The following is a 57671-nucleotide window of genomic DNA, read 5'->3' on the forward strand; positions in this document are numbered from 1 at the left end:
ATGATGTATTAGAACATCTTGTAGATCCATATTGGGTACTAGAAAAAATTAAAAGTAAACTATCAAAAAACGGTGTAATTATTAGTTCAATACCTAATATGAGATACCATAGTGCTTTAAAAAACCTAGTACTTAAAAAGAATTGGGAATATGAAGAACACGGTATAATGGACAAAACGCACTTACGATTCTTTACTGGTAAGAGTATTGCAAATATGTATACGAGATTAGGGTATGAAATAGTACTTCACAAAGGCATTAATAAAACAAAATCTATTAAACCATTCTTCTATAATATTCCCTTTTTATTTACAGCAATGGACATGAGATATCTTCAGTATGCTACAGTTGTCAAAAAGTAAGTCCTAAGAAGAAATGTGTAATCCGCTTCTCTTAGGTAATAATCATATTAGCATATCACATACTCTGAAATACATAGAAAGTTTTATATACAAATTAAGAAAGGGTTCCAATATTGGAACCCTTTCTTTTTAAATAGATTTCATTTTAGCACAAATCATATTACCAGTTAATTCGATCTCTCCATCGATTACGTTCTACATCACCATACATCTTCTCTGTTATGGTTCCGTTTACATTAATATCCCAATGAGCACCGGCTATTGGTCCTGGAGCAGTGACAGAATTAAGAAGTAGCGTTTGATGAGTAGCACAAGAGGATGAAAATACAACAGAACGATTATTAACATCACTTGGATGAGGTGAAACCGGACCATTATGATTTCTTAAAAAAGAGTTATTACTTAAATTAATTGAAATTTCTCTTCTTTCCCCAGAAAGTCTCCACCTTCTGCGTTTAGGATTATATTCTAACTTTACTCGTAAGAATATTCTATAAGTATCTACCCGGAAAGGTCCTCCTGTATTTAAATGTTCTGCATAAACTTCATGCACATATTTAAAAGCTCGAGGAGAAGTCCCTTGAGTATTACCCGAACCGCAATTCTCTACGTATCTTTGTTTTCTAAATTCATATTGATTATCCACAACAACTCCTTTTGCAGCAACAATTCCTGTCTCATTTCCAGGTATTACTCCTTTAGGATCAACTCGGGTGTAGGATACAGAACCAACTTCTTTAAGGTTTTCTATGTCAGATTTTTGAACTGCAATTCCTTCTTCATCAAGTTCATAAAATTTACCATCCTTAAACCAAATAATTTTACCTCCTAATTCAAATTCATTATCATTATTCAAAATTCCTTGAATTGCAGGTGAAACTTCCAGGTCTCTATCGTAGGAGAAAAAGGAATTCATTTCTAACTCCTCCATACCAAGTTTTGAAAATTTAGAATAAAGATCATTGAATTCATTCCAATCTTTAAAGGAAAACCTATCCGTTTTTGATTCAATAGTTGACTCGATATTTGTCTCTTCTCCAGTAGAATTAACATCTCCCTTTTCACAAGAAATTATTACTGTCATTATGAGCAGTAAAAAAATGATTTTTTTCATAATATTAAGGTTTTAAGATTATTTTTGCACAAAATTGTTTCTGTCATGCATTCAGAATGGGTATCATGAAATTGGCCAATTTCATAAATAAATGTTATCAGCAATAAGTATGTTACCGGTAAAAACAATAATTAGAATTACTTTAACTTTTCTTACAAAAGAAGATTTAAAATAGTACCTTTTCATAATCATCTATTAATTCAAAACTAATGTCAGATCAAATTATAGAAACCCAAAATGCAGTTAACATATTAAAAAAAGGAGGAATCATCCTCTATCCTACCGATACAATTTGGGGTATTGGCTGTGACGCGACTAATGCAGAAGCTATTGATAAGCTATATGCCTTAAAAAAGCGAGAAGAAAGCAAGTCTATGATCTGCCTGGTTAGTGATTTTAAAATGCTACAGCAATACATAGAAGAAGTTCCAGAAGTAGCCTATGATATTCTAAAATATGCTGCAAAACCTACTACTATTATCTATGACAGACCTCTGCATGTCGCAGAAAATATTATTGCAGATGATAATACATTAGGTATTCGGGTTGTGAGAGACCCTTTTTGCGGAAAACTAATTAAGAAGCTTAAACGACCTATCGTTTCGACCTCTGCTAACATTAGTGGCATGCCTGCTCCAAAAAACTTAAAAGAAATACCTGCCGCAATTTTGGAAGGCGTAGACTATGTCGTAAATTTGCCTCTGCAAAACAAAGGAGCTAAACCTTCGTCGATTATTAAAATCGGAAGCGATAGTACCGTAAAAATTATTAGGAAGTAATTGATTCATGTCAGAAATCAAAAATTATAAAGAAGCTTTACAACATCCAATTTTTGATACAATTGCTAAAGCATCAGCAAACCTAGATCTAGACAGCTATGTTATTGGTGGATTTGTAAGAGACCATATATTGCAAAGAAAAACTGCCAAAGACATTGATATTGTTGCTGTTGGTAGCGGAATAGCATTGGCAAAAGAAGTATCCAAACTTTTACCTGGTAATCCCAAAGTACAGGTTTTTAAAACTTATGGTACTGCAATGTTAAAAGCTGATGATATCGAGGTAGAATTTGTTGGAGCACGAAAAGAATCTTATTCTGAAGATAGCCGCAATCCCATTGTAGAAAATGGAAGTTTGGAAGACGACCAGAATAGGCGGGATTTTACGATCAATACTCTTGCCTTACACCTATCACCAGAAAATTTTGGAGAAATATTAGATCCTTTTAATGGTATAGAAGATCTTAAATCAAAAATAATTCGTACTCCTCTAGATCCCGATATTACGTATTCTGATGATCCTTTACGAATGATGAGAGCAATTCGTTTTGCTACACAACTTGATTTCAAAATTGAACCCACCTCGTTAAAAGCTATTGCTAAAAATAAAGATCGAATTAAGATCATTACCAAAGAACGTATAGTAGATGAGTTACATAAAATTATTTTAAGTAACAAACCTTCAACAGGCTTTAAATTACTCGAACAAACCGGTCTTTTGGACTATATACTACCAGAGCTTATTGCGCTAAAAGGTATTGATGAAGTCGAAGGACAACGACATAAAGATAATTTTTATCACACCTTAGAGGTTGTAGATAATATTGCCGAAAACACAGATAATCTCTGGTTACGTTGGGCAGCTTTACTTCATGATATCGGTAAAGCACCTACCAAAAAGTTTAGCAAAAAAGTTGGATGGACTTTTCATGGCCATGAATTTGTAGGTTCAAAAATGGTATTCAAACTCTTTAAGCGTCTAAAAATGCCGCTAAATGAAAAAATGAAGTTTGTTCAAAAAATGGTATTAATGAGCTCCAGGCCCATAGTGATTGCAACAGAAGTTACAGATTCTGCTGTTCGAAGACTGATCTTTGATGCAGGAGAATATATTGAAGAATTAATGACACTTTGTGAAGCAGATATTACAACCAAAAACCCTAAACGTTTTAAAAAATATCATAATAATTTCAAGATTGTAAGGCAAAAAATGACAGAAGTTGAAGAACGAGATCATGTTCGTAACTTTCAACCACCTGTTACAGGAGAAGAGATTATGGAAACCTTTAATATCAGGCCTTCTCGTGAAATAGGAATTATAAAAGAAGCAATTAAAGAAGCAATTCTTGATGGTGAGATTCCTAATGAGCACGAAGCAGCTTATGAATATATGGTAAAGAAAGGTGAAGAATTGGGGCTAAAGAGTAACTAAGAATCTAAGTTTCAAAGACTATAAATCTATAATCTTTGAAATTTTAATTTAATACTAAATCAATCATGAGTACCTTCAGAAACTTGATAATTTGGCAAAAATCGATGGAATTAGTCACTAATATATATCTCGAAACAAAAACATTTCCTAAAGAAGAGTTATATGGTTTAACTTCTCAAATAAGAAGAGCATCAGTTTCAATCCCCAGTAATATTGCAGAAGGTTATGGAAGATTAGGTAAAAATGATTATTTAAGATTTTTAAATATTGCTATCAGTTCACTTTTTGAATTACAGACTCAATTAGAAATAGGAAAGAATCTTTCTTTTATTCAAGAAAACAACTTCAATATTTTGTTTGAAAATACTAGGGAAATTGAGCGTATGTTAGCTAGTTATATCAAAAAAATCAAAGATTCTTAATAAAGATTATATTTTTCTTAGATTCTAAGATTCCCCATGTCTCAGATTCTTTTTAACAAAAAAAAATGAAAAAAGACAATAAAAAAGTAATATACTGGCTGTTTACGGGGTGTTTATTGATTTTTATTATGGTTATTGTTGGTGGAATTACCAGACTTACTCATTCTGGATTATCTATCTCTAATTATAAATTAATTTCGGGTACTATTCCTCCTATGAGTGAAACAGAATGGAATACTGCATTTGATCTATATAAGCAATATCCAGAATATCAAAAGATAAATCACCAATTCACACTTGAAGATTTTAAAGATATTTATTTTTGGGAATGGTTACATCGTGTCATCGGAAGATTTATCGGTGTTGTATTTATAGTACCTTTCGTATATTTTTTAATTAGAAAACAACTTACCTCATCCACAATAAAAAAATCCATAGTACTCATGTTACTAGGAGGTTTTCAGGGTTTCCTTGGTTGGTTTATGGTAAAAAGTGGGCTCATTAACAGACCCGATGTAAGTCATTATCGACTTGCAATGCACCTCACCGCTGCATTTATAACCTTTGCATATACATTTTGGGTAGCTCTCGATCTTATGTATCCAACCCAAAAAACGGTGAATCTAAAATTTAGAAACCTGATTCGATGGGCCTTGTCTATACTTATACTTCAGATTATTTATGGTGCTTTTGTCGCTGGCTTAGACGCTGGCTTATTACATAACCACTGGCCATTAATGAATGACGGAGCTTTAATTCATGAATCCGTTTATATAGAACAATCTCCTTTTGCTAAAAATTTTGTAGAAGGAAAGAGTGGAGTTCAGTTCATACATCGTTATCTGGCATATATTGTTGTAGGACTTATTGCCTTTATATGGTATAGAGGTAAAAGAATTGAAAAAAATAATATTCAATCCAATTCATTAAATATATTAGTAATTATAGTTTGTATTCAGTTTTTGCTAGGAGTATTTACATTAATTTTTAGAGTACCTATAGTATTGGGGATATTACATCAGATTGTTGCTTTTTTCTTATTAGGGGCAATGACTTTTTCATTACATCGTTTTAGTAAATAACAATGCATTTATAGTATCTTTGCATTTCCAAATTAATTAATTTAATAATGATATACCGTTTCAGAATTATTCTGGATACAGAAGAAGATGTGTTTAGAGATATTGAAATAGAACAAGATGCTACTTTAGAGCAGTTTCATAATGTGATAACCCAATCTTTTGGTTTTGACGGAACAGAAATGGCTTCTTTTTACATTAGTGATGATCAATGGAATCAAGGAGAAGAAATATCATTATTTGATATGAGTGATGGTAATCAGCCCGTTAGATTAATGAATGAAACTACTCTTATTGATGTTGCTCATGAGGCTTCTCCCAGGTTAATTTACATCTATGACTTCTTGAGTATGTGGACATTTTTGGTAGAACTTGCAGAAATTGCCGAACATGAAAACGGAAGAGAATATCCAAATGTAATGTACATTCATGGTCAAATACCTGATCAAGCGCCTGATAAAGAGTTTAAAGCAGACGAATCAGACGACTTCAATGAAGATGAAAATAAAGATTTTATGGATCTTGATGAATATGAAGATCTGGGGTTTGATGAAAATTGGAATTAAAATATAACTATTAATTAAAAAGATCTCGGCCTTCGCTGGGATGACATACATGTCATGATCAACTTATATAGCACTCAAATCGAATCATTATCGGTTCATCAGGTTGGAAACAAGAATAAAAATGAAAATTTATTCCTGTCAGAATCACCGTATGCCCTTAATGATGAATTAACTGCACTTCTAAAAGAGTATTTTTTTAAACCTTTTAGAGAAAAGGAAGAAAATTATTTTCAATTTGCCAATGAGGTAGATATAGAATTTAATCCTCTGTTTAAGATCGTAACCGAAATTTTTGAACATCCTTCTTCAGTTCATGAAAAATCTAAACGAATCGCTTCATTATTGTTTGAACAATCACAACATCCTCATATTAAAAGTGGTGAGGTATATGTCGCTTATTTAGACAATGTGACTATAGATAATGAAAAAGTTGATGCTATTGGTATTTTTAAATCAGAATTAAAACATGATTTCCTTCAGTTTGAAGAAAAAGAAACTGATATTGAATTATTAATTCAACAAGGAGTAAACCTGAATAAGCTTGATAAAGGTTGTTTAATTTTTAATCATAAAAAAGAAGAAGGTTATAAAATCCTTTCTGTAGATTCTAATCGATATGATACTAAATATTGGTTAGAACATTTCTTAGGTGTAGAAGCTTTTGCCGATGAAAATTTTTACACTAAAAAGTATATGAAATTCTGCCAAGATTTTGCAAAGGATGTAGTCCTTCCTGCCGAAGATAAAAAAGAAGAAGTGATGTTTATGAATCGTGCAGTAAACCACTTTGCAAAAAATGATGAATTCGAAGAATCTGCGTTCTTAAATGATGTGATCGATAATCCTGATTTGATTCCAGAATTTAAACATTACAAGGTAGAAAAAGCACCAAAATACCAGATCGAAGATCTTACCTCCTTTCCTATTGCGAATAATGCTGTAACTGCTGCTCGTAAAAAGATGAAAAATGTCATCAATCTAGATACTAATGTACAGATAAAGATGGATTTCATCAACCCAGAATCTGCAGAAAAATTTGTAGAAAAAGGATGGGACGAAGAGAAGCAAATGTATTACTATTTGGTATATTTCAATAAAGAACAAAAAACCTAAGAAAATAGAAAACTAATAGCTATCATATTATGGATTTTATTCTGGTTGGTATTATAGCTTTATTAGGATCTGGGTTAACATTTTTTTCTGGTTTTGGATTAGGTACATTATTGATGCCTGTGTTTGCATTATTCTTTCCTATAGATATTGCAATCGCTCTTACGGCAATAGTACACCTGCTTAATAAGCTATTCAAATTAACTCTTGTTGGCAGAAAAGCGAATACACAAACTGTACTACGCTTTGGTTTGCCTGCTATTGTATTTGCCTTTTTTGGTGCATATATATTAGGCAAACTCACGTATATAGCCCCTTTATTTAGCTATACTATTGCTGATACCACATATCAAGTTACGGTAGTAAAAATATGTATTGCTATCGTATTAATTTTTTTCTCCCTTTTTGATCTTATCCCAAAACTGAAACGATTAGAGTTCGATATCAAATATTTACCTTGGGGTGGTGCACTAAGTGGTTTTTTTGGAGGATTATCAGGCCATCAGGGAGCATTACGAACTGCATTTTTAATTCGGGCAAAACTTAATAAAGAAGCTTTTATAGCCACAGGAGTTGTTATTGCTTGCTTTATCGATATCTCGAGACTAACTATATATGCCAAAGATCTTTTGCAATTGGGTGATCAACTCAATTACCCCATGCTTATGGTCGCCACACTAATGGCTTTTATTGGAGCTTATATAGGTAATAAATTTCTCAAAAAGATTACCATACATACAATTCAAATAGTGGTAGGAGTTTTATTAATTGTTTTTGCAATACTTCTGGGAATTGGGGTTTTGTAACCTGAGTTCGACCTAAGCTAAAATATTATAAAAAGCGTCAATTCGAGTGGTTTTTCAGAATGAAATGAAGAAAAACTGGATCGAGAATAGCTTTTTTAGATAGAAAATCACTATTCTCGATACAATCTTCCAGCCTGTACTGAGCTATGTCGAAGTACCAGATCACTCGAATTGACGTGATTTTCTTACGTCGAACTCAGGTTTGGAAATCTGATATTAGATCAAACGGCAGAGGTCTTACACTTTTTTCGTTTCTTACTCTTATTCAGATTATACATTTAAAAAAAGTGTGATTCTATTTTTGTTTCAATCGATGTTAATCAAATGGGTTATCAAAAGTATCTACTCCTTTCTGCTGGAATAATATTTCACCTCCTACTGTTCTATCATCATTCAATTCGTCCCAATCCGAATGAAATTCTATCCCCCTTACTCTTTGTTTAAACCACTTATTTGAAATAAAATCAGACACCTGAGTTCGAGGTGAAAGAGTTATTGTTTTAATCTCTCGGAAATATTTTCCTTCACCTTGAGTTACGCTAAACTTAACTTTTCTCTCATAATCACAGTTTCCAATCTTAAATCTAAGTGCTCTGCAAGACTTCCTTACAACCCAATTATGATGTGTATCTGGACCAGCTTTCCAATTTAAAGGTGTATAATTAAAGAAAAACGCACTGCCAGAATTAGTCGAACTATCTAACCATACTCTTTTTCCTCCTGTAAGGAAGCTGTTACATTGCGAGAGCACAACACCAGCGGGTGAAGTACCCCGATTTTTTAATTTTGATATGGTTGATGCTGGTATACTTATAGGAGTTCTATGCGTTTCTATCATTTTTCTAGTAGAGATCAACTCTTGTACATCTTTAAAATCAGGCGAGTCTATAAATGCTTTTGGTACTGCAATATGGTCTTCTGTAAGTATTAAAAATCGCTTAAGACAGCTATCGTTATCTTCAAAACCAATCATTTCATTATCTATAGAACCTCTTTCTTCGTAATAAAAATCCTCGCCATTAAATTGGAATGTCACTGTATTGTTATTAGGCAGCTGCAATGTTGCCAAAGTTTTCCAAACTAATTCTTCAGTTCCTGGGTCATATACGATCTCATCTTGATTTGTACAACTCAATAAGAATAAACATACACCCAGGGGTAAGATGCTTTTGATCAATAATTTTTTCATGGTTTTACCATTGGTAAGGTTTAAAATGTTTGACAACATGGTTAAATTTTTAAAATTAAAATCTCCTAAACTTTTATAGACACTCAGGGATATGTCTTTATGATTTTACTATTTGTTTTAAAGTAACATATAGCTTTCTAATATTTTTGCGAAACTAAGATGCTATTAACACTGTATTGTCCTGATTCTTTGAGTTTTCAAGAAATAAGGACAGTTTTGCAAATTTTATAAGATTCTATTTGAGTGAAGTTACTACAGTTACACGGGCAGAAACTTTAAGGCTGTTTAATTAAACTACTACCGATTTAAGGCTCGCCAGTCTCAAAACAACCATCTTTATTCTCTACTTAGACAGATAAATACGAATAAATAGCCGAGGTAGAAAGTCAAGAATCTTAGTTTTTTTGTTTCTTACTTTTATTCTAATTACAGATATTTTCTCATTTAACACCTAACTACTGGCCTTACAATCAGCATCTAACAATCAATTCACAATCTCTTTTAATTTTATTAATTCTTTAGTTTTTATTAACAACCTTTGTTATTATAAACTACATTTACGTATCTTTACCTGAGAATTCCTACCCTATTACAAAATCAATATTTATTTAATTTTTTAAACTATGAAGAAAAGTATATTTCTATCAGTATCTTTTGTATTGGTATCATTGATCGGTACTGCTCAAAACAACACTCTTCCAACTACCGGTAATGTAGGAATTGGAACGACAAATCCAATAAGACAACTTCATCTCAACAAATCTTCGGGTTCTATTTATCAATTATTACAATCAGGATCTAATTTTCTAGGGATTGGATTAAATAATGCTATGCAATATGGTCCCACATTTGTATTTCATGAAAATTCACAATTACGTATTGGGAAAGCGTCAGGCATAACTTCTTCTAGTGCAACTAATTTTGTAGAGTTCTTAAGAATTAATAATACAGGTAATGTAGGTATAGGAACAACAAATCCAACAGCCAAACTGCATATTAAGGATCCAGAAGGTGGTGCAGCTTTTAATATTGAACGAGGAGGAAAAATTTGGAATTTTTCTATTCAACATACAGGAAATAATCTCTTTTTAAATAACTCTGATACTCCAAATACATTTTTCACTTTTACTAAAGATGGAAAATTCGGTATTGGAACCACTAGTCCTGATACAGAACTTGCAGTAAATGGTAAAATACACGCCAAAGAAGTAAAAGTAGATCTAACCGGTTGGCCAGATTATGTATTCGAAAATGATTATAGCCTACCTTCTTTGCAAGAAGTGGAAAATCATATCGTAAAAAAAGGACATTTACCTAATATTCCATCGGCTTCTGAAGTAGAGAAAAATGGTATTCAACTTGGAGAAATGAATGCAAAACTACTTCAAAAAATTGAAGAACTTACGTTGTATATGATTGCACAAAACAAGAAGACCGAGCAGCTACAAAAAGAAATAGAGTTACTTAAGAAGAACATGAAATAAGTTGGATGTTCGAAGTCTGATGTCAGAGGTTATCTCCCTGACACCAGACCTCGGACTCCTAACATCACTCTAATAGTCGTCTCATATTCACATTCTCATAATTACGTCGTACAAAATCCATTGCAGTTTTAAGAACTTCGCCCATAGATTTGCTGCGACGAAATTTTAAATCCAAAGTAAAGTTATAGAGATGTTCACGAAGTTCTTTCAAATTTTCTTCGGTAGAGATATGATCAGCACACATACATTCGACCAAATTTTCATAACGAGATCTCGATGTTAATACTCGTTTTGCCAAAATAGAGCGCTCTTCTTTTTTATATTGTTCGATAGAACTGGGCTGTAACCTGTTCATCACAATATCAACCATATCGAAATTCTCTTTAAAAAACTGAGGTTGATATACTTTTAATTTACCTTCATAACACTGCTGATCAAAATCAATAGCCCTGATCTTGTATTCTACATGGTCAAAATCATGAATGGGTATAATTACATAATTATAAGATCGCATATCTCCCAACAATCGCATTTGACAACGTTCATTAAACTTCACAAATTCCTTAGCTATCTGCGACTTGGCCTGATCACTCAAATCGGGTAAAAAATCTTTAATAAATACATCACCCGGAATTCCTGCAATATGCTCCTCTATCAATGTGTTTTTATACACCAAAAAGTTAATTCTATTTGGCGAAAACATATGCTCTAACTCTAGCCCGTAAATACGCGAAGCATCTGCCTTTTTTACATAGATATACGTGTAGTTATCATTTAAGATATTTCTTACTCTTATCCTAAAAGGCTTTGAATTCCCAAAAGTACAATAGTCTATAGCATCAATATTAAGAAACTCAATTGCATCCTCATTACCATCAGAATGCAGAATTGTATATACCTTTTTAAGGCTGGATTCTATTTCTGGTCGCTCATGTTCTTCATAATACACTCGTACCCATAGCGTATCTTCATCTTTACTATCATAAACAACTATAGAACCCGAAAACCTAAGTAAATCATCATAAAATACCGGAATCTTGATTTTACGATTACATTCTTTTAGATACATATCCAGTTTGTCATTGATAGGATACGTAGGTTTTTTCTTCGACATTAATTTTTCATCCATAATCTTCTATCATTTCGATTAGCAAGTTACAAATAACAATCATGAAATAAGCCATCACTTTATGTTATACCAAAACAAAAGAAAATTGAGTATCAGCACATAATGATCTAACCTCTAAAACAATAATTATAAGCAAATGAAACACCAAAACTATCAACTTTCTTGTAACAAAATCCTATACTTGTCGTCTTGTTTTATATAACCACCAAAAACAATTGCAATTGGAAAATATTCTCACCTTAAACAATCTCACAAAAAAGTTTGGAGCACTAACAGCTGTCAAAGACCTCTCTTTTACTATAAAAAAGGGAAATGTATATGGTATTCTTGGTCCTAACGGAAGTGGTAAATCTACCACTTTGGGTATCGTACTTAATGTTGTAAACAGTACCTCTGGTGGGTTTACCTGGTTTGATGGTAATACATCAACTCACAATGCACTAAAAAAAGTTGGAGCAATTATAGAACGTCCTAACTTTTATCCATATATGACTGCAGCACAAAACCTTAAATTGGTATGCCAAATTAAAGGAGTTGACAGCAATAAAATTGAAGAAAAACTTGAAGTCGTAGGATTATTAGACCGAAAAGACAGTAAGTTCAGAACTTTCTCTCTGGGAATGAAACAACGATTAGCTATTGCTTCTGCCTTGCTTAATGATCCCGAAATATTAATCCTTGATGAACCAACAAACGGGTTAGACCCGCAAGGGATACATCAAATCCGTGAAATTATCAAAAAAATAGCCTCTCGGGGGACCACTATTCTTTTAGCATCTCACCTACTCGATGAAGTAGAAAAGGTATGTAGTCATGTAGTGATTATAAGAAAAGGCGTAAAACTGTATTCTGGACCCGTAGATGAAATGAATACTAGTTATGGGTTTTTCGAACTTAAGAGTGATCAAAAATCCGCATTAACAGAGTGGTTATCTAAGCATAATGATTTTAAAAATTTCAAAGAAGAAGATGGCAAAATAATTGCGTTTTTAACGCATGAGTTAGACGCAGAAAGTCTTAACAGGCAACTATTTAAAGAAGGAATAGTTCTTACACACCTTGTAAAACGAAAAGAAAGTCTCGAAGAACAATTCTTACAATTAACCAACAACTTAAACTAAAGCCATGTTACGACTACTTAATATAGAATTTCAAAAACTAAAATATAATAAAGCAGCAAAAGTAATTACTATAACCTACTTTATACTTATAACTTTTATCGCTTTAATCGCATCCATAGAATTTAATTTTGCCGGGGTAAAATTTAGAATAGCTGATCAGGGAATTTTCAATTTTCCATATATATGGCATTTTAATACTTATATCGCTGCATGGTCCAAGCTATTTCTGGCTATTGTTATTGTCTCTATGATGGCCAATGAATATAGCCACCGGACCTTAAAACAAAATCTAATTGACGGACTAAGTAAAAAAGAGTTTATAAGTTCTAAATTTTTAACTGTTGGTGTCTTTGCCTTAATCTCTACTCTATTTTTATTTGTAGTATCCATGATTTTGGGATTGAGTTTTTCTGACTATAATGAGTTTTCTATTATATTCTCTGATATGGAATATATCCTGGCTTATTTCATAAAACTAATTGGCTTTTTTGCTTTTTGTATGTTCCTCGGAATTTTCGTGAAACGTTCTGCTTTCGCTCTTGGGTTTTTATTCATTTGGTGGGTTGTAGAAAATATTATATATGCATTGCTGAAGTTTAAATTATTTAAAGGAACAGAAATTGCAGATAATATCGTACAATTTTTTCCTTTAGAATCCATGGCAACTTTGATAAATGAGCCTTTTACACGTTTAAACTTCATTCAATCGGCTGCAAATCAATTAGGAGAAACTTTTCAAAGAGATTATACTGTACATTGGTATGAAATCTTAATCGTACTGGTTTGGACAGTCGTTTTTATATATCTATCTTATTACTTGCTTAAAAAGAGAGATTTATAATATATTTGGGCTTCAGATCTCAAATATGCGATACATTTATGTAGTCTTTTTTGCTTTATTCCTTTACTATCCATTAATGTATAGTCAAGGAGAAGCGAATAGCTGGTATTTTGGTCAAAATGCAGGAATAAGTTTCAATACAACTCCTCCTACAGCACTTACTAACGGTAGAGTGAATACATTAGAAGGATGCACTACAATATCTGATGCAACAGGGAATTTATTATTTTATACTGATGGAATTACCGTTTGGGACCGGCTTCATAATATTATGCAAAATGGTACTGGACTAAAAGGTGATCCTTCTAGTACCTCATCTGCATTAATTGTTCCACAACCAAACACTCCAAATCTGTATATAGTTTTTACCGTGGATGAGCCTCATCATGATAATGCTGATAATGACCCTGCTACTTTTGATGGAGATGGTATAAATGATGGATTTATGTATTCTATTGTAGATATGTCTTTGAATGGAGGAAACGGAGCTGTAGTGACAGGACAAAAAAACATACCTCTAATTACTTACAATACATCAAATGGCTTAGAAAGTCGATATAAGTGTTCAGAAAAAATTACAGCTGTAAAAAGCAATGATTGTGATTCATTTTGGGTAATTACACATTTTGTAGACACGTTCTATGCTTTCAAAGTTGACCAAACCGGAGTTAACACAACACCTGTTACTTCTCGTATTGGAGTCACTGTTCCTATTTCTGGGTATCGGCGTAATGCTTTAGGATATATTAAAGCTTCACCAGAAGGTGATAGACTAGCTGTAGCTCATTTTGGTTTTGCAACAGTCACAGCAGGTAATGGACCAGGAAAAGTTTTACTTTATAATTTTGATAACACTACAGGAACTATTAGTAATGAAATCGAGCTAAGCAATAGTAATTCTCCTTATGGAATAGAGTTTTCTCAAACCGGTCAAAGACTATATGCCACTTTCGATATTGGAGATGCAGGAAACGGACAAAGCTTTTTAATGCAATACGACGTGTCATTACCAGATAATCAAATTGCAGCAAGTGGCACAAGAATTCTTAATCAAAATAATCAAAGTACTTTTTCTTTTAGTGCAGGAGCTATACAGCTCGGTCCTGATGGCAAGATTTATCGATCGTTATATGATTTTAACTCCCAGAGAGGTGATTACCTTGGTGTAATCCAAAATCCCGAAGCAGCTGCAGCCAGTATCATTTATAATGAACAAGGTATACTTGTTAATACAGATGGTTCTAGAAGTGCTCTTCTTGGACTTCCTCCTTTTATTCAATCTATTTTTGCACAAAATATTGACATCATCAATAATGGGGACCCTAATAATGTCAATCTTGCTTTATGTGAAGGAAACACATACCGATTGTCTTATCAAAATATCCCAGGTGCTAGCTATACCTGGTTTGTAGATAATCTTCAGATTGCAAATGCTGTTCATTTTTTAGATATTACAACAGCAGCCAACTACAGGCTAGAAGTTGATCTTAATGATGGCAGTTGCCCTCTCACAGGTGTTGCCAATGCCACTTTTTTCGAAGTTCCAACTGCTATTCCTTCAACACTAGTTCAATGTGATGCATATCAAACTATTGGAGATAATATTACCTTATTTGATTTACATTTTGCAAATGATCAACTTACCGGGGGAAATAATCAATACACAACTGAATTCTTTATAGATCAAGCTTCTGCACAAGCAGGAACACCAAGAATTAGTAATGAAAATGCATTTCAAAATACTCAAAACAATCAACAAGTATATGCACGAGTAATTAATACCAACAATACAAATTGTTTTGACATCACTACAGTTACTTTAGAAGTGAGTTCTACCGATGTAAACGATGCCGAGCTAAGAGTTTGTGATGATGATGGTACCGAAGATGGGTTTACCGTTTTTAATCTTACTGAAGCAAATCAACAGGTATTATCAGGAATTACTAATCCTGGATTAACGATTACTTATTATGAAAATACAGATGATGCATTATTAAACAGAAATCCTATTACAAGCATTACCAACCAAACACAAAATACTCTAGGTGATGATATTGTATATGCTAAAGCCGAAGAAAATGGAGGAGAATGTTTTGGGATAAGCAGTGTTCGTTTATTTGTAATTCCACTACCCGATATCGAACCTGATTCTGAATATTTTCTATGTCAAAACGAAACAAATGTTGAAATCGACGCCGGTTTACCAACCAATAGTGACCCCAATGATTTTACAATCTTATGGTCAACAAATGAATCTACAGAAACAATTTTGGCAAATCAACCTGGAGGTTATACTGTAGAAATCACAAACCAACTAACAGGATGTTCTAAGTCCAGAACGGTAACTGTAATTGCATCCAGCTTTGCAATTATACAGTCTATCGATATCAATGATGCAAGGGATAACAATACTGTTACCATTAATGCAGAAGGTTTGGGCAGTTATGAATATGCAATAGAGATAAATGGAGTTTTAAGTATATATCAAGACGACCCCACTTTTACTAATGTACCACCTGGATTTCATCGCGTATATGTAAGAGACAAAAACCGATGTGTTCCAGTAGTTACTCAGGACATTTCAGTCGTTGGGTTTCCAAAATATTTTACTCCAAATGGGGATGGTTTTCATGAAACCTGGAACGTAGAAGGAATATCAAACCAGATTATGGGTAATTCACTAATCTTTATATTTAATCGCTACGGAAAACTAATCAAGCAGCTAAGAGCAGGTACCCCTGGATGGGATGGAACCTTTAATGGGAAACTAATGCCCTCTAGTGAATATTGGTTTCGTGTAGAATTAGAGGATGGTAGAATTCTTACCGGAAGTTTCTCCCTTATTCGCTAATTCTATATGTAGATTTGGTATCTTTATTGTGAAAAAGAAAAGATACATGAAGTTCGAATTGGAATCAGAATTCAAACCCACTGGGGATCAACCGGAAGCAATACGACAATTGGTTGAAGGTATTGAATCTAACGAAAAATATCAAACACTTTTAGGCGTAACAGGATCAGGAAAGACTTTTACTGCTGCTAATGTAATTCAACAAGTACAACGGCCAACTCTAATATTGGCACATAATAAGACATTGGCAGCGCAGCTTTTTTCTGAGTTTAAACAATTTTTTCCTAAGAATGCCATAGAGTATTTTGTTTCCTATTATGATTATTATCAGCCAGAAGCTTATATTCCTACTTCGGGAACTTATATCGAAAAAGATTTATCTATCAATGATGAGATCGAAAAACTACGTCTAAGTGCTACATCTTCGCTCTTATCAGGAAGGAGAGATGTTTTGGTTGTCGCTTCTGTATCCTGCTTGTATGGTATCGGTAACCCCGTAGAGTTTAAGAAAAATGTGATTTCAATACAATCAGGACAATTTGTATCCAGAACAGCTTTATTACACCGCTTGGTACAAAGTTTATATTCGAGAACTGAAGCTGAGTTTAAACATGGAAATTTTAGAATAAAAGGAGATACCGTTGATATTTTTCCAAGCTATGCCGATGATGCATTTAGAGTTCATTTTTTTGGAGATGAAATTGAAGAGATTGAATCTTTTAATGTACAGACCAATACCATTATTGAGAAATACGATCAATTGAATATTTATCCTGCCAATATGTTTGTAACCTCTCCCGATATATTACATAATGCAATTGATCAAATTGCACTTGATTTAGGAAAACAGGTAGAATACTTTAAAGAAATCGGAAAACCACTGGAAGCCAAGCGACTAGAAGAACGTACTAATTTTGATCTGGAAATGATCAAAGAACTTGGTTACTGTTCTGGTATTGAGAACTATTCTCGTTACCTCGATGGCAGAAACCCGGGTACACGACCATTTTGTTTACTCGATTATTTCCCTGATGATTATTTAATGATTATTGACGAAAGTCATGTCACTATACCTCAGACACACGCCATGTATGGTGGTGATCGTTCTAGGAAAGAAAATCTGGTAGAATACGGTTTCAGGCTTCCTGCGGCAATGGACAATAGACCTCTAAAGTTTGAGGAACTCGAAGCGATCCAAAACCAAGTCATGTATATCAGTGCTACACCAGCAGATTATGAGTTACAAAAAAGTGAAGGAACCTATGTAGAACAAATCATTAGACCAACAGGATTATTAGATCCTGTAATAGAAGTCCGCCCTAGCCTAAATCAAATTGACGATCTCATCGAAGAGATGCAAAAACGAATTGATTTGGATGAACGTATCCTTGTTACTACACTAACCAAAAGAATGGCAGAGGAATTAACAAAATACCTTACCAGAATTGATATACGTTGTAGATACATCCATAGTGATGTAGATACATTAGAACGGGTAGAAATTATGCAAGATTTACGGAAAGGTATTTTTGATGTATTAATAGGAGTAAACTTACTACGGGAAGGTTTAGATCTTCCTGAAGTATCATTGGTAGCTATTCTAGATGCTGATAAGGAGGGTTTTTTAAGAAATAAAAGATCCTTGGTACAAACTGTGGGTAGAGCAGCAAGACATATAAACGGAAAAGCAATCATGTATGCCGATAAAATTACAGATAGCATGCAAAAGACTATTGATGATACAGAATACCGACGACAAAAACAGATAGCTTACAATACCAAACATGGCATTACACCAACTGCAATTAAAAAATCTCTGGATAATGCTTTAGCTGGTAAAAAAGTAGAACCATATATTTTTGAAAATGCTCCTACCCTACAAGCTGCTGAAGAAGAGACGGCATACTACACCAAAGAACAATTAGAGACACGAATCCGAAATGTTCGTAAGGAAATGGAAAAAGCCGCCAAAGAATTAGATTTTATGACTGCAGCACGCTTACGGGATGAGATTAAAATGTTGCAAGATAAAATACAGGACCAAAAAGTGTAATTTTTTGCAATATTATCATGGCATGAATCTTTAAGATTATCATGCTATTAAAAAACATAAGACCATTATGAGTAACATTTCAATTGAAAAATTTATTGAAGGAATACCTAAAGTAGAACTTCACCTACATATCGAAGGAACATTCGAGCCAGAATTAATGTTTAAAATTGCAAAAAGAAACAACAAAGAAATTAAATATGCTACAGTCGATGAATTAAAAAGTGCGTATAGTTTCAACAATCTTCAAGAGTTTCTTGATATCTATTATGCTGGTGCCAATGTATTGATCGAAGAGCAAGATTTTTATGATCTCACCTGGGCGTATCTTACCAAAGTTCATACACAAAACCTTGTGCACACAGAGATTTTTTTTGATCCACAAACCCATACCGATAGAGGTATTTTATTTGATACCGTTATTAAAGGAATTTATCGTGCATTAGAGGATGGTAAAGAAAAACTAGGGATTACCTACAAATTGATTCTATCTTTTTTACGGCATCTAGATGAAGCTTCGGCATTTGAAACATTGCAACAAGCATTACCTTACAAAAAATGGATCAGCGGAGTCGGTTTGGATTCTTCTGAAGTAGGAAATCCACCTTCAAAATTCGAACGCGTTTTTGCTAAAGCAAAAGAAGAAGGTTTTATAACTGTCGCTCATGCAGGAGAAGAAGGACCCCCAGAATATATATGGGAAGCTATTAATTTATTAAAAGTAACTCGTATCGATCACGGTAACCGGTGTTTAGAAGATGATCGATTAGTAAAGCTACTAGCAGGTTTACAAATACCACTAACATTATGCCCTTTATCCAATCTTGAATTAAAAGTGATTGACGATTTAAAAAAATACCCTTTACCAGAAATGATGGACAGAGGTTTATTAATAACAATTAATTCTGATGACCCAGCTTATTTTGGGGGATATATGAACGAGAATTATATTGGTATTACCCAAGCACTTAACCTTTCTAAAAAACAAATTACAGAGTTGGTTAAAAACAGCTTCAAAGCAAGTTGGTTATCTGACAAAGAAAAAGAAGAGAAGATTATACAGGTAGAAGAGTATTTTCAAAATAATTAAATTTTAATACTTGTATAGAAAACAAAAATCAAACAATAAATAAAATAATACATGCCGCATTTCATATTAGATTGCTCTGAACACATTATTCAATTAAAATCACCCGAAGAAATTATACAAGCCGTATACGACGCAGCTGACGCTACCGGCCTTTTTACTGTAGGTGATATTAAAGTAAGAATTAACCCCTTTAAATACTACACGGTAGGAAATACCAAAGATGATTTTATTCATGTTTTTGGTAACCTGATGGAAGGTAGAGATGATAATCAAAAAGCTGATCTTTCTAAAAAAATAGTCAGCACGTTAAAAACGATGTTTCCCGATGTTCCTATTCTCTCTATTAATCTTAGAGAATTTGAAAAGTCATCTTATTGTAATAAAACAATGGTATAATCAACTTTAAGACATAAATCTCCTGCCTGTTTTTTAACTTTTTCAACAAATTCATTATCAAATAACATAGGGTAAAATTTGCCCCTTATTTGATAAAAGAAATAAACAAAATAGCTTTGCTCCATAATCTTTAAACATAAAAACAAATATGAAGAGAGGAGTAATACTACAAGGAAGTTCAAAAAGTAATGGAAACACTAACAAAATAGCATTATTTATAAAAGAAAGAACTGGATTCGACATCATAGATTTGAAATCTAAAAACATAGGCCCTTTTGATTATGATTTTAAGAATAGGGGTGACGATTTTCTGCCCACAATAAAAGAGGTCGTTGAAAACTATGATACACTTATTTTTGCCACACCAGTATATTGGTATGCAATGAGTGGGATAATGAAAACTTTTATGGATAGGATAACGGATTGCATAAAAATCGAAAAAGAAACCGGAAGAAAGTTAAAAGGAAAAAAGATGGGAATGATAAGCTGTGGTTCGGGATCAGAATTAAAAGAAGGTTTTACAATGCCATTTATAGAAAGTGCAAATTATCTTGGCATGCATTACTTAGGAGATATTCATACATGGATAGAAGACGAGAATATTCCAAAGCAATTACAGAATGATATACATGTTTTTATTTCTGAAAAGATAAAAACAGAAATTTAAACAGAAGAGAAAATAACGAAAAAGCATTAATCATTATGATTAATGCTTTTGCAAAAAATTACACACAATACTTGTAAACAGATTTATTCACTCTTCAGAAAACTATCTTTAGAAAGCTGACTAAACACTTCTAAACTACTCATTTCCATAATAATGAGAACTAATTTTACTTAAAACTGAAAACGATATCCGAAATCAGGAAAAAAACCAATTTGATCTACCTGATCTACCTGATTAGTTAAACGGTTGTAACGACGCGTAAAAATATTCTCATTATTCGTTACATTTTGAAGATCAACATAAAACTGGTGAGAACGTTTTTTTGATTTACTATTAATTTTGTATCCAAATTTCACATCCAGCCTAAAATAATCATCATTTTGCTCACTAAAAGCCAAGTCCTCCTTTAATACCTGATAACCCGCTAACTGAGAAGCCTCTAGATCAACTGGAGTAAAATACCTTCCTCCTGATACTGTTACCTTAGTATCAAAAAACAATACATCTTTCTTCGACTTACCAATAGTAAATTCTTTTCCGGCAAGAAGATTTGCCACATATCCATTATTAAAAGGTGTGTTTCGTTCTACACCATCACTTCCTTCATACTTACTTTCGAATAGTGAAGTGGTTAACAATCCATAATATCCATCACTAAAAAATTTTTCTAAGGTTAATTCTATCCCCTGATTAAAACCTGTACCATCATTAACCAGAGATACCCTATCGTTTTCGAATCCAAAATTTGCTCCTTCTGTCAAAGAAGAATAACTTGACGAAAAAGGTTCTACAGCGGCATTACTAACATCCTGATAATACACCTCTACTTTACCTCTCCAGCCTTTACTAATTCTTACATCATACCCCAATACATAATGATTACTTCTCACAAAATCAAGATCCTGATTGGTCTTTACGAGTTCTCCATTAACATCTTCATTTAAAAACAATAACGGCAAAGAAACTGGTTGATGATGTAATCCATATCCTAAACTAAAGCGATGATTTTGATTAACTTTATAAGAAAGTCCTGCTCTGGGTTCAAATACAAATTGTTCATTTAAAGTACTATACTGTCCATGTAGTCCTGCATTTAACGTTAGTTTTTCTGTAAGTCTGAACTGTCCCTGAATATAAGGCTGAATAATGCTTAGGTTTTCGTCTATATCTGTAAATGTAAATAAGTCCGGATCTCCATCTCCATTATTATCGGGTTGTTTTTCACGGTCACGCTGTAGAAATTCTACACCAAAATTCTCTACCAAAACTCCGGTTCGAAGCGTACTTTTACTACTTAATTTAGAGTTAAAAAGCGTAGAAAACGTAAGGCGTGATTCTGTGTTATCGGCTTCAGTATATTTTATAATACGTTCTTGAGGGGTGTTTTTTTCAATAAAACGATCCGCCTGAAATTCATTAGTTGCAAAAGACCCAGCCACTGTTGTTCTTAAAAAAGAGGATGCCCCAATATTGATCTGGTGTTTTAGGCCAATCACTCCAAAACCAGAATCTGCCTTAGAATTTTCATCTTCGGCAGCAAACAGATCATCCTCATCAATATCATCTCCAAGAAATTCAATATCCGAAAAACCAATAATCCCGAATAACGAAAAATTACCTAATTTACTTTTTCCAAAATCAACATTAAATGAAACATCGTAGTAATTTGGTGTAGCTGATGTTCCTCCTGCCCCAATTCCTAAAATACTTACCAATGAATATCTTCCCGACACTAAAAATGAACCTTTATTTTTTCCTAAAGGTCCTTCTGCCATTGCTTCTACTCCACTAAAGATACCAACCTGTCCCGTAAATTCGTAATCATCTATATTCCCTTTTCGAAACCCTAAATCAAACACTCCTCCGATTGCATTACCATATTCTGATGGAAATGCTGATGTTATAAAATCAGAATTTTTTAAGAGATTTGGATTAAGTGCAGATACTGGTCCTCCTGTAGTGCCAGCTGTTGAGAAATGATTAGGACTTGGTATTGGCACTCCTTCTAACCGCCATAACAATCCAACAGGAGAATTACCTCGTATTACAATATCATTTCTACTATCATCGGGAGAAGAAACACCTGCAAAATTTGCTGCCAAACGACCGACATCACTTCTTCCTCCAGAAAAACGTGTTACTTCCTCAACTCCAAACTGTCTGGCCGAAACAGATGTAAGTTTATTTATAGCCTGAGCTTTGTTTGTCTCTGATGTAATAATAACTTCATCTAATCGGTCAAAAGCTTCTATAAGTGCCACGTTAACGGCAGCGTCCTTACCAGAAGTCACTACAATGTTAGGTATCGTAATCGATTCGAACCCTATATAACTTACTCGTATTGCTTGACGGCCAAGGGGTACATTTTCTAACGTAAAATATCCATCCATATCGGTTACCACCCCAATAGCTTGTTCTACATTTAATAACTCAATTGTAGCTCCTGGTAGAGGACTTTCAGATTGTTTATCGATTACAAGACCTTTAATTATTCCTGTTTGTGCACTTGCTACGTATCCTAGCACAATAATAAATACAAAAGTGATTTTTTTCATGATTTGATTACTATTTTGCTCAAATCTGTGACTTCTTTTGTAACTCCTAAAATTAAAAATACTCAATTGGTGTTTTTACCCGTGAAATGTCAAAAACAAGTTTGAATAGTATAAAATGAAGTAATACCCTGTGTTATCAGGTCAAACTTTGTTTAAAACAATTCAGCGTTTTATTTAACGGTTGAATATATCTATAAATGATTATTGGGTATCTGTTATGTATCTTTACAATACTATTAAATAAGAACACATCTATTATTGATTTTTATACATGATATCTAAAGCATACATAAAGAAGTTTACATTTCGCTTTATCGTTATAAACGTGGTTTATTTCCTTATTAAATCGACTATTGATCATAATGGTGATGTTACAGAATTTGATGCTACTAGTTTATTTTATTATTTAACTGCTTTTTTCCTTTTTATATTCACCTGGGAGACCAATGACTGGTTAATACGACGGGAGATTACATCTAATCAAAGTAAAAGTCTGGATCTAAATAATGGAATGAAAATTATTGCTATCAATATGGCAATTTTTATCCCTATAGCTGCTTCACTGTATTATTTGGCGATTTTTGAATTTAATCACATTTGTAAAATTAATACTGATAGACCCTGGTTATTATTTAGAATAGACTTTTTCAGAGCTACACTCTTAGGTTTCGCCGTTGTTATTTTTAATCTTTTCTATTATTCTTTAAAACAGAAAAAAGAAATGGAGAATACAATGAATAAACTAAAAAAAGAGGTCATGACCTCTAAATATAGATCTTTAAAAAATCAAATTAGTCCGCATTTTTTGTTCAATAGCTTAAATACTCTTACATCATTAATGTATCAAGACAGGGATTTGGCTTCTGATTTCGTATCAAGATTAGCCACATGTTACAGGTATATCCTAGACAACCGTGAAGCTGATCTGGTAAGTTTGGAAAAAGAATTAAGTTTTCTCGACTCTTTTATATTTATGATGAATGTGAGACACGAAGGAGCACTTAGTATTACTACTCATATTTCTGTTAACCCAAAAGAATATGTAATCCCGACATTATCATTACAAATGCTTGTAGAAAATGCCTTAAAGCATAATTACTATTCCAAAGAAAAGGCTTTAGAAATTAGTATTATCTCTATTGAAAAAAGCAGTATTGTTATTCAGAATAATTTACGTGTAAGAAAACAAAAAGAGGAATCTACACAATTAGGACTTAAAAATATTAAGAAGAGATATTCTTTTTATACAAATCAAGAGGTAGTAATAGAAACAGAGCATGAATATTTTAAAGTTACTCTCCCTCTATTGACCAAAGATATAAAAGAAGTTACCATGATAAAAGTTTCATAAAATGACTGCTGTAATTGTTGAAGACGAAAATATAGCCTCTAAGCGTTTGGCAAATCTCATCGAAGAATTGGCTCCGGAAATAAAAATTGCCGGTCAAATCACTTCTGTAGAGAACGGACGACATTGGTTTGAGAATAACCCACTCCCCGATCTAATATTCTTAGACATTCAGTTAAATGATGGATATGGATTCGATATTTTAGATACACTGGAAGATCATCCCCCTATAATATTTACTACGGCATATAATGAATATGCAATAAGAGGTTTTAAATACAATGGGCTGGATTACCTTTTAAAACCAATTGATAAAAAAGATTTAAAAAACGCTCTCGCCAAATACAAAAAGAGTTTTACAGAGTCTGATAAATCAATAGATGATGCAAAATTCGAGCGCATCAAAAACTTGTTTGTAAAAGAATACAAACGTCGTTTTATGGTTAAGGTCGGAAATCAATTTAACACCTTTAGTGTTGATGATATTGCTTATTTTAAGTCTCATGAAGGAATTATTTTTTTGCACTCTCACACTGGAAAACAATATCCTATTGAATACACTATAGATCAACTGGAAGAAATTCTAGATCCTATTCATTTCTTTAGAATTAATAGAAAGTTTATGATTTCTGTTAAAGCTGTGATCGAGATCCACAGTTATTTTAATAGTCGATTATTATTGAAACTAAAGCCTATGGACGATGATCAGATTATTGTTTCCAGAGAGCGGACCTCTAATTTCAAAAAGTGGCTTGACCTTTAATTTACAAAATGTTGAAAAAAATTACCCAAGTCATTTTTGTCCTATTAAGTACTGTAATAGGCCTCTATCCTTTTGTATATCTCTTTGTGAATCGAAAATTTGGTTTATTAAGTTCGAAAAGTAGTGATTTACTTGTCGATACCATTTGGAATATTGCCTTATATAGTCATATCTTTTTGGGAGGTGTTGCACTACTGGTAGGTTGGATTCAGTTTAATAAAAAAATAAGAACCTCTCGATCAAAATTGCATAAACGTATTGGGAAAATCTATGTGATTATGGTCTTTATAAGTGGAGTTTCGGGAATTTATATTGGTTTCTTTGCTACAGGAGGAATTATTGCATCTCTTGGGTTTATATCCTTAGGAATACTTTGGGTATATACTACCTATAAAGCGTATTGGTATGCCAAGACTGTCCGGATATCCCAACATCAAGCTATGATGTATTACAGTTATGCAGCCTGTTTTTCTGCAGTAACACTTAGAATATGGTTACCCATACTTATCATGCTTATTGGAGATTTTATCATTGCATATCAAATAGTAGCATGGCTTTGCTGGATTCCGAATCTTATTTTCGCATATTATCTTGTGGGTAAAATCAAATCTAGATTAGTTGTAAATTCTATTTAAATATCACTATAAAAAATGCTCCCGGTATATCAGGAGCATTTTTACACTAGTAAATATTTAAAATCTTTATACTATTCTTCAGAATCGTTAGACTTCTTTTTAGGTTTCAAACGCTTAGCATCTTTAAGACTTTTATGTATCATCCATTCTAATTGCCCATTAACACTCCGAAATTCATCATCAGCCCATTTCTCAATCGACTTAAATGTTTCTGGATCTATTCTAAGAACAAATGATTTTTTCTTACTCATAAATTACGAATGTAATGTTCCAGTATTAATTACTGGTGTTGCTTCTTTATCTCCGCACAGGACAACCATCAAATTACTCACCATAGATGCTTTCTTATCATCATCAAAATCTATAATATCATCTGCAGATAATTTGGTTAAAGCATCTTCTACCATACCAACAGCTCCTTCTACTATTTTTTTACGAGCTGCTACGATAGCTACTGCTTGTTGCCTTTTTAACATCGAGCTTGCTATTTCTGGTGCATATGCCAGATATCCAATTCTGGCTTCCAGAACTTCTATTCCAGCAATGGCTAAACGCTCTGTTATTTCATTCTCTAAAGCTTCATTTACTTCATCCATACCAGATAGCAATGTTACTTCCTGTTGCCCATCAGCAAAATTATCATACGGATACGAACCTGCAAGTTTTCTTACTGCTGCATCAGTTTGCACTCTTACAAACTCTTCGTACTGATCAACATCAAAGGCTGCTTTATATGTATCCGCTACCTTCCACACCAAAATTACATTAATCAAAATTGGATTACCAATTTTATCATTCACTTTTACCCGTTCGCTATAGAAGTTTCTGGCTCGCAAAGAAATTCTTTGTTTCGTAAAAAAAGGATTGGCCCAAAAGAAACCATTATTCTTTACTGTTCCTTTATACGCTCCAAATAACACCATTACTTTAGAACTATTAGGGTTTACAATAAAAAAACCTTTAATGATAAACAATATTACCACTATAAGAATTATAAATAAGGGATTTTCACTTAGAAGCAAACCAGTAACCATCCCCATTACAACTAACATAAGTAGACCTAACATTAGATAACTACTACTCGCTTTTATACTTTTTTCATATTTCATAATAATATCATTTTGATATCACAATAATACAAATATTTTTTTAATATTATGAGAAATGCTTAAATATTAACTATTTAAAGAAGTAAAAAATTCCTTAGTTCAATTATTTCATTTTAGACTTGGATTAAAAAACAAAAACGCTCTTTATAACCAAGAGCGTTTTTGAAACATTAACTAACTAAATCTCAAATCAATCAAATCATGAAATCTCAATCAACCGTTTTGGTTGTACTTTTGCTTCTTCTTTTTTAGGGAGTTTTACCAATAGTACTCCGTTTTCATATGAAGCTTCAATCTTGTTACCATTTACCGCTTCTGGCAAGCTAAATGAACGTTTAAATGCATCGTACCCAAATTCTTTTCGGGTGTATTTTCCTTTTTCATCCTTAGTTTCTTTTTCTGATGTAGTTTCAGAAGAAATGGTAAGGACATCATTATTCAGTTCAATGTTAAAATCTTTTTTAGCAAGTCCTGGTGCAGCTAATTCTACTACAAAATCCTCATCTGTTTCTTTTACATTAACCGCTGGAGTATTTACACCTATTTTATTGATATTAGATGTTCCACCAAGCCAATCGGTAGTAAAGAAATCATCAAAAAGAAAAGGTAATCTGTCTGTTTTTTTTAGTAAACTCATTGTATATTTTTTTAAGGTTATTCAAAATTTCAATTACAATGAGTGTATAGCAATTTGGATTCCATTTCAAAATAACAGACATTTTGTCATTATTCTACATTCTAATAATGACATTTTGTCAAAAATATCTTTATTAGAATGACAAAACATCTTAAATACAAAAAACCCAAAAGGATTATCTTTCGGGTTTTTTTTAGTTATAGATTACAGAAACTTAATTACAGATAAGTCGGTTTTCTATTAATAGAACATCGGTTTTGTTACCTAAATGGTTTCAAAGTCAATATATTAATTATAAAAACGTGTAAAAATAGAGACCAATTCTTTTGGTGGAATTATCTTATTCGGGTAGTCATTCATTTTCTCCAGAACCGTATCAACCGCTTCTAATCTCAGTCCCATATGCAATCCTATTTCTTTTATCTTATGAATTTCTAATTGAGAAGTCTCCTGATCTATATTCATAAGCAGCACCAATCTATGAAATTGAAGAATTCTTTGCGATTCGGGCTGTAAATTCTTTTTTTCTACTCCTTCCTCTATCAAAACATCTACCTCTTCTTTTGTAATCTTAAGCTGCGATGCAATGGCCAGAATAAAGTTATATTCTTGTTCTTTAAATTTTTTATCTGCTTTTGCAAACTGTATCATTTCAGAAAGCAAACTTAATTTCTCATCTTTACTATACATAAACCAATTACTTTTTGTCGAAAATAGTAATTTTCAACTAAACTCATATAACATTCTTTATATTCAACTTCTAATTTTAATCCCATTTTCAATTCAAAAAAATATACCTTTGCAATATGGGTTTAACAAACAATGATATTTTCAAAAAGTTAAGGGTTGCACATAAATTACGCGATGACGATATTGTAAAAATTTGCACATTAGTAGATTTTAAAGTTACCAAAAGTGAATTAGGTGCATTTTTCAGAAATGAGAATCATCCAAAATACATGGAATGTGGTGATCAAATACTACGTAACTTCTTAAACGGGTTAATTATTCATCTTAGAGGTCCAATGCCCGAAAAAAAGAAAGACCCTGCAAAGGATAAGAACACAAACTAACGTTTTTTACTTCGAAATAAATGCTTAATTTGGTTGGACCAATATTTTTCATCCAACAATCACTCAACTTAAGTATCTATGCTTACCGCAGCCGAAAAACAATTATTTAGAGAAGAGCTTTTCTGTCATTTAGACGGGATTGCTGTAGCTCCTGTTGCTTATTCTCTTTATAAAAACAATATTACCGATTATCTAATTAGCAATAAAGAAATATCAATTTCACAAATTGCTGCATCTCATAAAACCAATGAAGGATATCTAAATATCGCTCTGCGCATACTAAGCGCTCAAGGCTGGTTGGATTATGAAGCAAATAAAGATGACGTAATTATAAAAACCAATGCGCTTTCTGAATTAGCTTTTGATCATTTTTATTTATATGAAGAAGTCGTTGACCTCTTAGAATATTCCGGTAAATTTCACCCTCGAAAATTTGAACTAGAGCCTTTTCATAAACTTGAACAACTATTCAAAAAATATCAAAACCGCTTTGGCTTAGCCTCTGAAAAAGACAGTACAACTACTCAAATCCAAGATCAAGTCCTTAAACATATAGAAGGCATTTTGGTTGGACCAACTACCGTACATCTTGGTATGGGCGGAATGTTTCATAAATATTTTATGGAAGCATCCTTTAGTGCTGATGAATATCACAAATTTCCAGAAAGCTTTAACACCATCCTCACATTCCTAAGCTACCTGGGTTGGTTTAGCAAATCAAATGGCAACTATACTTTTACTAATAAAGGATTGTTTTTTGCTAAAAGAGCTTCTGCATACGGCGTAACTGTTTCATATATCCCTATGTTTCGACAAATGGATGCTTTATTATTTGGCGATCCTAATGTACTATGGAACCCTCAAGCTGATACCGAAATACACGTAGATCGAGAAATGAATGTATGGGGAAGTGGAGGCGCACATACTACATATTTTAAAAAGATTGATGAAATCATTATTAGCCTGTTTAATAAACCTCTGGATGAGCAACCCAAAGGAATTCTGGATATGGGATGTGGCAATGGTGCTTTTTTAATTCACCTTTTTGAAGTCATTGAATCCAAAACACTACGAGGTAAACACTTAGATGATTACCCATTATTCCTAGTAGGTGCAGACTATAATAAAGCTGCTCTAAAAGTCACCAGGGCTAATTTAATCCAAGCAGATATATGGGCCAAAGTTATTTGGGGAGACATTAGCGATCCTGATTTACTAGAAAAAGATTTAAAGGAAAACTACACAATAGCATTAAAAGATTTATTATCGGTAAGAACATTTCTAGATCACAATAGGATTTGGAGCAAACCAACTTCACAACTGGACATTCCCAGCCAATCTACAGGTGCATTTGCTTATCGGGGAAAACGATTACTTAATAGCGATGTCGAACGGAACTTGAAGGATCATTTTAAAAAGTGGGCTCCTCATATTGAAAAATTCGGGTTAATCGTCATAGAATTACATACTATATCTCCAAAATTAACCGCTAAAAACCTAGGCAAAACTGCAGCTACTGCCTACGATGCTACTCACGGATTTTCTGATCAATATATTTTAGAAATTGATTCTTTTTTAAAAGTAATTAAAGAAGTAGGCTTACAAAGTGATGATAAGTACTTTTCTAAATTCCCGAATTCTGATCTGGCAACAGTAAGTATTAATTATATTATTGGGGAGTAATAATCCAACTTAAAGCTTAAAAATTTAATTACCCTCAATATTGACAAATAAAAAAGCCCCGGTTGATGATTTCCGGGACTTTTTATGTATTCACATGTTTTATACAATCTTATTCTTCTACGATACGCACAGGCATCTTGAATACTTTAGCTTCAGAACCATATTGTGTTCCTACTTTTTTATAGTTTAAGCGACTCTTAATAAAACCATCTAAGTTTTCACTTTTAGAATCAACAGATAATACTACGATTTCACCTTTACTATTTAAAGTAAATGTTACATAGGCTGTTAATTCTTTTTTAATTTTGAAAGATGGCTTCTTTAATAACGTACTAATTTCTTTATTAAGAGCGTTTTCTGTTTTTGTTGGATTAGTACTTGCGCTTGCAACACTACTTACTGCAAAAGCAACTGCTAAAAGTAATACATTCAATTTTTTCATGATCTATTCGTTTTTATTGATTTATACTTATAAGACCACTGATTATCCAAATCTGTTACACTAAAAAGGAATATTTAACACAGATTAACAAACCGACTGAATGCAATTAACACAGAAAATCCCTAAAAATGGCATCTCCCAGCCCTTATGTTAATTTCTTGTATACTGAGTAATTACATCTTTATATTCTGGAAATTGCTGAATTAAGTCCTTTTTATCTCCCAACTCAAAATCATCAAAATCAAAACCAGGTGATACTGTACATCCCACCAAAGAATAACTATCCTCTTTTTTTACACTAGAAGCAAACCAACAACCTGCCGGAACCGCCAACTGAGGTAGCTCTCCCTCATCCAGGTTTATACCTACAGAATATCGATGATATTTCCCTTCTAAATCGATCACATGCACAAACAAAGAAGACCCTTCATAATAATGCCATATCTCATCCTGATTAATTTTATGAAATGCCGAAAAATTGTCTGAAGTAAGAAGAAAGTAAATCGCTGTACAATAATTGCGTTCTCCCTTAAATTCTTTACTTAAAATTTGTTGAGGAATAACACCTTCACTTCTATACGCTTCTTTATAAAACCCACCTTCGGGATGTGAATTCATATCTAGTTTTTGAACTATCTTTTCTATCCTTGTGTTCATGGTATTTATATTTAGATGTTTTATAAAAAAAAAGAAGCGATCATCAATAGATCGCTTCTAATATATACTAAAAATTTAATTAGTGTTATTATGCTAATACTGCCTGCACTTTATCTGCAGCTTCCTGAAACTGTACTGCACTTTGTACATCTAGCCCACTACTGTCAATTAATTCTTTCGCTATATCAGCATTAGTACCTTGCAAACGAACTATAATTGGCACATTAATCGCGTCACCCATATTTTTATAAGCATCTACAACTCCTTGTGCTACTCGATCACAACGAACGATACCTCCAAAAATATTGATTAAAATTGCTTTTACATTTGGATCTTTAAGAATTATCCTAAATGCTGTCTCTACACGTTTTGCATCTGCGGTACCTCCTACATCAAGGAAATTTGCCGGCTCGCCTCCTGCTTGTTTAATTAAATCCATTGTCGCCATTGCAAGACCAGCACCATTTACCATACATCCTACATTTCCATCAAGATCCACATAATTAAGTCCTACTTCTTTTGCTTCAACTTCGATTGGATTTTCCTCTCTAATATCACGCATATCTACATAATTCTTATGGCGATATAACGCATTATCATCCAAAGTCACTTTGGCATCTACTGCCATAATTTTATCATCACTTGTCTTAAGAACAGGGTTTATCTCGAATAAAGATGCATCTGATTTAACATAAGCTGTATATAACGCCATTACAAATTTGGTCATTTCTTTAAAAGCAGTTCCGCTTAATCCCAAATTAAAAGCAACACGTCTTGCTTGAAAAGGGAGTAATCCAACAGATGGATCGACTTCTTCTGTAAAAATTAGATGAGGAGTTTCTTCTGCTACAGTTTCGATATCCATACCTCCTTCTGTAGAGTACATAATCATATTACGTCCAGAAGTACGATTTAGCAATACCGACATATAAAATTCATTCGGCTCACTATCTCCAGGATAATACACATCTTCTGCAACTAATACCTGGTGAACTTTCTTACCTTCTGCAGAAGTTTGAGGAGTAATCAAATTCATTCCTATGATCTGTTCTGCTATCTCTTCTACTTCCTTAAGGTTTTTAGCAAGCTTCACTCCACCGCCTTTTCCTCGTCCACCAGCGTGAACTTGCGCCTTAATTACATGCCATCCTGTTCCGGTTTCTGCAGTAAGTTGTTTTGCCGCAGCTACAGCTTCATTTGCATTTTGTGCTACAATACCGCGCTGTATACGCACGCCAAAGCTATTTAATATCTCTTTACCCTGATACTCGTGTAAGTTCATACTATTATTTTTTTGCCTTTTTTAGGAGTTCCAAAAATAGGAAAAGTGAAGTTATTGTGCCAATCTTTTTATAGTAAAAAAAACCAGTCTTTTTTAATTCTATAAACAATCAAAAAATCACGTTAATACAGGTAAAGATTGCCTCTTAACTCATTACAATTTAAAATCCTCAAAATCCAAAGGGTCAAAGTTTTTAAAATGCCCATTCATTTTGATCGCCTTTTTAGCATTATTCATCTCTCTCACTACAGGAATTGTCTTTTTTAGATGACTAATCAGATACTTTAATCTTTCAACCTCATTACGAAGTTTCAACAAATGATATTCCTGACGTAAAGCCAATCCTATTTTATGCGCTACCTGATAACTAACAAAAGGAATATCAAATACAGGAGGATTATCTATTGTTAATTCTACATACAGAATAGCAATATTTTTGAGTAACTCTTCTTGCAATTCTTCTTCACTACTATCATCATCCTTAAGAAACTCTACCTCTCCTCCGGCGTATAGTTTGCCAGGAAATTGCTGATAAAAGTTTTTGATTCTAAAAATTCTTGTTCCCTGACATATAATATCACTCTCTCCTCCCGGGTATTTTTGAGCTACCTTTTGAAGCTTTACTTCGGTACCATACTCTAATTTTTCGTCAATATAGGTAGGCACCCCAAACAAAACCCCTTCTTCTTCACAGTCATTAATCAATTGTTGGTACCTTTTTTCAAAAATATGCAAAGGCAATCGCTCTTCGGGATAAACAACGGTTTGTAATGGAAAAAGAGGTAGCATGATTTTTTTATTAAATGTACTAATTAACACTGTTTATATCCCTTAAACACAAGTTAAAAATCTTAATTTTTCTTATGCATTAGATTTTTTCTTTTTAAGACGTAGATATCTCTAATTTTATTGATAATTTCGTAGGCTTAAATTTGTGACACAATGGAAAATGAAAATTTATTAGCAATTGCAAATGAGTTTGGGAGTCCGGTTTATGTATATGACTCCTCAAAAATTATCTCACAGTACGACCGTCTTTCTGACGCTTTTAAAAAAGTCAAACGGTTAAAACTTAATTATGCAGTCAAGGCACTGTCTAATATTGCTGTTTTAAAGTTGATGAATTCATTAGGAGCTGGGCTAGATACTGTTTCTGCTCAAGAAGTAGAATTAGGATTAAAGGCGGGTGTCAAACCAAGTAATATTGTTTTTACTCCTAACGGAGTTTCTCTTGAAGAAATTGAGGAAGTTTCTGCCTTAGGTGTACAAATAAATATTGACAACCTTTCTATTCTGGAGCAATTTGGCACAAAACACCCTAATGTTCCAGTATGCATCCGTATGAATCCGCATGTAATGGCAGGAGGTAACAGCAAAATATCGGTAGGACATATTGATAGTAAATTTGGAATATCAATTCATCAAATTCCACATATCCTTAGGATTGTAGAAAACACAGGAATGCGTATTAATGGAATACACATGCATACAGGTAGTGATATTCTGGATATTGAAGTGTTTCTACGTGCTTGTGAAATACTTTTTGAAACTGCAATGAATTTCAAAAATCTTGATTTTATTGATTTTGGTAGTGGGTTTAAAGTACCTTACAAACTGGGGGATATTGAAACTAACATTGAGGAGTTTGGCAGTAAAATGACTAAACGTTTTAATACTTTTTGCAAAGAATACGGTAAAGAGCTAACTCTAGGTTTTGAACCTGGTAAATTTCTCGTAAGTGAATCAGGATACTTTTTAGCCAAAGTAAATGTAATCAAACAGACTACATCTACTGTTTTTGCTGGAATTGATAGTGGTTTTAATCACTTCATTCGACCTATGTTCTACAATTCACATCATGAGATTATTAATATTTCTAATCCAAAAGGAAAAGAACGGTTTTACTCGGTAGTTGGATATATTTGCGAAACAGATACTTTTGCCACAAACAGAAGGATTTCTGAAATTAACGAAGGAGATACTATTGCTTTTAAAAACGCAGGTGCTTACTGTTTTTCTATGTCTAGCAATTACAATTCTCGTTATCGCCCCGCAGAAGTATTATGGCATGAAGGGAAAGCTCATTTGATTCGTAAGCGTGAAACATTTGAAGATCTTACGAAAAACCAGGTGGACGTAGATATCTTTTCTAAAGTTGCTGAAACGACATAATATAACACTTATATATATTTATAAAGCGTCAGATAAAAAATCTGACGCTTTTTTTTGCATTGTAAATATTGTCAAAAGTTTATTCTTTTATCCCAGGTTGTAAAATAGTAAACTTTTCTTTTTCTTTTGCTTCATCCACCATTCTTTTCACATCAGCAAGAAGTGCTTTTGCATCATAAATCACTCCATCTTTAATGGTATAACTAACTCCTCCTGCCCGAATAACTTTGTTGTCATCTGTTAATCGAATGGCTCCTGTTCCATAAAGGACTTTAAAGTTTTGAAGTGGATTTTCTTCTACCACCACAAAATCTGCAAGTTTACCTACTTCGACAGAACCAATTTTGTCTGACACTCCTAAAGCTTCTGCTCCACTTAATGTAGCTGCTCTAATTATTTCGAGAGGATGAAAACCAGCTTCTCGAAACAATTCTAATTCTCGTATGTACGCAAACCCATATAGTTGAAATATAAATCCAGAATCTGATCCTACAGTAACACGCCCTCCTCTATTTTTATACTCATTAATAAAGGTCATCCACAGGCGGTAATTTTCTCTCCAAACCACTTCTTGTTCTGTTCCCCAATCATGCCAATACGAGCCATGTGAGATCTTACTGGGTTGATAAAATCTCCATAATGAAGGTAATGTATAAGTCTCATGCCATTCTGCTCTACGGGCTCTTTGCAAATCTCTACTCGCTTCATAAATATTAAACGTTGGATCCAGTGTAAAATCAAGCTCTATTAACTCATTCATTACCTTATTCCAATGATCTGAATAGGGTTTTGCTGCTTGTTTCCATAATTTACCTGCTTCCTCAAATCGATGTTGCTCATTTTGATAATTATAATCCAAAGGGTAATGCTGAACGGTTTTATCTTCAAACAACGCTTCTGGTAATCCATACCAATGCTCCATAGAAGTAAGTCCTGCTTTTGCAGAATTTAAGACATTCCATCGAGCCACATCGGTTTGAGAATGATGACAAGCAGAACGCAGTCCTAGTTTTTTGTTTTCATCTAATGCTGCGGTCATAATTTCTGGAGCTGCTCCAAAGAATTTTATCCCATCTGCTCCTTTCTTGGCATTTTCCTGAACCCATTTTCTTGCCATCTCAGGAGTGCTTATTGGTGATGCACTACCTTGTCCAAATCCTGTATATGCAAAAATACGAGGGGCAATAATTTCATTTTTATCACTTGCTTTTTTTAATTTCATTGTCCAATCTACACCTCTTCCACTAGGTTCTCTAACCGTGGTTACACCATGTGCCATCCACAATTTAAAGACATAATCAGCATCTGCTCCTTGTGCTACTCCGCCAATATGTCCATGCATGTCTACAAAGCCAGGCAACACATACATCCCCTCTGCATTAAGCTCCTTACCTCCTGGTTTTAATACTGGACGTTTTGTAGCATTGATAGGCATACCCGGATATCCAACAACAACAATGTTTTTAATTATATTTTTTTCTATAACAATATCGACTGGCCCTCTTGGAGGGGCACCATTACCATTAATTAGTGTTACCCCTCTAATGATTAGTTGAGAGAAAGGTCCTTCTTTAAGTTCTTGTGCATTGGATTGTGATATAAAAAATACAGCAAGGAGAAGGAGTACGTGTTTTGTGATTTTCATTGTAAAAGATTTGTATAAAACAAGAAAAAAAGAGCGCCTTTCTTTACAAATTAGAAAATACGCTATCAATAATTGTGATTAAACTTACTCAATTCAAAATAAAACTGAATAATCTCTATGAAGAATTTAACACCTCTATGTCTCTTTATTAAAGCGAAATACAACAATTATAATATTCATTATCTTTAATACACCACTAAAATCATTTTAATCATGGAAAAGTTACAATGGAATTCGTTTACCAAAAAAATTTATATCCATAAATCTATTGAAGAACTATATGATTTATGGGCCACTCCAAAAGGCATCACTTCCTGGTTTTTGAAACAAGCTGAATACAGCACCATTGATGGACAAATCAGAGAGCCATCGGAGCATATTCAAAAAGGGGACACGTACACCTGGCAATGGCATAATTGGGACGAAAAAGAAAAAGGAGAAGTACTAGAAGCTAATGGAGATAATTATATAGAAATTAGCTTTAGCAATTCAAAAGTCTCTGTAAAGCTAGAAAAGAAAAATAATGTGACTATGGTGATTTTATCACAATTTGATATACCTGTAGACGACAAAAGCAAATTACAAATACATTATGGATGCAGTAATGGCTGGACATTTTGGCTTGCCAATCTAAAAGCTTTTGTGGAGCATGGTATTTTACTAAATGAAACTGAAATAAATCTGCAGGAGAATGAGCTTTCTGGATATGAGTTTGTAAATATGTGATTACAAATTTTTAATATTTCTAATTAAATACTCTAATCCGTTAAGCTTTAATTCGTATACTGTTTGCAATTGTTGTCCCAGTAATCCTTTAGGAAAACCTTTGTTGTGATACCATACAACATAATACTCTGGAAGATCAATAAGGTATCTGTCTTTATACTTGCCGAATGGCATTTTGGTATGTGCTAATTTGATTAAAAAATCCTTTTGGAGTTGGATTTCCATGAAGTTGGTTATAAGAACAATTATTCAGTGAAATCTCGGTAATACCACATTAATGTCTCTACCTTTCTTTCCCATTTTTTTTGAGCCTCTTTATTTCTAGAATGATCCGTTTCTTCATCATATCTCTCTTGCATATTTATTCTCATCCTCTCCACCAGCTTATACATTTTATTAAGGTCTCTTCTTATGTTTTTACCCGCACTATATTCTTTAAGTCTCTTTCTCATTATTCGGGCATGTAATTCTGAAATATCAAAGTGCAATTGCTCATGAGAAAGAAGAGCTAACGACATCTGCCCTCTCTTAACCCAAGATAAAGATGGATAACAAAAGCTATCTACCTGATAATTTAATTCAATTTCTCCTTTATCTTTACCATAAGACCATTGATAGGTTATTCCCGTATTTACACTAGCGTCATAATTACTATTCAAATTAGGCTTTCCTCTAAAATCTGACCAGTCTAATTCGCTTCTTTCTGCGTACGAGAATTTCCCAACATAACCATTATTACTGGTAAAAAATAAAATTAAAATAATAGTAAAGCACTTACTCATAATTGCAAACAATTATGCCCAGATAAAAGTTATATTTTCATCTATTTCAGAGACGCCAGGGGAACACAATATGGGGCAAATATTGTTTGCTCTCTGTAAAATAGCATTATTTTTTAGTTCTAAATATACACGTATTTTTAAAAAATACATAATTTCTAGAATCTAATTTCGATTTATTTTTCCTTTGTTTTCCTTAATATTCCAATCTAATCAATTATAATGCCAAGAAATCTTCATTTCACAAAACAATAATAACAAAAAAGATAACAGATACAGTATCAAAGATATATAAAAAATCCTCTTTTTATATATCAAAATGTATTTTTAATTTAATATTAAAAATATTCCCCAAATAATACTAGTATACTTTATTTTTCTTTAAAAACTAATTTTTCAGATTGAGTCTCAAGATTCCAAAACTAACAAAAATTATTCAACCAGAGTTAATTTTAGCTCATCATCAAACTTAATCAAATATGCCGCATTATTATGGTATCCACCTAAAAGTTTCTTAGAATAACTAAATTTATTCTCAACATACTCTGTTGTTCCTTCATAAGAAGCAGAGTGATATAGGTCATCAGCGGTTCCTAGCCGCATCAAAATATCATATGCTATATCAAAACCACGTATAGCCCAATTATTAGGATCGATACCGTATTCTTTCTTATATCGTTTAACAAATGGAGTTATTTCTTCACCTTCTTCTATTTCTTTACTATCAAACTCCTTATCTACCGATGGATAATGCATATGTAACTTTGATAAGTGTTCATTTTTAATATTATCATTATTAAATGCATTATTTTTATCTGTAGTAAACAATGTTATTTTATGGCTCTCTGCTTTGGCATTAAGTAAAGGAATAACATTACTTATCATTGCTACATCATTTGATTCCAGAAAAACCCAATTAGGTTTATTCTTATCCAAAACTTTATTCAGCCTAACTTCATAAAGGTAATTACCTTCTTCAATTTTAGCAATTTTAGCTTTAGGGAATTTAGCGACTAGCTTCTCTTTAATTTGCTCATATTTTGCCCCCTGTTGTACTATAATAATAATATTCTTATCGATCGAATCTTTTTCTACAAACGATATTATTTTATCCTGAAGTATTACATTAGTTGGACGGGTTTGAAAGAAATTGTCATACAAGCTTGATTCTTTTCTTGATGCAGGTGAAAAAACAGGTGTATTGTACTTTTTAAGTTCTGAAGCTACTATTTCTAAATTAGTTTGATATAATGGTCCAATCACCACATCTGTTTCGTTAAAATCATTTTCTGCCATTAGCTTTTTAATATACTCTTCATTATTACTTTTCTGAGTATCAAAAACATTAAGCTCTGTAGTAATCCCTCTTGTCCTAGCTGAATCTACAGCAATCAACACTCCGCTATAAAGATCTAATGCTATTCTAAGACTTTGTTTGCTTTTAAGAAATTCTTCGGTATCTTTTCTAGCATCAAAGTTTAACGTATCTAAACTAAAAGGTAACATTATAGCTACTTTTTTAGGAGAGAAATTATAAAGGTTTTTACTTAGGTCTATATATTTCCCTTTGGTCACGCCTAAGTCTGTAACTGCGCTTAATGTGTCTTTAGGAATTGTAATAACCATACCCGCTTTAAGCCCATCTCTTAAGTAAGGATTCATTTTAAACAAAGAATCAGCAGAAATACCTGTACGTTGTAAAATTCTAAAAACAGTCTCTTTAGGTTTTACTTCATACAACTCAAATCCTGGTTGAATTGAATCTTTTAGAGAGACAAAAATAGTCGTAGGTACTGTAATTTGCATTCCGATAGGAAAACTAGGATTCATGTTAGGATTGAGCTGTTCTAACTCTGCTATCGTAATTCCGTGTCTTCTTGCAATATTGTATTTAGTATCTTTTGGTTTTATTGTATATCTGGTTGTGGCAGATAATCTAGAATTGGTTGGATCCTTAATTGTTTCAACAGTTGAAGTCTCTTCTTCATATACTGGTATCCTTATTTTATCTTTCTTTCTTATCTGTTCAGAATATAACCGTTTATTATTCTTTTTTATATCCTCAACCGTAACTTCATACTTCTTTGCTATACCATATAACGTTTCTTTTCTTTTAACTTTATGAGTAATAAACCGAACAATTTTTCGCTCTTTAGGGATAACTTTCAAACTATCAAGCACAGTATCTTTTCCTTTTTCTGAAATCGCATCAATAGAGGTAGGATCCTTTTTTACAATTTTACCTACATTTAGTATTTGCCCTATATTAATACCTTTATCTGCTTCTGGATTAAGCAAGTAAATAGTTTCTATACTTATATTATATTTTTTAGACAGACTGTATACAGTATCATCTTTTTCTACAACATGAGTATTATATTCCTGATCATCTACTATTGGGATAGCTAAAATTTCTCCTTCGCTAATTCCATTTTTTGCAGTTGGATTTATTCTATATATTGCTTCTGGAGTTGTATTATAACGTTTAGCTATTCTGTATACATTTTCTCCTTTTGCAACGGTATGACTTTTATATTGCTGTGCAAAAGTTGAACCTGATACTATCAACAACAGAAATATCAATAAAAACTTTTTCATGTATTTATCCGATTTGTTTTTTAATTCCCTAACTTTTAATTTAATATATTTCTATTCCCATTCTATAGTCGCCGGAGGCTTAGAACTAATATCATATACTACTCTATTAACGCCTTTTACCCTGTTTATTATTGCATTAGAAGTTTTTTGTAGAAATTCATACGGTAGATTTACCCAATCTGCCGTCATCCCATCTGTACTTTCTACAGCTCTTAATGCCACACAATTTTCATAAGTACGCTCATCTCCCATTACTCCCACACTTTGCACAGGCAATAAAATAGCCCCTGCCTGCCAAACTTTGTTATAAAGACCATCTTCTTTTAATCCATTAATAAAGATAGCATCTACTTCTTGCAAGATAGCAACTTTCTCTGTTGTAATATCTCCTAATATTCTAATTGCTAATCCAGGACCAGGAAAAGGGTGTCTTCCTAACAATTCTGGATCGAGCTCCATCGATGCTCCTACTCTACGCACCTCATCTTTAAACAACATACGCAATGGCTCTACGACTTTCAATTTCATATAATCTGGCAGTCCACCAACATTATGATGTGATTTGATCGTAGCAGAAGGGCCATTTACAGATATAGATTCTATTACATCTGGATAAATTGTTCCTTGTCCCAACCATTTTGCATCTTCTATTTTATGAGCTTCATCATCGAATACTTCTATAAAAATCTTTCCTATAATTTTTCGTTTTCCCTCAGGGTCGCTTTCTCCAGCCAAAGCATCCAAAAAACGTGCCGAAGCATCAACGCCTTTAACATTAAGTCCCATTCCCTCATACTGTTTTAATACCGCAGAGAACTCATTTTTACGTAACAACCCATTATTAACAAAGATACAATGCAAGTTTTCACCAATAGCCTTATGTAATAATACTGCCGCTACTGTAGAATCTACACCTCCACTTAAACCTAATACTACTTTATCATTACCTATTTTATCCTTAAGCTCTGCTACTGTAGAATCCACAAAAGAATCAGGTGTCCAATCGGGTTGAACATCTGCAATTTTGATCAAGAAATTTTCTAATAATTTTTTCCCATCAGTAGAGTGATACACTTCTGGGTGAAATTGAATAGCATAAGTTTGCTCGTTTTCTATCCTATATGCTGCATTTTCTACATCACCAGTACTTGCTAATTTAACAGCTCCTGTAGGAAGTTTTTTTATAGTATCACTATGACTCATCCATACCTGAGAGCCTTTAGTAATATTTTCAAAAAACTGCTCTCCTTCTTGTACAAATGATAAATTAGCCCTACCATACTCTCGTGTATTTGATGGAGCAACTTCTCCTCCGCTAAAATGAGCCAGGTACTGAGCACCATAGCAAACAGCCAAAAGTGGCTTGTTACCCCGAATTGCTGATAAATCAGGATGAGGAGCATCTTCCCCTCTAACAGAGAAAGGAGAACCAGAAAGGATTACCGCCTTAAAGTCTGATATATTCTCGGGTAAGTTATTATAAGGGTGTATCTCACAATATATGTTTAACTCTCTAACTCGTCGTGCTATTAGCTGAGTATATTGCGATCCGAAATCTAAAATAAGTACGTTGTTTTGCATAGGCAAAAATAAAATTAAATTACAACCCTCGAAATCCTAAAAGGAATAATTTTCAATATTATTTACTATCTAAGTTTTTAGGCATCATTATTCTTATAAAACAAGCTATTACCAAAAACCTTCTACCTAAACCAATTAACCGTTCGTCGATATTTAAATGCATTTCGTCGATGACAATCATTGCAAATGACACAATAATTTTAAATTTACATCAGAAACCTTCTAACCTCCAATACGATGAATAACTTTACTTTGAAACTTGCCATAATAATCATTCTTTTTTCTAACACAAGATGTTTTGCCAACGATACTGAGTATAGTATAAAAATCTTTGATCAGCATATATCGAGTATGATTACAAAAATCCCTGATACCATGATGGATCAAAATACGTTTTACAGCACTTCATTAGAAAAAAAGAACGAAGTTCTTACAATGTCCATTTTAGATTTCATTAAAGAACATACTGATCCATATAAAAAGAAAAATGAGGCTCAGGGTAGTTGGATCAAAAGTACTAAATGGATTAAAGATCCAAATTGGATAAAAAGAGAGCTTGTGTAATTCACTGTATAAAGTTGTGAAGTATTTACGGCACACCTTCCAAATTAGACAAAAGATTCTACATACATTGCTTATTATTTCAGAATCAATAACACTTTACTTTATAGACTAAAAAAACCACTTCTGTTTTCAGCTACAGTAAAACACATCATTTCGTCATGTTTTGTAATAATTAAAACTTTTATAACGAAGTTTTAATGTATAAACTGGATTTAATAAATTCAAACATTTTGTCAACATCAAAAATATTTCTTTAAAATATTTCAAAAAAGTCAATCTTATTTTCATGTAAAGTTTAACGGATTACACCTAAACTTCAGCACGAAAAAAAATGACACCTAAGATTCTGTCTCCATTTTATTAATCTTACAAGGCATGTCCCCCTTTTGTCCCCCTACCTTTTTTTTATCTTTTACTCCTTAGTAATAAATTTAAAAGATAAAACTAGTTTCTAGATAACCAACTTTTTCAAAACAACATACGTATTACACAAATCAAAAATAATCCAACATCTGTCTATCTAAACACTAAATTTTAAAAAAAAATTAAATCAAAGCGTTACTTTTAATTGCTAAATCATTTTTTAATGAAACCCCTTTATCCCACCTACCTGCTTTTAACTTTTTTGTTTTTTAGTAATACAGTTTGGTCTCAAAACAAAAAAGTCATAGATAGTTTGACTCTATTGGTCTCCAACAAAAAAACTGCCGATACTACACAAATACTGGCCTATAATGACCTTGGTATTCAATATGCAGTTTCTGATCCAAAACAAGCTGAAATTTATATCAACAGGGCACTTATAATTGCTAAGCGGATCCAAAAACCAAGAGGTATTGCCGGTGCATATAACTGCATGGGAGTGGTATACTATTACCAAAAAGAACTAGATTCTGCACTAGTATATTTTAAAAAAGCATTAGCTATTAACACAGAAATAATGCATCAATGGGGTCAGGCTTCTGCTTTACATCAGATTGGAGCCATTCAAAATCTTCAAGGAAATTATCATGAAGCGATACAAAGTTTTCAAGAATCTGGTGAGATTTTTAAATCTAAAAATGATTCTCTTGCTTTTGCTAAATCTATAGAAAACATAGGTGTTTCATATAACCTGATGAGGCATCGACCAAAAGCCATCGAGTATTTTTTAAAAGCAATACAACTTTATGAAAAAATTAATAACCCCGTAGGAGTATGTCGTGGATACTATCATATTAGTTATATATTGATAAACCAACATAAGTATAAAGAGGCATTAAAATATCTAAATGAAGGATTACCTAAAATAGAAAAAGAGGGAAACAAGCAATTTATAGCATCAATTTTACAAAATACAGGCAATTGTTATAAAGGCTTAAAAAAATACTCTAAGGCACTGGATTATTTGCAAAGAGCACTGGATTATAGAAAGGCAATAGGAAACAAAAAAGCTATCGCACTTAACCAATCCATAATAGGAGATACGTATTATGAAAAAGAAGAATATAACACTGCTATGCAATACTATGAAAAAGCATTGTCGAATTACCCAACCACAAGAAATAACAAACAAAAATTATCTACATATAATGCCATTGCAAAAACCTATTTAAAAACAAAAAAAATAGATCTGGCAAAACATTACGTCTCAAAAGCGATTGCTATTAATAAAACAATCAAAGACTTGAAAAGAGAAAAAGAAATCAATCATACCTTATCTAATATTGCAGAGCAGGAGGGAAAAAGTACACAAGCATTGCAGTTTTATAAAAATTATGAGCGATTAAAAGATTCTTTATACGTTTTAGAAAATGAGAAGCGTGTAGGTGAACTACAAATCATTTTTGAAACCGAGAAAAAAGAGCGCCAAATCACAATGAAAAATACTGAAATTGAATTGCTCGAACAAAAAGCCAAGATGAGTAGTTTACAGCGAGCACTTTTAGTTATCGGGTTTGGATTACTCATGATTATTTTTAGTTTAGGGTTCTATGTTTTCAGGCTAAAAATAAAACGTTCAATTTTGGAAAAAGAAAAACTAAATTCAGAATTGAATTATAAAAAAAATGAATTGACTACTTATGCTTTACATATTGCAAAAAAGAATAAAGTCTTGGAAAATTTAAGAAATGAAGTAAAACTTATTAAGCATTCCGAGTCTAAAAATGCTCAATACAACTATCAAAAACTTATACAAACCATTAACTTTGATCTTAGAGATGATGAAAACTGGGAGAATTTTAGAAAATACTTTGAACAAGTTCACAAAGGGTTTTATTGCAGAATTAAAAAAAAACACTCTCATGTAACTACAAATGAATTACGATTTTTAGCACTTCTTAAGATGAATTTGTCTTCTAAAGAAATTGGCAGTATTCTCAACATCTCACAAGAAGGAGTAAAAAAAGCACGCTACAGGCTTCGAAAAAAACTAGACCTATCACCAGACTGCTCTTTACAAGATTTGATTTTAAACTTATAAAAATAGAGTCTATACTTTATTCTTTTAAAATCAAGAACTCTCCTTTTAAAGGTTCTAAATACTTCATCAATATTGGAATTAAATCAGAACCATACTCCAGATACAATTCTGTAAAGTTCTTGTTACGTTCTTGCAAACTTTGATTAGGAAAAAGTTCATTTTGCAGTGTTGTTAAACGTTTTACATGATCACTTAATTTGCGTCTTTGTGCTTTCAACAATCGTTTTTCTAAAACATCTAATCCTTTAAGTTGTTTTATTTCTTGTGCTTTTACTGCATTATTAAAAGTTACATCCGTTTGCTCTGCCAACTTATACATTTCCTCAAACTGCTCTTTCAAATGTTTACGCTGCGGATCAAAATTAATATCTATGTTTGATACTCGACGAACTTTACGGTTAATCAACTCATGTTGTTTCAAAAACAATTCTGTATCAGAAACATTGAGTTTTTCGATTTTCTCGGCTTGTTTTTTAGTTTGAATCAGCACAGAGTTACGAAGTAACAACATGGGAAAAGGAATATCTACAGTTTCAAAATAGTCTTTTAACTCTAACCAATACGCTAATTCTCCCCCTCCACCTATATAACAAAGATTAGGTAAAATCACTTCCTGATACAAAGGTCGCATCATTACATTAGGGCTAAATCTTTCTGGAAACTCAGAAAGTTCTTTTAATATCTCACTCTTGCTCCAGGAGATATCGGTTTCGTTCACGAAGTATCTTTCTTCTTTTTCAATAATTCGTTCGCGTAATCTATCTGCCAGGTAAAACAAATTAATTTCTCTTGGGTTTACCTGTACTTTATACCCTTGTACTTCTAGTTTTTCTGCTTTTGGTATTACCTTAGTATATGCAACCTGATCTATTAATTCTTTTTCAACAAACGGTATAAAAAGCTTCTTTAATTCCCGGTCATCCCCATCTATAATAACCAGACCATACTCACCAAACAATTCATTAGCCAGATATCGGGTTGCTTCGGCAAGGTTATTATGTTGTAGATATGCTTCCTTAAATAAGGTTTTAAGGTATTCTGCATTTCGTCCTGATCCAATTTCCGAAGAAAAAATCTCAAAAACTTTATCTAATCCTTCGGTATCAAAAACCCCTACCGCTCCTCCATCGTTACGATTCCATTGTACCTTTTTCCCAAAAAGATTAAAGTAATTAATCTCTTCAAAATCATGATCTTCTGTTGCCATCCAGTATATAGGTACAAAATCATATTCTGGATGCCTCTCTTTTAAATCTTTAGTAAGATTAATGGTAGAAATGATTTTATATAAAAAGTATAATGGCCCTGTAAAAAGATTCAGTTGATGTCCTGTAACCACAGTAAATGTGGTAGGTTTATCTAATGATTCTATATTTTGATTGGTGAGATCTGAAGGAACGACACCTATATATTGTTTGCGTAAAGCTTGTACCAATACTTTTCTATGCTCATTAGAAAAAGAGTGTTGTTTTTCTTCAATTTGGTCTTTGAAGTTTTCTAATTTTGGAAACCGATTATAAAAAGGTTGTAATTCAGATTTTTGATCTAAATAGTCACAAATAAGAGAAGAAAAGTAATTCGTATCGCTAAACGGAATACAGTCACTAGGCATAAGCAAACTTTTTGGTCGATAAATATACGGCGGATTGTGATCTCATCTGCTTTTTTATATTTTTTTTAATAGTTTGAAAGAATTCATCTATAAGTCTTTATATAAATATTAAAATTTATCAATATTCTCTATTTCAAATCCTAAATTTTAGTTAATACCGATTAAATCCTAGATTTAACTCGGTATTTTACCCTTTTAAAAGAATTCACCGATCAATGAAAAAACTAATCATCACACTCTTTGTCGTAACTATAACGACATGCTTAACCTATTCTCAAAACAAATTACAATCTCCTGCCGAATTTTTGGGCTATGAAATAGGTGACCAATTTACACGTCATGCAGATGTTGTAAATTATTTTAATCATGTTGCCGGCCATTCTAATATGGTAAGCTATCATACCTACGGAAAAACAAATGAACGTAGACCGTTGACTTATGCTATTGTTTCTTCTGAAGAAAATCTAAACAACATAGAAAACATAAGATTAAACAATCTAAAAAATATTGGTATTGCAGAAGGTACAGCTAATCCAGAAGTTGCGATTGTTTGGTTAAGTTATAATGTACATGGTAATGAAGCTTCTAGTACAGAATCTGCTATGCAAACTATCTATGAGTTAATCACTAAAAAAACCGCATGGTTAAAAAATACTGTAGTTATTATAGATCCTTGTATAAATCCTGATGGTCGTGACAGGTATGTAAACTGGTACAACCAGATAAAAGCAACACCTTATAACACGGATCAAACCGCAACAGAACATAATGAACCATGGCCGGGTGGAAGACCAAATCATTATTTATTTGATCTTAACCGTGACTGGGCATGGGCAACACAAGTAGAATCAAGACAACGTATAAAAGCATACAATACATGGATGCCGCATATTCATGTGGATTTTCATGAACAAGGGATTAATGAACCTTATTATTTTGCGCCTGCCGCAGAACCCTTTCATGAGATTATTACGCCATGGCAAAGAGATTTTCAAACTCAAATCGGTAAGAATCATGCTCGATATTTTGATGCAGAAGGATGGTTGTTTTTTACCAGAGAACGTTTTGATTTACTATACCCTAGTTATGGAGACACCTACCCTACTTTTATGGGAGCGATAGGAATGACATATGAGCAAGCCGGGCATGGACGTGCAGGTTTAGGTATCCAAACCGACGAAGGTTATGTATTAACGCTAAAAGATCGTGCGTTACACCACACCACAACCGGATTATCAACAGTCGAAATCTCATCTAATCAAGCTACAAAACTAAATACTGAGTTTAAGAAATTCTTTAATACCACTGGGCTTAAATATAAAAGCTATGTATTAAATGGAGAAGCCGATAAGATCAATGCATTAGTAAAATTGCTGGAAACTCACGATATCAAATATGGGTATACAAATACTGCAAAAATTTCGGGATTCAATTTTAAAGAAAATAAGCAAGGGAGTATTAATGCTAACGGAGCACTCGTGGTTAGTACTAATCAACCCAAAGGTAAAATGGTAAAAGTACTTTTTGAGCCAAACGCCAAGCTAAATGATCCATTGACTTATGATATTACAGCATGGAGTGTACCGCATGCTTACGGATTAAATGCCATTGCTTCGACTACATTGATTCCTGCTAACGGAAATAAGAAACCTAATACTATAAATAACGTTGCCAATTCATCTGGACCAGGATATATCGCGAAATGGAATAGTATAGATGACGCTGCTTTTATGGCAGACTTATTACGTCATAATATTAGAGTACGTTTTAGTGAAAAAGATTTTAGCAATGGTGCAGAGAATTTCAAAAAAGGAAGTCTTATTATCACCAAAAGTGATAATCGTAAAACCACTAATTACGATAAAATGGTTATTGATATTGCCAATACTCATCATCGAAAACTATATACTGCTCCTACTAGTTTTTCTAGTAAAGGGGTAGATTTTGGTTCTCCAGATGTAAAACTCATCAACAACCAACGCATTGCCGTGTTAAAAGGTAGATACACCTCTTCTTTAAGCTATGGAGAGATTTGGTATTTTTTCGAACAACAACTTAAATTTCCTATTACCTCAATTGATACAGATTATTTTAAGAATGTTGACCTTACCAAATATGATGTATTAGTTATGCCAAATGGATATTACAACAGCTATCTGGATAAAGGAGCTTTAGATAAATTGAAAAAATGGGTAAGCAGTGGTGGTAAAGTAATCGCAATTGGTAATGCCGTAAGAACCTTTGCCGATAAAAAAGGATTTAGTCTTAAGAAAAATAAGGCTGATAAAAAAGAAAAAGACTCTATTGGTAACCTTACGCCTTATGATCAACGTGAACGAAAAAGCGTAAAAAACTTTATTACGGGAAGCATTTTCAAGACCAAAGTAGACCCATCACACCCAATGGCTTTTGGATATGATGACACTTATTTTAGTTTAAAATTAGGAAGTAGTTCTTATAAATTTCTTCAAAATGGATATAATATCGCTTATATAGAAAAACCACAAAGTGTTTCTGGATTTGCAGGGGCAGATGCCTTAAAAAACTTGAATAACTCATTGGTATTTGGCGAATCAAGAGTAGGTAACGGAAGTATTATCTATATGGTAGACAATCCACTATTCAGATCTTTTTGGGAGAATGGAAAACTCTTCTTTGTGAATGCCATCTTTTTTGCTAATAATAATAAATTTAGAATTTAAATTAAATAATCATGATTAACTCACAACTCTCTACAACTTTTAAGACTGTAGCTTTATCGGCTATTGTACTTTTAGCCAGTTGTAACCAAAAGAAAGAAACTGTGGAAACAACAACAGCATCGGAACCTAAAGAGACAGCAAATGTCTTATTAACCAAATGGACTGGTCCATATGGTGGTACTCCTGCATTCGACAAAATGAATGTCGCTGACATAAAACCAGCCCTTGAAAAAGGAATGGAGCTTAATCTTAAAGAAATTGATGAGATTGCAAATAACTCTGAGGCCCCTACTTTTGAAAATACAATAGTTGCAATGGAGAGATCCGGAGCAGAACTCGATAGAGTTTTTACATATTACGGTATCCTAAGTAGTAATATGTCTTCTCCAGAATTTAGAGACGTTCAAAAAGAAATGGCTCCTAAGCTATCAGAATTTAGTTCTAAAATATCACAAAACGAAAAGCTGTTTAAGCGAATCAAAACGGTTTATGATAATGCTCAAAAAACACCATTAGAAGCAGATCAACAACGTGTGGTGGATCTTACCTATAAGTCATTCGCCATGAATGGAGCAGAGCTGGATGAAGAAAAGAAGAAACGCTATGCAGCAATCAACAAAGAATTATCAGAACTATATACCAACTTTTCTAATAATGTTTTAGAAGATGAAGAAGGATATGTTACCTATCTAACCAAAGATCAATTAAGCGGTTTATCAGAGCCTTTGATTAAAGCATATGCAAAAGCGGCAACCGATAGAGAGCAGGATGGTAAATATGCGGTGACCAATACGAGGTCTTCTATGGATCCTTTCCTTACCTATTCTGATGAGCGTGCTATACGTGAAAAAGTATGGAGAACCTACTATTCTAGAGGAGACAATGGTGATACTAAGGATAATAATGAAAATATCGCCAAAATACTAAAATTAAGAAAAGAACGTGTTGGTTTATTAGGACACGATAATTATGCAGACTGGAGGCTACAAAATCGTATGGCTAAGAATCCTGACAATGCTATGAAACTTATGAATGCTGTTTGGCCAGCTGCTATAGCAAGGGTAAAAGAAGAAGTAGTTGATATGCAAGCCGTAGCAGATGCAAATGGGGATAAGATAACAATCGAACCATGGGATTATCGCTACTATGCAGAAAAAGTAAGAAAGAAAAAATATGACCTGGATTCTGATGAAGTAAAACAATACTTACAATTAGATAAGTTAAGAGAAGCTATGTTCTTTGTTGCTGGTGAATTATTTAATTTTAAATTCACTCCTATCGAAGATGGTAAAGTTCCTGTTTTTCATGAAGATGTAAAAGTATGGGAAGTAAATGACAAAACTTCTGGAGAGCATATTGGATTATGGTATCTAGATCCGTTTGCCAGACCTGGTAAGCGATCTGGAGCATGGGCAACTACCTATAGAAGTCATACTACTTTTGATGGTAAAAAGAATGTACTGGGATCTAATAACTCTAATTTTGTAAAACCGGCTCCGGGAGAAGCCGTTTTAGTATCATGGGATGATGCTACTACTTTTTTCCATGAATTTGGTCACGCTTTGCATTTCTTCTCCTCAGAAGTGAAATATCCAACTCTTAATGGAGGTGTACGTGATTATACAGAATTTCAATCTCAATTGTTAGAACGTTGGTTATCTACCGATAAAGTAATTGATAATTATCTTGTACATTATAAAACCGGAGAAGCTATTCCAAAAACACTGGTTGATAAAATTAAAAAAGCAGCTACCTTTAATCAAGGGTTTGCTACAACAGAATACCTGGCCTCTGCCCTAATGGATATGAAATTTCATTTAGCAGACCCAACCAATATCGATGTAGATAAATTTGAAAAAGAAACACTAACAGAATTACATATGCCAAAAGAATTAGTGATGCGTCATCGCACACCACATTTTGGACATGTCTTTTCTGGAGAAGGATATGCCACTGCATATTATGGATATATGTGGGCAGATGTACTTACCTCTGATGCAGCAGAAGCATTTGCTGAAGCTCCAGGAGGATTTTATGATAAAGAAGTTGCTGCTAAACTGGTAAAATACCTTTTTGCACCACGCAACGCTATGGATCCTGCAGAAGCATATCGCAAATTTAGAGGACGTGATGCTAAGATTGAAGCATTAATGAAAGACAGAGGATTCCCGGTTCCTAAGTCGTAACTAAAAATAACATGTAATTAAAATGCACATATGCCATTATAACAGAGGGTATATGTGTATTTTTATATAGAAGAGAGTTATACTTCATTATAAAAATTAAACTATACGAAGTATAGAATAGATGTAGTTGTGATAAAAGAACTAATATGAAGCTTTTATGAAATACATATATAAATCAGCATTTGTACTTTGTGTTCTTGTACTTTTTTTTAATGGTAAAAAATATCAAAAATCATCATCAATGGATATAGTTAGAGGACTTAAGCTTGCCATTGCCAAGTTTACGAGTTTAGAACAAAAGCTTATTGTAAAAGTTGCCAAAAAACTAGAAAACAATGGATTTCCGGTTGATGATTTAACAAGAATTCACCTCAAAAAAAGAATGCTTAATGATAAGGGTTATTATACTAAGAATGAAATTACATTTTTTGTGAACCCCGGAGTTTATAAAGAAGATGAATTTAATTGGGGAATAGAAACAATTACTATAGACTGGGAAGACCCTTCTGTCGTAAGAACACCAGATGGAGGTATCGAGTTTGTGGTAGGTAATAAAGTAAAACCCGAAGATCTTGTGATGAGTCTTTATGGGATGAACGATTCTTATTCATACCATACACTTCTAAAAAATCATGATGGTATTGTGAAAAAAATAAATGATATCCTAGTGACCAATGATGTAGAAGAAATTAAGAATTTTGCTTCCCAAGGGATAGTAGAACTAATTAGAAATTATCTAATAGTAATAACAGCGCATAATGAAAATGTATATGAAATGGCAATAAGAAGGATAGATCATGACCTTATTGACTCTAATCACTTTAATGAACTCTTTGAGCAGTATCGTTTAAAAATAGACATAAACACGTCAAGAATAGAAGTGTTAGATAGATTTGATCCAACTTTCTTTCCTACTCCCGCTCCTGCTCCAGTACCACCAATTAAAAAGAAATTTTAGAGAATATAATGTAACCAAACTCTAAAAAAACAAAAACACAGAATGACAATTCAAGATTTAGGATATACCAATACTTTAGAGCAGTTTAGAATCAAACAAAATTTAGATTCTTTTGAAGTAGGCAGAATACTATCTGAGCATAAAGAAAGATATGTTATTAAGACTCCTATACATGAATTTGATGCAGAACTCATTGGTAATTTAAGATATACAGCAGAAAGCAGATATGACTTTCCTGCTGTTGGAGATTGGGTTGCCTTTTCAGAGTATGATGAAGGTAAAGCTCTAATTCATGCTATTTATCCTCGAAACTCTATCATAGAAAGACAAGCCGTTGGAGCATCAGGAAAAGTACAAATAATCGCAACAAACATTGATTATGGTCTAATTGTCCAAGCCGTTAACCGTGATTTTAATATTAATAGATTAGAAAGGTATTTAACAATCTGTAATGCCTCTAAAGTTGAACCCATTATTATTTTAAGCAAAATTGATTTGCTAAATGAAACCGATTTGCAGAATATCATAAACCAGATAAAGCAACGAATCAAAGACATTACAATACTTACAGTTAGCAACCAAACAGTCAAAGGGTATGATCATCTAAATCAAATTATCCAAAAAGGAAAAACATACTGTCTACTTGGATCTTCCGGAGTCGGAAAATCCACTCTTCTTAACAACCTTGCAGGTAAGCTACAAATGAAAACAGGAGAAATAAGTTCGAGTGTAAACAAAGGAAAACATATAACAAGTCATCGAGAGTTAATTGTATTGGAAAATGGTGGTATTTTGATCGATAATCCCGGGATGCGAGAAGTCGGGATTGCTGACACAACAAGTGGATTAGAAACTACATTCGAAACCATTATTGAATATGCTGACAATTGCAGATTTAAAGATTGCACACATGTGCATGAGGAAGGTTGCGCTATACTGGAAGCTGTTGAAAACGGAGAAATTGATAAAGACTCATATTCTAATTTTCGAAAAATGGAAAAAGAAAAAATGCATTTTGAATCAGATATCAAAGAGAGAAAAAAGAAAGATAAAGACTTAGGAAAAATGATTAGAAGTGTTCAAAAGCAGAGGAGGAATGATAAATACTAATAAAATGTAGTCAATATATGAATAACAGTATAAAACTGGAACCAGAAAAAATCATTAAAACCATCGATCTACTCGAAAAACGAGTTTCGGATCGATTTCCTGATTCGGGACTTAGAGAGGTTTGCTTTCAATTCTTGCATACTGCTCAAAAAAGCAAGCAAAATATTGATTGGATCTCTTCTCCAAATATTTTACTTCGTGTATTTTCTCATATGATCATACTAATCGGTTTAGGAGGTCTGATCTACAGTATCACCTATATTGATTTACAAATTGAAAATACTACCCTTGCTAATGTGGTTACTATTTCTGAAGCTATTTTTAATGATATCATACTATTAGGTGCTGCAATTTTTTTCCTTTTTTCATTAGAATCTAGACTAAAAATGAAACGAGCACTGAAATCTCTTAATGAACTCAGGGTAATTGCTCATGTTATTGATATGCATCAATTAACAAAAGATCCAAATGTCACTGATGTACCAGAATCTGCTACAGAAAACTCTCCTAAACGAACCTTTACTAACTTTCAGCTTCAGCGATATCTTGACTATTGCTCTGAAGCCACAGCATTAGTTGGTAAAGTTGCAGCCCTATATTCTCAAAGTCTACCCGACGAGAAAGTAGTAAGGGCGGTAAACGAAATCGAAATACTAACTACAGGACTAAGTAGAAAAATATGGCAAAAACTCATCATACTAAATGAATTAAAAGTCGATAAAAAATAATTAGTTGATACAAAAAACATCCTAAATCTCGTCAAGTAATAAAAATAAAAACATGAATCAAGACACTATAATCAAACAGATAACAACAGATCTTCTAGAAAGCTTTACCTATTTTGCTGATTCTAATCATACCGGGTATGACCCTTTACATCCGGTTTCTAAAATTGTATTTGCTGCTCAGGGAGAGATCACAACACCTCCGGATTTAGGCTTTATGGGATATGGTGGTGGATCTGAAGGAGAAGTCTTTAGTGATTGCGGAGTATTAGATTTAGAAGCATTTTTCCCGTTAAATGAAGAAGGCGATTATTATCGTGAAGATGATCACGAGTATAAAGAAAAATGCTTTCATAATGCTTGCCAGGGAGTCTTACAAGGTCTTACCGATATTGCTAAGAGTGATGAATTTCAAAAAATACCTAAAGAAGGTCCTGTGGTATTTGTCCTAAACCTAATAGATCAGTTTAATAAGGTACTATGTCGTATCCATCCTAACGGAGAAGTAGAATTACCACCAAAAAAGGAGTAGTATAAAATGAAAAAAATCAAATCTCTATTCATAATAATGATACTCTTCTCTTGCAATAGTGAAAAGAAACAGGTTCTTGAAAAAGAAGATGTTAAAGAAGAGAGTAGTATAAAAGACTTTACTAATTTTATTGCTGAAGGTTTTGAAATCGCTGTAGTTCAAAATGAAAAGAAGATAGCGTTTGGAGATTTGAATCAGGATGGTTATCAGGATTTTGTGGCCATAATTGTAAATTCAAACACCAATATAGAGGATACTGATCCCGAAGAGGTTAGAATTGCTATATACGAAGGATCAGAAAATGATACATATAAACAAAAAGCACTAAGCGGAAACTTAACTTCTGCTTTTATTTATAATGAAAATCCATCACTTAAAATAACAACCCATATACTAAGTATTAGTCATCAATCTATGAGGCATGACTATGAAATAAAATTTAGATTCGAAAAAAAATACAATGACTATATGCTTATTGGCTCAGAATTAAACAACTACGGGAATGCTACTCACGATGGGGCTGGAAACACCAGTATTAATTTCTTAACAAAAACAAAGGTTAAGAAAACATTAGAATATGATCATGAAAAAGAAGAATTAAAAGAACTGAAACCCGTTGTAACAAAAATCGAAGAGGACCTAATATCAATTACTCAAATTAGTGATCTTACTATATATAAAATTATAGGAAACGAATAATAACTAATGCTATATACAAAAATTTCATACTCATCAATACTTTATCAATCATGAAAACAATTAAATTTTTAGTATTTATTCTAATAATATCAGGAGTCTTGGTTTCCTGTAAAAAGAATACAGTAACAGAAGAGTCATCTACCGAAATCGTTGAGAATAAAGAATTTAAAGTCGACTTTGAGAAATTCACCCTCGATAATGGATTACAAGTGGTATTCCATATCGATCAATCAGACCCAGTTGTTGCTGTTGCCTTAACCGCGCACGTAGGTTCTGCCCGTGAGAAAGAAGGAAGAACTGGTTTTGCTCATCTATTCGAACATTTGCTTTTTCTCGAATCAGAGAATTTAGGGAAAGGTGGATTAGATAAAATGAGTGCTCGTATTGGTGGATCCGGAGCAAATGGTTCTACAAGTCAGGATCGCACAAACTATTACCAAACTGTACCTAAAGATGCACTTGAAAAAATGATCTGGGCAGAAGCTGATAAATTAGGCTTTTTTATCAATACCGTTACTGATCCCGTTCTCGCCAAAGAAAAACAAGTGGTTAAAAATGAAAAGCGCCAGAGTGTAGATAATCGCCCTTATGGACATGTTAATTATGTAATCGATAAAAACATGTATCCTGCAGATCACCCATATAGCTGGCAGGTAATTGGATCATTAGAGGATTTACAAAACGCTACGCTACAAGATGTAAAAGATTTCTATAATCATTGGTATGTCCCTAATAATGTTACACTTACTATAGCAGGAGATTTTGATCCGGATCAAGCCAAAACATGGGTGCATAAATATTTTGATGAAATTAAACGTGGAGAAGACATTCCTGCATTAGAAAAACGTCCCGTGGTTTTGACCGAGACTAAAAAATTATATTATGAAGATAATTTTGCACGTCTTCCGCAATTAACGATGACTTGGCCAACCGTACCAGTATATCATTCGGATTCATATGCTTTAGAAGTACTTTCTACATATTTATCTGAAGGAAAAAAAGCTCCTTTCAATAAAGTATTGGTAGAAGACAAGCAGCTTACTCCCGAAATTACCATGTTTAACTTTGGATCAGAATTAACAGGCCAATATCATTTGATTATTCGTGGATTTGAAAAAACAAATCTAAGTACTATTGATAGTGCCGTTTCTGAAGCTTTTACAAAATTTGAGACCGAAGGAATCTCGCAAGAAGACCTTGATCGTATTAAATCAAGTCAGGAAACTGCATTTTACAATGGTTTATCCAGTGTATTGGGTAAAGGCTTTCAGCTAGCACAATATGAAATTTTTGCAGGAGATCCCGGTTTTATTAACCAGGATGTAAAAAATATCCTTGCAGTAACCATTGATGATGTAAATAGAGTATATAATCAATATATCAAAGGAAAACATTATGTTGCCACAAGCTTTGTTCCTATCGGACAAAGTAATTTGGCTTTAAAAGATTCTAAACTTGCAGAGATAGTTGAGGAAAAAATTGTAGCAGGAGCAGAAGAAAATTTTGATGCCAGTATAGTGGTAGATTATAAGAAAACCCCATCTAGTTTTGATCGATCAACAGAACCGCCATATGGAGATACTCCAGAGGTTACCGTACCACAAGTATGGCAAGATCAGTTTTCGTCAGGAATAGAAGTATACGGAATACAAAATGATGAAATTCCTCTGGTACAATTTAGGATAAACATAAGAGGAGGTTTATTATTAGAAAAATCTGATAAAGTAGGTGTATCAAACTTATTGGCACAACTCATGACTAAAGGCACCCAAAACAAAACTACAGAAGAATTAGAAAATGCAATAGAAAGCCTGGGTGCATTTATTAATATTTCGGCAAGAGACGAAAGTATTATAATAAGTGGAAGTACTTTATCCAGAAACTATAGTAAAATTATGGCTTTGGTAGAAGAAATGATTCTTCAGCCAAGATGGGATCTTAAAGAG

Annotated in this window: 51 protein-coding genes (2 of these 51 cut by a window edge); 33 read left to right on the top strand and 18 right to left on the bottom strand. The window is 33.0% G+C overall.

Features of this window, described 5'->3' with window-relative positions:
• A protein-coding gene (locus tag Z054_RS0116935) for a class I SAM-dependent methyltransferase (protein WP_024771234.1) crosses the window boundary here: on the top strand, nucleotides 1–362 show its 3' portion. It extends 280 nt beyond the left edge of the window; the window shows 362 of its 642 coding nt (coding positions 281–642); the start codon falls outside the window, past its left edge; its stop codon occupies nucleotides 360–362.
• A 160-nt stretch (nucleotides 363–522) separates the two neighbouring features.
• On the opposite strand, the gene Z054_RS0116940 is transcribed toward Z054_RS0116935, so the two are convergent.
• On the bottom strand, nucleotides 523–1476 hold the full coding sequence (locus Z054_RS0116940; protein WP_024771235.1) for a hypothetical protein: 954 nt from the start codon (nucleotides 1474–1476) through the stop codon (nucleotides 523–525).
• Between the two features lie 209 nt (nucleotides 1477–1685).
• Here Z054_RS0116940 and Z054_RS0116945 point away from each other — a divergent pair, with 209 nt between their 5' ends.
• The 7 genes from Z054_RS0116945 (at nucleotide 1686) to Z054_RS0116975 (ending at nucleotide 7670) form a co-directional block, all read left to right on the top strand.
• On the top strand, nucleotides 1686–2255 hold the full coding sequence (locus Z054_RS0116945; protein ID WP_024771236.1) for an L-threonylcarbamoyladenylate synthase: 570 nt from the start codon (nucleotides 1686–1688) through the stop codon (nucleotides 2253–2255).
• Between the two features lie 7 nt (nucleotides 2256–2262).
• Nucleotides 2263–3687, top strand: coding sequence for a CCA tRNA nucleotidyltransferase (locus Z054_RS0116950; protein WP_035092397.1), 1425 nt, complete (start codon nucleotides 2263–2265; stop codon nucleotides 3685–3687).
• A gap of 65 nt (nucleotides 3688–3752) precedes the next feature.
• Nucleotides 3753–4109, top strand: a complete 357-nt coding sequence (locus Z054_RS0116955) for a four helix bundle protein (RefSeq protein ID WP_024771238.1) — start codon at nucleotides 3753–3755, stop codon at nucleotides 4107–4109.
• Between the two features lie 65 nt (nucleotides 4110–4174).
• Nucleotides 4175–5191, top strand: a complete 1017-nt coding sequence (locus tag Z054_RS0116960; RefSeq protein ID WP_024771239.1) for a COX15/CtaA family protein — start codon at nucleotides 4175–4177, stop codon at nucleotides 5189–5191.
• 47 nt (nucleotides 5192–5238) lie between these two features.
• Nucleotides 5239–5754: an IS1096 element passenger TnpR family protein gene (locus Z054_RS0116965; protein WP_024771240.1), complete on the top strand. Its 516-nt coding sequence runs from the start codon at nucleotides 5239–5241 to the stop codon at nucleotides 5752–5754.
• 54 nt (nucleotides 5755–5808) lie between these two features.
• Nucleotides 5809–6867 (top strand): nucleoid-associated protein, encoded by a 1059-nt coding sequence (locus Z054_RS0116970; protein WP_024771241.1) that lies wholly within the window; start codon nucleotides 5809–5811, stop codon nucleotides 6865–6867.
• Between the two features lie 29 nt (nucleotides 6868–6896).
• The gene (locus tag Z054_RS0116975) at nucleotides 6897–7670 is read left to right on the top strand and encodes a sulfite exporter TauE/SafE family protein (RefSeq protein WP_024771242.1); all 774 of its coding nucleotides are present in this window, start codon (nucleotides 6897–6899) and stop codon (nucleotides 7668–7670) included.
• Between the two features lie 316 nt (nucleotides 7671–7986).
• On the opposite strand, the gene Z054_RS0116980 is transcribed toward Z054_RS0116975, so the two are convergent.
• Nucleotides 7987–8898: a hypothetical protein gene (locus Z054_RS0116980; RefSeq protein ID WP_024771243.1), complete on the bottom strand. Its 912-nt coding sequence runs from the start codon at nucleotides 8896–8898 to the stop codon at nucleotides 7987–7989.
• A 584-nt stretch (nucleotides 8899–9482) separates the two neighbouring features.
• On the opposite strand from Z054_RS0116980, the gene Z054_RS30385 reads away from it, so the two are divergent.
• Nucleotides 9483–10343 (top strand): hypothetical protein, encoded by an 861-nt coding sequence (locus tag Z054_RS30385; protein ID WP_024771244.1) that lies wholly within the window; start codon nucleotides 9483–9485, stop codon nucleotides 10341–10343.
• A gap of 64 nt (nucleotides 10344–10407) precedes the next feature.
• Here the strand turns inward: Z054_RS30385 and Z054_RS0116990 are convergent, their stop codons facing one another.
• Nucleotides 10408–11472 carry a hypothetical protein gene (locus Z054_RS0116990; protein ID WP_024771245.1) on the bottom strand — a complete coding sequence of 355 codons (1065 nt, stop codon included), beginning with the start codon at nucleotides 11470–11472 and terminating at the stop codon, nucleotides 10408–10410.
• A gap of 221 nt (nucleotides 11473–11693) precedes the next feature.
• Here Z054_RS0116990 and Z054_RS0116995 point away from each other — a divergent pair, with 221 nt between their 5' ends.
• From Z054_RS0116995 to Z054_RS0117030, 7 genes are all read left to right on the top strand, one after another.
• On the top strand, nucleotides 11694–12593 hold the full coding sequence (locus Z054_RS0116995) for an ABC transporter ATP-binding protein (protein ID WP_024771246.1): 900 nt from the start codon (nucleotides 11694–11696) through the stop codon (nucleotides 12591–12593).
• Between the two features lie 4 nt (nucleotides 12594–12597).
• Nucleotides 12598–13434: an ABC transporter permease gene (locus Z054_RS0117000; protein WP_024771247.1), complete on the top strand. Its 837-nt coding sequence runs from the start codon at nucleotides 12598–12600 to the stop codon at nucleotides 13432–13434.
• A gap of 25 nt (nucleotides 13435–13459) precedes the next feature.
• Complete coding sequence (locus Z054_RS30390; protein WP_084050425.1) at nucleotides 13460–16285, top strand: T9SS type B sorting domain-containing protein; 2826 nt, start codon at nucleotides 13460–13462, stop codon at nucleotides 16283–16285.
• A 46-nt stretch (nucleotides 16286–16331) separates the two neighbouring features.
• Complete coding sequence (gene uvrB / locus Z054_RS0117010) at nucleotides 16332–18338, top strand: excinuclease ABC subunit UvrB (RefSeq protein ID WP_024771249.1); 2007 nt, start codon at nucleotides 16332–16334, stop codon at nucleotides 18336–18338.
• 67 nt (nucleotides 18339–18405) lie between these two features.
• Nucleotides 18406–19425, top strand: a complete 1020-nt coding sequence (locus Z054_RS0117015; RefSeq protein ID WP_084050427.1) for an adenosine deaminase — start codon at nucleotides 18406–18408, stop codon at nucleotides 19423–19425.
• A 51-nt stretch (nucleotides 19426–19476) separates the two neighbouring features.
• A complete protein-coding gene (locus Z054_RS0117020) occupies nucleotides 19477–19821 on the top strand; it encodes a 5-carboxymethyl-2-hydroxymuconate Delta-isomerase (RefSeq protein WP_024771251.1) in 345 nt (114 codons plus the stop codon).
• Between the two features lie 148 nt (nucleotides 19822–19969).
• Complete coding sequence (locus Z054_RS0117030; protein ID WP_024771252.1) at nucleotides 19970–20488, top strand: flavodoxin family protein; 519 nt, start codon at nucleotides 19970–19972, stop codon at nucleotides 20486–20488.
• 170 nt (nucleotides 20489–20658) lie between these two features.
• Here Z054_RS0117030 and Z054_RS0117035 read toward each other — a convergent pair whose 3' ends face one another.
• Nucleotides 20659–23043, bottom strand: coding sequence for a TonB-dependent receptor (locus Z054_RS0117035; RefSeq protein WP_024771253.1), 2385 nt, complete (start codon nucleotides 23041–23043; stop codon nucleotides 20659–20661).
• Nucleotides 23044–23314: 271 nt separating this feature from the next.
• Between Z054_RS0117035 and Z054_RS30395 the strand changes: the two genes are divergently transcribed.
• The 3 genes from Z054_RS30395 to Z054_RS0117050 are packed head-to-tail and all read left to right on the top strand — an operon-like array spanning nucleotide 23315 to nucleotide 25789.
• Nucleotides 23315–24394: a sensor histidine kinase gene (locus tag Z054_RS30395; RefSeq protein WP_024771254.1), complete on the top strand. Its 1080-nt coding sequence runs from the start codon at nucleotides 23315–23317 to the stop codon at nucleotides 24392–24394.
• A gap of 1 nt (nucleotide 24395) precedes the next feature.
• The gene (locus tag Z054_RS0117045; protein ID WP_024771255.1) at nucleotides 24396–25154 is read left to right on the top strand and encodes a LytR/AlgR family response regulator transcription factor; all 759 of its coding nucleotides are present in this window, start codon (nucleotides 24396–24398) and stop codon (nucleotides 25152–25154) included.
• Nucleotides 25155–25162: 8 nt separating this feature from the next.
• Nucleotides 25163–25789: a DUF2306 domain-containing protein gene (locus tag Z054_RS0117050; RefSeq protein WP_024771256.1), complete on the top strand. Its 627-nt coding sequence runs from the start codon at nucleotides 25163–25165 to the stop codon at nucleotides 25787–25789.
• 71 nt (nucleotides 25790–25860) lie between these two features.
• Here the strand turns inward: Z054_RS0117050 and Z054_RS0117055 are convergent, their stop codons facing one another.
• The 4 genes from Z054_RS0117055 to Z054_RS0117070 all read right to left on the bottom strand — a co-directional run bounded on the left by Z054_RS0117055 (nucleotide 25861) and on the right by Z054_RS0117070 (nucleotide 28225).
• Nucleotides 25861–26040, bottom strand: a complete 180-nt coding sequence (locus Z054_RS0117055; protein ID WP_024771257.1) for a hypothetical protein — start codon at nucleotides 26038–26040, stop codon at nucleotides 25861–25863.
• 3 nt (nucleotides 26041–26043) lie between these two features.
• Nucleotides 26044–26898 (bottom strand): SPFH domain-containing protein, encoded by an 855-nt coding sequence (locus Z054_RS0117060; protein WP_024771258.1) that lies wholly within the window; start codon nucleotides 26896–26898, stop codon nucleotides 26044–26046.
• A gap of 199 nt (nucleotides 26899–27097) precedes the next feature.
• The gene (locus Z054_RS0117065; protein ID WP_024771259.1) at nucleotides 27098–27535 is read right to left on the bottom strand and encodes an Hsp20/alpha crystallin family protein; all 438 of its coding nucleotides are present in this window, start codon (nucleotides 27533–27535) and stop codon (nucleotides 27098–27100) included.
• Nucleotides 27536–27823: 288 nt separating this feature from the next.
• Complete coding sequence (locus Z054_RS0117070; RefSeq protein ID WP_024771260.1) at nucleotides 27824–28225, bottom strand: hypothetical protein; 402 nt, start codon at nucleotides 28223–28225, stop codon at nucleotides 27824–27826.
• 116 nt (nucleotides 28226–28341) lie between these two features.
• Between Z054_RS0117070 and Z054_RS0117075 the strand changes: the two genes are divergently transcribed.
• Both Z054_RS0117075 and Z054_RS0117080 read left to right on the top strand, forming a co-directional pair.
• Nucleotides 28342–28608 carry a DUF1456 family protein gene (locus Z054_RS0117075; protein ID WP_024771261.1) on the top strand — a complete coding sequence of 89 codons (267 nt, stop codon included), beginning with the start codon at nucleotides 28342–28344 and terminating at the stop codon, nucleotides 28606–28608.
• A gap of 78 nt (nucleotides 28609–28686) precedes the next feature.
• Nucleotides 28687–30291 carry a class I SAM-dependent methyltransferase gene (locus tag Z054_RS0117080; protein ID WP_024771262.1) on the top strand — a complete coding sequence of 535 codons (1605 nt, stop codon included), beginning with the start codon at nucleotides 28687–28689 and terminating at the stop codon, nucleotides 30289–30291.
• A 109-nt stretch (nucleotides 30292–30400) separates the two neighbouring features.
• On the opposite strand, the gene Z054_RS0117085 is transcribed toward Z054_RS0117080, so the two are convergent.
• The 4 genes from Z054_RS0117085 to Z054_RS0117100 all read right to left on the bottom strand — a co-directional run bounded on the left by Z054_RS0117085 (nucleotide 30401) and on the right by Z054_RS0117100 (nucleotide 33461).
• Nucleotides 30401–30733, bottom strand: a complete 333-nt coding sequence (locus Z054_RS0117085) for a hypothetical protein (protein WP_024771263.1) — start codon at nucleotides 30731–30733, stop codon at nucleotides 30401–30403.
• Nucleotides 30734–30883: 150 nt separating this feature from the next.
• Nucleotides 30884–31390 carry a cupin domain-containing protein gene (locus tag Z054_RS0117090; protein WP_024771264.1) on the bottom strand — a complete coding sequence of 169 codons (507 nt, stop codon included), beginning with the start codon at nucleotides 31388–31390 and terminating at the stop codon, nucleotides 30884–30886.
• A gap of 88 nt (nucleotides 31391–31478) precedes the next feature.
• Complete coding sequence (sucC, locus tag Z054_RS0117095) at nucleotides 31479–32672, bottom strand: ADP-forming succinate--CoA ligase subunit beta (protein ID WP_024771265.1); 1194 nt, start codon at nucleotides 32670–32672, stop codon at nucleotides 31479–31481.
• 153 nt (nucleotides 32673–32825) lie between these two features.
• Complete coding sequence (locus Z054_RS0117100) at nucleotides 32826–33461, bottom strand: LON peptidase substrate-binding domain-containing protein (protein ID WP_051473792.1); 636 nt, start codon at nucleotides 33459–33461, stop codon at nucleotides 32826–32828.
• A 153-nt stretch (nucleotides 33462–33614) separates the two neighbouring features.
• On the opposite strand from Z054_RS0117100, the gene lysA reads away from it, so the two are divergent.
• A complete protein-coding gene (gene lysA, locus Z054_RS0117105; RefSeq protein ID WP_024771267.1) occupies nucleotides 33615–34844 on the top strand; it encodes a diaminopimelate decarboxylase in 1230 nt (409 codons plus the stop codon).
• Nucleotides 34845–34923: 79 nt separating this feature from the next.
• Here the strand turns inward: lysA and Z054_RS0117110 are convergent, their stop codons facing one another.
• The gene (locus Z054_RS0117110) at nucleotides 34924–36489 is read right to left on the bottom strand and encodes an amidohydrolase family protein (RefSeq protein WP_035092404.1); all 1566 of its coding nucleotides are present in this window, start codon (nucleotides 36487–36489) and stop codon (nucleotides 34924–34926) included.
• Nucleotides 36490–36702: 213 nt separating this feature from the next.
• Between Z054_RS0117110 and Z054_RS0117115 the strand changes: the two genes are divergently transcribed.
• Complete coding sequence (locus Z054_RS0117115) at nucleotides 36703–37215, top strand: SRPBCC family protein (protein WP_024771269.1); 513 nt, start codon at nucleotides 36703–36705, stop codon at nucleotides 37213–37215.
• Here the strand turns inward: Z054_RS0117115 and Z054_RS0117120 are convergent, their stop codons facing one another.
• From Z054_RS0117120 to guaA, 4 genes are all read right to left on the bottom strand, one after another.
• Nucleotides 37216–37440, bottom strand: coding sequence for a DUF3820 family protein (locus tag Z054_RS0117120; protein WP_035092407.1), 225 nt, complete (start codon nucleotides 37438–37440; stop codon nucleotides 37216–37218).
• Nucleotides 37441–37460: 20 nt separating this feature from the next.
• Entirely contained in the window at nucleotides 37461–37997 is a 537-nt protein-coding gene (locus Z054_RS0117125) for a DUF922 domain-containing protein (protein WP_024771271.1), read from the bottom strand.
• A gap of 429 nt (nucleotides 37998–38426) precedes the next feature.
• Nucleotides 38427–40592: a LysM peptidoglycan-binding domain-containing protein gene (locus tag Z054_RS0117130; protein ID WP_024771272.1), complete on the bottom strand. Its 2166-nt coding sequence runs from the start codon at nucleotides 40590–40592 to the stop codon at nucleotides 38427–38429.
• Nucleotides 40593–40643: 51 nt separating this feature from the next.
• On the bottom strand, nucleotides 40644–42173 hold the full coding sequence (gene guaA / locus Z054_RS0117135; protein WP_024771273.1) for a glutamine-hydrolyzing GMP synthase: 1530 nt from the start codon (nucleotides 42171–42173) through the stop codon (nucleotides 40644–40646).
• Nucleotides 42174–42524: 351 nt separating this feature from the next.
• On the opposite strand from guaA, the gene Z054_RS0117140 reads away from it, so the two are divergent.
• On the top strand, nucleotides 42525–42737 hold the full coding sequence (locus Z054_RS0117140) for a hypothetical protein (protein WP_152538592.1): 213 nt from the start codon (nucleotides 42525–42527) through the stop codon (nucleotides 42735–42737).
• Between the two features lie 586 nt (nucleotides 42738–43323).
• Nucleotides 43324–45201 carry a tetratricopeptide repeat protein gene (locus Z054_RS0117145; RefSeq protein WP_024771275.1) on the top strand — a complete coding sequence of 626 codons (1878 nt, stop codon included), beginning with the start codon at nucleotides 43324–43326 and terminating at the stop codon, nucleotides 45199–45201.
• Nucleotides 45202–45217: 16 nt separating this feature from the next.
• On the opposite strand, the gene bshC is transcribed toward Z054_RS0117145, so the two are convergent.
• A complete protein-coding gene (gene bshC / locus Z054_RS0117150) occupies nucleotides 45218–46813 on the bottom strand; it encodes a bacillithiol biosynthesis cysteine-adding enzyme BshC (RefSeq protein ID WP_024771276.1) in 1596 nt (531 codons plus the stop codon).
• Nucleotides 46814–47028: 215 nt separating this feature from the next.
• Between bshC and Z054_RS0117155 the strand changes: the two genes are divergently transcribed.
• The 8 genes from Z054_RS0117155 to Z054_RS0117190 form a co-directional block, all read left to right on the top strand.
• Nucleotides 47029–49515: a M14 family metallopeptidase gene (locus Z054_RS0117155; RefSeq protein ID WP_024771277.1), complete on the top strand. Its 2487-nt coding sequence runs from the start codon at nucleotides 47029–47031 to the stop codon at nucleotides 49513–49515.
• Nucleotides 49516–49526: 11 nt separating this feature from the next.
• A complete protein-coding gene (locus Z054_RS0117160; protein WP_024771278.1) occupies nucleotides 49527–51701 on the top strand; it encodes a M3 family metallopeptidase in 2175 nt (724 codons plus the stop codon).
• Nucleotides 51702–51858: 157 nt separating this feature from the next.
• A complete protein-coding gene (locus Z054_RS0117165; protein WP_024771279.1) occupies nucleotides 51859–52659 on the top strand; it encodes a hypothetical protein in 801 nt (266 codons plus the stop codon).
• 42 nt (nucleotides 52660–52701) lie between these two features.
• Nucleotides 52702–53769, top strand: a complete 1068-nt coding sequence (gene rsgA, locus Z054_RS0117170; protein ID WP_024771280.1) for a ribosome small subunit-dependent GTPase A — start codon at nucleotides 52702–52704, stop codon at nucleotides 53767–53769.
• A gap of 17 nt (nucleotides 53770–53786) precedes the next feature.
• On the top strand, nucleotides 53787–54497 hold the full coding sequence (locus tag Z054_RS0117175) for a hypothetical protein (protein ID WP_024771281.1): 711 nt from the start codon (nucleotides 53787–53789) through the stop codon (nucleotides 54495–54497).
• A gap of 52 nt (nucleotides 54498–54549) precedes the next feature.
• Nucleotides 54550–55026, top strand: coding sequence for a hypothetical protein (locus Z054_RS32150; RefSeq protein WP_024771282.1), 477 nt, complete (start codon nucleotides 54550–54552; stop codon nucleotides 55024–55026).
• Between the two features lie 6 nt (nucleotides 55027–55032).
• Complete coding sequence (locus tag Z054_RS0117185) at nucleotides 55033–55725, top strand: hypothetical protein (RefSeq protein ID WP_024771283.1); 693 nt, start codon at nucleotides 55033–55035, stop codon at nucleotides 55723–55725.
• A gap of 50 nt (nucleotides 55726–55775) precedes the next feature.
• On the top strand, nucleotides 55776–57671 hold the 5' portion of the coding sequence (locus tag Z054_RS0117190; protein ID WP_024771284.1) for a M16 family metallopeptidase. It continues 972 nt past the right edge of the window; the window shows 1896 of its 2868 coding nt (coding positions 1–1896); the start codon lies at nucleotides 55776–55778; its stop codon lies off the right edge, out of view.

This window comes from Aquimarina macrocephali JAMB N27 (genome assembly GCF_000520995.1).
Taxonomy (GTDB): domain Bacteria; phylum Bacteroidota; class Bacteroidia; order Flavobacteriales; family Flavobacteriaceae; genus Aquimarina; species Aquimarina macrocephali.

Excerpts from the sequence above, each read along its gene's own strand:
- rsgA (WP_024771280.1), top strand. The coding sequence starts at position 52,702 with ATGACAATTCAAGATTTAGGATATACCAATACTTTAGAGCAGTTTAGA.
- Z054_RS0117115 (WP_024771269.1), top strand. The coding sequence starts at position 36,703 with ATGGAAAAGTTACAATGGAATTCGTTTACCAAAAAAATTTATATCCAT.
- Z054_RS0117015 (WP_084050427.1), top strand. The coding sequence starts at position 18,406 with ATGAGTAACATTTCAATTGAAAAATTTATTGAAGGAATACCTAAAGTA.
- Z054_RS30390 (WP_084050425.1), top strand. The coding sequence starts at position 13,460 with ATGCGATACATTTATGTAGTCTTTTTTGCTTTATTCCTTTACTATCCA.
- Z054_RS0117055 (WP_024771257.1), bottom strand. The coding sequence starts at position 26,040 with ATGAGTAAGAAAAAATCATTTGTTCTTAGAATAGATCCAGAAACATTT.
- Z054_RS0117030 (WP_024771252.1), top strand. The coding sequence starts at position 19,970 with ATGAAGAGAGGAGTAATACTACAAGGAAGTTCAAAAAGTAATGGAAAC.
- Z054_RS0116960 (WP_024771239.1), top strand. The coding sequence starts at position 4,175 with ATGAAAAAAGACAATAAAAAAGTAATATACTGGCTGTTTACGGGGTGT.
- Z054_RS0116980 (WP_024771243.1), bottom strand. The coding sequence starts at position 8,898 with ATGTTGTCAAACATTTTAAACCTTACCAATGGTAAAACCATGAAAAAA.
- Z054_RS0116970 (WP_024771241.1), top strand. The coding sequence starts at position 5,809 with ATGATCAACTTATATAGCACTCAAATCGAATCATTATCGGTTCATCAG.
- Z054_RS30385 (WP_024771244.1), top strand. The coding sequence starts at position 9,483 with ATGAAGAAAAGTATATTTCTATCAGTATCTTTTGTATTGGTATCATTG.
- Z054_RS0117145 (WP_024771275.1), top strand. The coding sequence starts at position 43,324 with ATGAAACCCCTTTATCCCACCTACCTGCTTTTAACTTTTTTGTTTTTT.
- Z054_RS0117080 (WP_024771262.1), top strand. The coding sequence starts at position 28,687 with ATGCTTACCGCAGCCGAAAAACAATTATTTAGAGAAGAGCTTTTCTGT.
- Z054_RS0117160 (WP_024771278.1), top strand. The coding sequence starts at position 49,527 with ATGATTAACTCACAACTCTCTACAACTTTTAAGACTGTAGCTTTATCG.
- Z054_RS0117155 (WP_024771277.1), top strand. The coding sequence starts at position 47,029 with ATGAAAAAACTAATCATCACACTCTTTGTCGTAACTATAACGACATGC.
- Z054_RS0117020 (WP_024771251.1), top strand. The coding sequence starts at position 19,477 with ATGCCGCATTTCATATTAGATTGCTCTGAACACATTATTCAATTAAAA.
- Z054_RS0117075 (WP_024771261.1), top strand. The coding sequence starts at position 28,342 with ATGGGTTTAACAAACAATGATATTTTCAAAAAGTTAAGGGTTGCACAT.
- Z054_RS30395 (WP_024771254.1), top strand. The coding sequence starts at position 23,315 with ATGATATCTAAAGCATACATAAAGAAGTTTACATTTCGCTTTATCGTT.
- Z054_RS0117045 (WP_024771255.1), top strand. The coding sequence starts at position 24,396 with ATGACTGCTGTAATTGTTGAAGACGAAAATATAGCCTCTAAGCGTTTG.
- Z054_RS0117120 (WP_035092407.1), bottom strand. The coding sequence starts at position 37,440 with ATGGAAATCCAACTCCAAAAGGATTTTTTAATCAAATTAGCACATACC.
- Z054_RS0116940 (WP_024771235.1), bottom strand. The coding sequence starts at position 1,476 with ATGAAAAAAATCATTTTTTTACTGCTCATAATGACAGTAATAATTTCT.
- Z054_RS0116990 (WP_024771245.1), bottom strand. The coding sequence starts at position 11,472 with ATGGATGAAAAATTAATGTCGAAGAAAAAACCTACGTATCCTATCAAT.
- guaA (WP_024771273.1), bottom strand. The coding sequence starts at position 42,173 with ATGCAAAACAACGTACTTATTTTAGATTTCGGATCGCAATATACTCAG.
- Z054_RS0117110 (WP_035092404.1), bottom strand. The coding sequence starts at position 36,489 with ATGAAAATCACAAAACACGTACTCCTTCTCCTTGCTGTATTTTTTATA.
- Z054_RS0117100 (WP_051473792.1), bottom strand. The coding sequence starts at position 33,461 with ATGCTACCTCTTTTTCCATTACAAACCGTTGTTTATCCCGAAGAGCGA.
- Z054_RS0117070 (WP_024771260.1), bottom strand. The coding sequence starts at position 28,225 with ATGTATAGTAAAGATGAGAAATTAAGTTTGCTTTCTGAAATGATACAG.
- Z054_RS0116975 (WP_024771242.1), top strand. The coding sequence starts at position 6,897 with ATGGATTTTATTCTGGTTGGTATTATAGCTTTATTAGGATCTGGGTTA.
- Z054_RS32150 (WP_024771282.1), top strand. The coding sequence starts at position 54,550 with ATGAATCAAGACACTATAATCAAACAGATAACAACAGATCTTCTAGAA.
- Z054_RS0117165 (WP_024771279.1), top strand. The coding sequence starts at position 51,859 with ATGAAATACATATATAAATCAGCATTTGTACTTTGTGTTCTTGTACTT.
- Z054_RS0117085 (WP_024771263.1), bottom strand. The coding sequence starts at position 30,733 with ATGAAAAAATTGAATGTATTACTTTTAGCAGTTGCTTTTGCAGTAAGT.
- Z054_RS0117140 (WP_152538592.1), top strand. The coding sequence starts at position 42,525 with ATGATTACAAAAATCCCTGATACCATGATGGATCAAAATACGTTTTAC.
- Z054_RS0117035 (WP_024771253.1), bottom strand. The coding sequence starts at position 23,043 with ATGAAAAAAATCACTTTTGTATTTATTATTGTGCTAGGATACGTAGCA.
- uvrB (WP_024771249.1), top strand. The coding sequence starts at position 16,332 with ATGAAGTTCGAATTGGAATCAGAATTCAAACCCACTGGGGATCAACCG.
- Z054_RS0116950 (WP_035092397.1), top strand. The coding sequence starts at position 2,263 with ATGTCAGAAATCAAAAATTATAAAGAAGCTTTACAACATCCAATTTTT.
- bshC (WP_024771276.1), bottom strand. The coding sequence starts at position 46,813 with ATGCCTAGTGACTGTATTCCGTTTAGCGATACGAATTACTTTTCTTCT.
- Z054_RS0116945 (WP_024771236.1), top strand. The coding sequence starts at position 1,686 with ATGTCAGATCAAATTATAGAAACCCAAAATGCAGTTAACATATTAAAA.
- Z054_RS0117130 (WP_024771272.1), bottom strand. The coding sequence starts at position 40,592 with ATGAAAAAGTTTTTATTGATATTTCTGTTGTTGATAGTATCAGGTTCA.
- sucC (WP_024771265.1), bottom strand. The coding sequence starts at position 32,672 with ATGAACTTACACGAGTATCAGGGTAAAGAGATATTAAATAGCTTTGGC.
- Z054_RS0117000 (WP_024771247.1), top strand. The coding sequence starts at position 12,598 with ATGTTACGACTACTTAATATAGAATTTCAAAAACTAAAATATAATAAA.
- Z054_RS0117125 (WP_024771271.1), bottom strand. The coding sequence starts at position 37,997 with ATGAGTAAGTGCTTTACTATTATTTTAATTTTATTTTTTACCAGTAAT.
- Z054_RS0117060 (WP_024771258.1), bottom strand. The coding sequence starts at position 26,898 with ATGAAATATGAAAAAAGTATAAAAGCGAGTAGTAGTTATCTAATGTTA.
- Z054_RS0116965 (WP_024771240.1), top strand. The coding sequence starts at position 5,239 with ATGATATACCGTTTCAGAATTATTCTGGATACAGAAGAAGATGTGTTT.
- Z054_RS0117090 (WP_024771264.1), bottom strand. The coding sequence starts at position 31,390 with ATGAACACAAGGATAGAAAAGATAGTTCAAAAACTAGATATGAATTCA.
- Z054_RS0117175 (WP_024771281.1), top strand. The coding sequence starts at position 53,787 with ATGAATAACAGTATAAAACTGGAACCAGAAAAAATCATTAAAACCATC.
- Z054_RS0117185 (WP_024771283.1), top strand. The coding sequence starts at position 55,033 with ATGAAAAAAATCAAATCTCTATTCATAATAATGATACTCTTCTCTTGC.
- Z054_RS0117050 (WP_024771256.1), top strand. The coding sequence starts at position 25,163 with ATGTTGAAAAAAATTACCCAAGTCATTTTTGTCCTATTAAGTACTGTA.
- Z054_RS0116955 (WP_024771238.1), top strand. The coding sequence starts at position 3,753 with ATGAGTACCTTCAGAAACTTGATAATTTGGCAAAAATCGATGGAATTA.
- Z054_RS0117065 (WP_024771259.1), bottom strand. The coding sequence starts at position 27,535 with ATGAGTTTACTAAAAAAAACAGACAGATTACCTTTTCTTTTTGATGAT.
- lysA (WP_024771267.1), top strand. The coding sequence starts at position 33,615 with ATGGAAAATGAAAATTTATTAGCAATTGCAAATGAGTTTGGGAGTCCG.